We start from the raw sequence: 55,396 nt of genomic DNA on the forward strand, positions 1-55,396 counted from the left end.
CATCCATCGTTGTGGCTTGCGAGATCGCTATTTGCGCAATTTCGATCGTCTCATCATCCCCGGTAACTGGACGTGCCATGACTTTCTCCATCAAGTATGATGGAGGATATTATTGCACTAATGTTGTGGAAATGGAATAAGGTTAAAAACTCTGGCATCTGCAAGTTGATTGATAGCCCAGGATGCACCTCAAAGAGAGTCTGCGTGAGCTGCTTGATCGGTTGACTCGTAATCAACGAGACGCCAGCCAGCACCATGGCATGGTCATCTGGATCAAGCGCCTCACTGAAATTTGTCCCGGCTCTTACCCCCGCTGCAAATTCTGCACACAGTCCAGCGCCACTGAAACAGCCTCATCGATAGTCACGCGCGCGCCGACTAGCCCGCGACAGGCTCTGATCAGTGCTTGCGCGTAGTTCATCAGCAGGTTTAGTCGAACGCAGCTTTTAGAGTGCCCAGGGAGAATGCACCATTGCAGCAACCGAGGTGCTGACTCAACTCGCTGAAAGTCAATCGCCTGGATTTGATTCAACAATCGACTGAATTCCAAAAAATCTTCGCTGCGATGAAAGGGGAAAAGTGTTGTCAACCGCATAGCGAATAGCCAGTCACGGCCAGCCATAGGAAGATTACTCAGACTGAAGATTGGCACATGCGGCAATGCAGGGCATGGAATAGGCCGTAAAACTGTACGCCGATGGGTTGACTTGGTGATGCCGAGATTCGCAAACGTATCTGGCACGCTGTGCCCGTTGAAAAGTGCGTCTTGTACCCGCTGCGCGTCAATTTCGGGTTGGCCGCTGGCAATCAAGTGAAGAACGCCGATTGATTCAGTTCTCAAGGCTTGCAATGCGTACACAACTGCGGTCGGTCCGTGTTGCTTGGCTCGGCTGACTATTCGATTTACCAATGCCATGCTCAGGCTAGGGCGGTGTAGCAGGATGGAATCAAGGGCAGACTCAAGCCCGCCGATAACCCAATGCACAGCCGAGCAGAGTTGCTCGCGGAGTATTGCCAAAGCCTTGACTTCAATCCTTTTAAGAGCCTCATCATCAACGAATATCTCTTTCCCAAATTCATGGAAGCGCAGTAGCTTAGATATTGAATGGACGCAACGAGGAACGGTTTTGCCACTGGTTGACAACGCATCCCAGAGTTCCGGCTTGATCCAGTTTTTCAGGCAATCATCTGAACCAAGGCGCAAACTCATGCTGTTAAGCGCTATCGGCGCATGTCGCGCCACCACCAACTTGTTTTCTACTTTTTCCCAAAGTATTTTGGGCTCTTCAAGTGGTGGTTGGTCGATCCAAATCGCAGCTGCAAAAACTCCGTCCTCTGTGGTGGCTAAACATTTAATCTTGCCTGGTTTGTAGCTGCTACCCAGTGGCAACGGGCCAATCATCGCTCGCGAAATTCCGGGTGTTGGGCGATCAACCACCTCAAATGCGTACTCAGCACCCCATGACTCAAGCGGAAATAACGAAAGCTGCCTCGGTTGAGAGCAACAATCCGCATGTAAATTGAATGCTGTTTCACTGTTCATTTCAGAACAGTTTCGTTATTGCTGCGTCAATGCGTGTCGCATACGAATCCTAGGCTGCCGCCAATCGGGCTCGTTCATCACCTATGAAATTACGGCAACGGTTGTGGAGTCTGCGATGCTTGAGTGGTGGCTACAGGGGTTTGGGGATAGCGTGAGCAATATCGAGCGTAGTTCACCGCAAATACAATAATTCTCACGAAAACTTGCAAAATCAACATGGAAAAATTTACGCCTCAACAACTACGCCAACGCGCGTTTATACGCGCAGCACGGGTTTTGCAACACTACTGGGAGGAGCAACAACACGACACCAAGCGCGATGGAAGCCGAGAAGATGCGAGAGTGCATTCCAGGCTGTTTGATCCCCTTATTTACGAGAAGTATATTTTTGCAGGCACTTCAACTAAAGGTGGCAGCTATAAAGAGCATCTGGTGCCCTGCGCCATGCTGCGCAATCGAGCCTTTGAAATGTACTGGGATAAAAAGAGCGTCGAAGAAGTTGCTTCAATGCTTGAGAAATTCTTGCGGGTCGCACACATTACAGCAGAAGAGGCAAGACGAATTGATTACCACCACAAGTGGAAAACAACTATGCCAGCAGGATGGAGCTTTGAAACAGGTTCAGTGATGGCACGGCTCACAGGGGCAGATATCGAACTCATACCCACGGTTCAGTCTGGCGAAGAACATTGATGGCCTAGGCAAGACTTTTTACACTCCGCGTTTTTCAACAATTAACCTTTTGCGAGACTGCCCATGAATACAAAAATTGATTTGCCAAGCAACTGGGTTTGCGATGGCCGCGAGCTGAAACCGAAAAATGGTGCGACGTCATCAAGCACCTGGGTTTTTGATGGCAAAGAAATTAAACCCAAGTCGGGAGCCACTTCCTCAAATACATGGCTCTGGGACGGGAAAGAGCTCAAACCCAAGAATGGCGCGCTGTCGAGCAATACATGGATGGTGGAAGGAAGAAAAATCAAACCAAAAAACGGTGCAATCTCGTCCAATACATATGACATGGATGAGCTGCCCATTCTTGCAGTGGCGGGCAAACTGGTTTTGAGGCTCTATTAGTCATCAACCGTGCTATTTGAAAGCTACGTTTTCCCGCCTCAAATGCCGGGAAGATTTTTGAAGCGCAGTGGGTCTCTATCAAATCTAAGTTGAACCTCACCGGCGATACCATCGCTGAGCTTGTTGAAGCCTAGAGTTACCTTGCCTGCGTCACAGCTTTGAGTCGGGTCGCTGCAAGCTGCTGGATGAAGAATCATGACGACATCAGCAACTTCACCGATGACCTCGGCCAGGGGATGTCCGTTCAAACCTGGCTGACGTGAATCATCCGCATCAACGATGCATGGGATTTGCGTGAGAACCATCACGGCGAGTTGAAATTCCTTGGCAACAAGTTTCAGACTGCGGAGCGTGATTCCTGCGAGCAGCGCGGCTTCGCCGCCGTTGACCATGCTTGGGCGAATCAATTCGAGAGCATCAATGACCAGCAAACCAAGTCTCGTGGGCTTCAGGGCAAGGGCCAGCTTGAGTACTTTCGTTCTCAAGCTAGTGGGGGTCAAGCCAATTCCGGAGTGGACATGCAAGCCCCCAGTCTGGAGCTCGGCATAGGCTGCTGCCAATCGGGCTCGTTCATCCTCCGTCCAAGCACCCGCACGCGTGCCGTGAAGGTCAACTCGCCCCAGGGAACCCAACATCCTTCGAGCCAACTCCCTGCCGCTCATTCGCATGGAAAAAACAGCCGCCGGATGACATTCCCTGAGCGCGACATGTTCTGCAATATTCAGTGCCAGGGTTGAGGCATGCTCCAAGGACTGACTGGCCAGGACAATCAAATCCCCCGCGCGCATTCCGGATGTCATGTCATCGATGGCCTTGAAGCCGCTTGAGATGCCTGCTAGGCAACCTGGGTTACTTTCCTGGTCTTCATAGCGGTCCATCCCTTCGTCGACATATGCATGAATCGGCTGGAAATCAGCCCCCTGACACGACCGCTGTGCCTCTTCTTCAAAAAAAAAAGTGCATCCAGGTCAAAACTCCAGCTCAAGCGAGATGCTTTTGAAGCGTTGGGTAAAGTCATGTCTGGCTCTGATTCCATAGGGGAGTCCCAGTCTGGCAACCTTCACGTCATTTCATGTCGCAGCGGGCGATTCTTTCTGCCTGCTATAATCTCAGGCTTTGCTAGCAAACCCGCGTCTGGCCTGATTCTGATCAAATCTCACGGCTGAACAAGATGCATACTTTTGGACCCCCTTCATCAATGACGACCATTCGTGTAAAAGACAATGAGCCCTTCGACGTGGCTCTGCGCCGTTTCAAGCGCACCATCGAAAAACTCGGCCTGCTGACCGACCTGCGCGCTAGAGAGTTTTACGAAAAGCCCACCGCCGAGCGCAAGCGCAAGAAAGCTGCCGCCGTCAAGCGCAACTACAAGCGCATCCGCTCGATGCAGCTGCCTAAAAAGCTGTACTAAAAGTACACGCCTTACGGCAAACCAAAAGCCCGCACGAGGACGCTCTGCGGGCTTTTGTGTTTTTGAATTCTTTTTGACCGAAACCTCTTTTCCTGGAGACCCCCATGTCCCTCAAAGACCAGATCACCGAAGACATGAAAACCGCCATGCGCGCCAAGGACAGCGAGCGCCTGGGCACCATCCGCCTGCTGCTGGCGGCGCTCAAACAGAAAGAAATCGATGAGCGCGTGGTGCTTGACGACGCCGCCGTGGTCGCCATCGTCGACAAGCTGATCAAGCAGCGCAAGGACTCGATTGAAGCCTTCCAGAAGGCCGAGCGCAAAGACCTGGCCGACAAGGAAGCCGCAGAGTTGCTGGTGCTACAGGCCTACCTGCCCGCCCGTTTGAGCAGTGAAGAGGTCGCCGCCGAGGTCAAGGCCATCGTCACGGAACTGGGCGTTGAACTTGGGCGTGCTGTGGGCCCCGGCGACATGGGCAAGGTCATGGGCGCGGTGAAAGCCAAACTCGCTGGCAAGGCCGACATGGGGCAGGTGTCTGCTGCGGTCAAGGCGGAGCTGGCGGGATAAGCTTGTCAATTGACTTCATTGCATGCATTGCATACAATGAAGTCGCTGTAACTTCAAAGGAGAACGATGTGGCCATGCTGACCATTCGCAACCTCGACGAGTCTGTCAAAACAATGCTTCGCGTTCAAGCCGCGCAACACGGCTGGGCCATGGAAGAAGAGGCCAGGCGCATCCTGACGCAGGCCACGCAAGGCCAACGGCCTGAGCTCAAACTTGGCAGCCGCATTCATGAGCGCTTCAAAAAGATTGGCGGGCTGGACTTGCCCGCTCGCCAAAAAACAAGATCAGCCCCGACGTTTTAGCCAGAGAAGCGTTAACGCCCTATGTATTTGCTCGATACAAACGTGTTGTCGGAGTTGATGCGCGCCGCGCCCTCACCCGCCTTGCTTGCATGGATGGATGCGCAAGCTGGCCAGGACTTGTTTATCTGCGCCATCACCCGTGCCGAGATTGAACTCGGCATAACACTCTTGCCCCAAGGCAAGCGCCGCACGGCTCTGGCCGTTCAGGCCCAGGCCATGTTTGATGAAGATTTTGCAGGCCGGTGCCTGTCATTTGACGAGCGCTGCGCGCCGCTTTATGCGGACCTTGTGGCGTCACGCACCCGCCAGGGTTTGCCCATTTCTGTTGAGGACGCGCAGATAGCGGCGATCAGCCTGGCAAATCAGAAGAATCTGGCAACACGAAATACCTCAGATTTTGTGAAAATCACCGGCTTGTCACTGACCAATCCCTGGCTCACCTGAACACGCGTATTGCCAGCGTGTTTACCCATCAGCTTCCTGCGACCTTCATCCTGTTGATCAGGATAGAGCCCACACTTTTGGCGCCGTAGTTGTAGACATCGGCACCCACCGCCTGGATGCCCATCAGCATGTCCTTGAGGTTGCCGGCAATCGTGATCTCTTCCACCGGATAGGCAATCCGGCCCTTCTCGACCCAGAAGCCCGACGCACCGCGCGAATAGTCGCCCGTCACGTAGTTCACGCCCTGCCCCATCAGCTCGGTCACAAACAGACCTGTGCCGAGCTTTTTGAGCATGGCGTCAAGGTCGTCGCCGGCTTTTGTCTGGCGGCTGCTCATCACCAGGTTGTGCGAGCCGCCGGCATTGCCGGTGGTACGCATGCCCAGCTTGCGTGCCGAGTAGGTGCTCAGGAAGTAGCCGCGCACGATGCCGGCGTCCACCACCGTGCGGGCGCGGGTCTTGACGCCTTCTTCATCAAAGGGCGAGCTGCCCTTGCCTTTTTTCACGAACGGATCTTCGGTGATGTCGATGTGCGCCGGAAACGCCGGCTTGCCCAGGCTGTTCAGCAAAAACGTGCTCTTGCGGTAGAGCGCGCCGCCGCTGATGGCCTGCACAAAGCCGCCCAGCAGGCCGGCGGCCAGCGGCGACTCAAACAACACTGGGCACTGGGTGGTCTTGATCTTGCGGCTCTTCAGGCGCGCCAGCGTGCGTTCGGCAGCGTAGCGTCCCACGGCCTGCGCGCTGGCCAGCTCACTGGCGTCGCGCATGGAGCTGTACCAGGCATCGCGCTGCATCTGGCTGCCCTTGCCGGCAATCGCTGCGGCAGAGATGCTGTGGCGCGAACTGGCATACCCACCGCGAAAGCCGCGCGTGTGCGCGCTGAAAAAATGGCTTTGCTGGGCCGACACGCCCGCGCCTTCGCTGTTGGTGATCAGCTTGCTGGTATCGAAGACCGCGGCTTCGCATTCCAGTGCCAGGGTGGCGGCGCCAGCAGAGTCGATGGCCCAGGGGTGGAACAGATCAAGCTCGCGATGCACCCGCGCGATGTCGCGGTCGGCCGGCAGGCCGGAGGTTTTGTCCTCGGCGGTGAAACGCGCAATGTCGTAGGCCGCCTTGACGGTTTGCTGAATCGCGGCTTTGGAAAAATCGCTGGTGGCCGCGTTGCCGCGTTTCTGGCCGACGTAAACCGTGATACCCAGCGACTTGTCGCGATTGCGCTCGACGTTTTCAAGCTCGCCCTTGCGCACGCTGACACTCAGGCCGCAGCCTTCGGAGGCCTCTGCCGCAGCGTCGGTGGCGCCGATTTTTTTGGCGTGGGCCAGTGCGCTGTCAACCAGGCCTTCAAAGAAATCGCGGTGATAACTGAAGCCCGACTCGGGGCGGGAAGCGGCGGATGTTGTCTTGGGGGTCTTTGGGGTCATATGGGTAGCTATGATACTGACTGCTATGAACAACAAGACTCCCAAGGCCATCAAGGGCTACTGGTCGCACGGCCGCTTCGTCAAACCCGAAGAAATCGCGCTCGAAGAAGTCGGCCCGCCGAGCAAGACCCAGCTCAAGGCCGAGGCCGATGAAAAGCAAGCCCTCGGCGAAGCCCTGCTGACCCTGCGCGCCGACCTGATGGCGCGCCTGGACCTGCCTGAAAAACTGATTGACGCGATTGCCCAGGCCAAAAAAATCACCAACTTCGAGGGCAAGCGCCGTCAGATGCAGTTCATCGGCAAGCTGATGCGGCCGCTGGACACCGAACCGATTCGCGCCGCGATTGACGAGCAGAAAAACGGCTCGGCGCAATTGACGCTGGCGCTGCATTTGGCCGAACAGTGGCGCGACAAGCTGATTGCCTCGGACGACGCACTCAGCGACTGGCTGACCGAGCACCCGGACACCGATTCGCAGCAACTGCGCGCGCTGATCCGCCAGGCCCGCAAGGACGCCAAACCCGAAAAGCCCGGCGAAGCACCGCGCCACGCCAAGTCCTACCGCGAAATTTTCCAGCTGGTGCGGGAAACACTGGCGCAGGAGGACGCGTGAGTGCCAATTACGAGGCAGTAACCATCGGCATCGTCTCGGTCAGCGACCGCGCCTCCAGCGGCGTTTACGAAGACAAGGGCCTGCCTGCGCTCAAGGAATGGCTGGGCCGCGCGCTGCGCAACCCGATCCGTTTTGAAGAACGCCTGATCCCCGATGAAAAAGAACACATCAGCGCCACGCTGATAGCCCTGGTCGACGCCGGCTGCTCGCTGGTGCTGACCACCGGCGGCACCGGCCCGGCCCTGCGCGACGTGACGCCCGAAGCGACACTGGCGGTGGCGCACAAGGAAATGCCGGGTTTTGGCGAGCAGATGCGCCAGATCAGCCTGAGGTTTGTCCCGACCGCGATTTTGTCGCGCCAGTGCGCGGTGATTCGCGACCAGAGCCTGATCCTGAACCTGCCGGGTCAGCCCAAGGCAATTGCCGAGACGCTGGAGGGCCTGAAAAACGCCGACGGCTCGCAGGCGGTAGCCGGCATTTTTGCGGCTGTTCCGTATTGCATCGACCTGATAGGCGGGCCTTACCTGGAAACCAACGAAGCAGTCTGCAAGGCTTTCAGGCCGAAATCAGCCGTCCGGCCCGCGCGCTGAGCGGGCAGTCGCCACTCAACGTTTGAGCAGGGCCTTCAGCGCATTCTGCACGCGCCGTGCATTGCTGGCGTCAAAGCTGGCGGCCAGCACCTTGGCAGCGTCTTCACCCCAGGTCTCTGCCGGTGCAGGCGCATTGCGTTTGGTCAGCAACTGCAGCTGTAGCATGCGGCGCGCGCTGATGTGTTCGGCAGGCGTCGGCAACTCGGCGGCGATCTCCAGGCGCAGCAGGGCTTCAGAAGCGTCTTTGCCAGGCGCGGCACCCAGCGCCTGAACCCAGCTGCTGCGCACCGCTGGCGTGACCAGCTTGCCCAACTCCTGCGCGGCCGGCAATTGCGCCGGATCGCGTTTTTCCCATGCGCTCAGCAGATTCGTCAGTACCTCACCATGCGCATGCATAGAGAGTTTTTTCAAGGCCTGGTTGGCCGCCTCAAACGCCTCACGCTGGGCCCGGAAGGCCGCGTCGCCCAGCCGCGGACCACGCTCTTCAAAAGCCGGGCGCTCGCCGCGATCCGGACGCGCCTCAAAACTGCGCTCCGGGCGGTAAGGCTCAAACTTGTTGTCGGTGCTGGCGCGCGGACCGCCGGGCTTGCCGCCGGGACGCGCATCCTTGCGGTCGCCAAATTTGCCGCCACGGCCTGTAGATGCAGGATCGGCTTTGCGCATGCCGGGACGGTCGTCGCCCCGCATGGCGACCACCGGTTTCGGGGCCGGCTTGGGCGCGGGCGGCGGCGCGGCAGCTTCTGGCGCTGTAGCCGCTACTGCCTCCGCCTCCGCCTCCGCTTCCGCTTCCGCTTCCGCTTCGGGCTCTGTAGCGGCATTCCCTTCAGCCGGTACAACTTCTGGCGTCTCGGGAGTTGCTATGATTTCGATAGCTGCTTGCGCAGGTACAGCGTGGGCTACAGCCCGATTTTGCTCTGAATCCGGAGTCTCTTCGGGCATTTGCACTGGAGCTAGAACTTCAGCTAGCGCCGAGGCAACAGGCACCTGCCCGCGAACCACCGCCTCCAGCGCCTTGGCAGCGGCATGAATTTTCTGCGCATCACCCGTCGCAGCGGCAGCGTCCACCGCTTTGGCGGCTTCCAGCACACGGCGGTCATGCTCACCCAGCGCGGATGCGGCTTTTTCGCGCTCAACGGTCTTGCGCTGGAAGGCATCGTCAATCGGCTTGCGGAAGGCATCCCAGAGCTTTTGCTCCTGCTTGCGCTCGATCGGCACGGCCTGCGCCTCGTGCTGCCAGCGCTGCTGCAGGTGCTTGACCGCATCGATATGCAGTTGCGGCTCGGCGCCCAGCACCTGGGCTTCTTCAATCATCGCCCTGCGGCGCGCCAGGCTGTCGGCACGCGCGGCTTTCAGCGCGGCATCGGCGGCATCCATCGCGGTCTTCCATTGCGGCTGGATCTCGGCAAAGGCTTTTTCGCTCAGGTGGCCGGCTGCAGTCCACTTCTCGACAAAACCGTTGAGGCTGCGGATCTGGTGCTTCCAGTCGGTGTTGCCCTGGTTGGCTTCGGCCCAGGTCAGCACCTCGTCGATCAACACGCGGCGCTCGGCCTTGACGGCTTCGCTTTGCTCCTTGACCTTGTCGAGCCAGGCTTCGACGACCTTGTGGGCTTCGTTGCAGGCGTCGTCAAAACGCTTCCACATGGCGTGATTGGGTGTGCCGCCCTGGTCGCTGGTTTTCCAGAGTTCGCGCATCGCGCGCAAGGCTTCCTGCTGCTTGCGACCGCCCAGGGGTTTGGCCACCAGGGCTTCGGCCTTGGCCACCAGCTCTTCACGAATCTGGTCGGCACGCCAGCGTTGCCAGCCTTCCAGTTCGCCAGCAGCCGTGAGCGCCGCATGGGCGGCGGCCTCCAGGGTGTTGTCAATGTTGCGGATGTTTTCTTTCAGCGCCTGGCGCAACTCAGCGGCCACTTTGGGGGTGGACTTGCCGTGGCCCTCGGTGACTTCATGCTCCAGCCTGGCGAGCGCAGCCTGCACGATGGCGGTCGATTTTTCGCGCATCTCCTTGAGCACGGCAGGATCGATTTTGGCCTTGGGCGCGCGCGCGGGATGATCCCCCGCTGCTGCGTCACCGCCGCGTGGTGTGCCGCGTGCTGCGCGCAACTCGTCAGCCCAGACCGGCACGGCCGGCAGCGGCGCGGCCGCATCTTCGGCGGCGGCCACGGCCAGCGAGAGAGCGCCCTGGAAGGCTTCCCACACGGCCAGCAACTGGCCACGCGAGGCTTCGAGCAGCGGCGGAAACTTGGCATCCACGCTGGCCCAATTGGCGTCTTGCGCGATCTCGTCGGCCTGGGCCTGCCAGTGCGCCACGTCGGCACGCAATGCGTCCCAGGCGGACTGGGCATCGCGCCATGATTTGGTCGACAACACTTCAATGCGCTGCGCAATCAGCACGGCGGCCTCGCGCTGCACCTGTGCGCGGTGCTGCAGGTCTTCAATCGTCTTGACGCGGTCAGCGAGTTGGCCCTTCAGGCCGGCCAGGGGTTCGCGCGACAGCGGCGCACCGGCCTTGGCCGCATCACGCTGCCAGGCCAGCGCGTCGGCCAGGTTGAGTTTTTTCAGCGCCAGCAGGGCCTGGCCTTTTTCAGCCCACTCGGCCGCAACAGCCTCCTGGTTCTTGGCGCGTTTGGCTTCGTCGAGTTTTTCCTTGAGCGGCTTGGCGGCACCCTTGTCGCGATTCGCCAGGTCTTTAAAAACCTCGGCCATCTGCTCGGCGCTGGGTTCGGTGGCCAGCCACTCGCGGATGCGCGCCGTACGCTCACCGGAGGTCGGCGCCGAGAAGGCACCGCCGGTCAGGCCGTCCAGGGGATGGCTGTCGGCCGGTTTGGTGGACGGCGTTTTCACGGCGGAAGTTTCTGGCTTGGAAGGTTTGGACATGGGAAAACGCAGCATAAAAATTAATAACAGCCGGTCGGATCAACCGTGCTGGCGGTAGGCCAGCACACGCGGCCAGGAAGGGTAGGGAAGGTGAACGGTCAGCGAAAAAAAAGGGGTCACGGCTCGCAAGGCCTGAACACACCCACGCTTTAAAAATAAAGCACTGCGGGTATTTTCGCTGTTTTTACGGCATCGCCAAATTAAGCTCCGCACGCGGTGTCCATGGGGGTCGGGCGGCAGCGTTTTGGGGGCGCCCAGAAAAAGCCGCGCCGGCGCCAGGTCCCGGCTCGCCAGGCGGGCCGGCAGGTAGCCCAGGTAAGGCTGCAGGTCCAACGCACTGAGCCGGAAAGTGGCATCGGTCTTGCGGGTCTGGGCAAAGGGCGTGCCCTCGGCGGCGGTGTCAAAGCGGCTGCCATTGAGCGTGAAGGTCAGGTGCGGCGCGATTTTGATGTCGCGCTGGGAGCGCAGCTTGCTCAAAAAAGGCATCGACAGGTTCAGGTCCCGCAGTTCGTGGCGCTTGCGCACGGCCAGGTCGTTGAAGTCGGCTCGGCCGCCGCTGAGCACCAGGTTGTACAGCGCAAAACGCTGCGGCTTGCCAGCCGGATCATCGGCGGCCGGTTGGAGGCGCTCCAGAATGTCGTCGATGTCGTAGCGCCCTTCCCCCAGCATAGGCGTCGAGTCTTTCGTGCCCATGCGCAAAGGTCAATGACTTTTATTGAGCGTTTCAAATCAATCCTTCACCCCACACCTCTCCGCAAGGGCGAGGGTGAGAGCCGTCCAAATCACTGTCGTGTAATTGAAAAAGATCAATCCGGCGATGCCATCAGAACACCCCAAATAAAAAACCCCGGGCAGCTTAGGCTGACCGGGGCTGACGGCGAACATGATGCTCATGCCGTCGGGCTTCGCAAAGAAGAGAAGTTCGTCTTCAGTGCGATGAGAGCAAGTGATTGCTCTCAGGTTTACCGGGAATGGTTACCCAGCGAATGCTTGAGGTACTCAAGCAATTGCAGAATAAACCTCCCGCACGCTGCGGGCAAGTCAATATTTGTAATCAAAAAAGAGCGGACGATTGCTGTTTTCTGGAAGGTTTTACATCTTGGGGTTTTGTCCTACATACAGTCGGCAACAAACACCGATGAGGTTTTTTTGGCGCCTGTCTCAATGCTCCAGCGGTTTCTTTAAAAATGCTGCAAGGCCTTGAGCTGCTTCAATTTACTGGAAAAAACTACAGCTATTTCTGAATTTTCTTAAATTCGAATTAACTAGAGCGGTCACCCGAAAATCCACAGAATCGGCAGAAACAGGTGGTTGCCGCCTTGAAATTCAGCCTTTTATCCATATATTTATATATCAATTTTATTTGATATTATTGACAAGTTATTTAGACCGCCCATAGAATTCGCCGTTCCAAAGAAAACCAAGGGACAACCCGAACCCGCTGCCGAATCCGGCAAAGTCAGACAAAGGGGTCAACACCTCAAGGCACGGCCTTGGTTTGATGGCGACCCAATCAAAGCGTGAGAGCTCGAAAAAGCCGCCGCGCGTAGAAAGGAGTGCTATGACAGCGCTAGGACAATCAAGCCCCGCAGCCACCTTGCGGGCAATTCAGAAAAATGTGGGCAACAGTCTTGCAAGCATCGCAGACGACATTGCTCAGGGCTTTTTCGAAATCACGCACAACAGTTTTGCACTGGTCGGCCTGGCCGTGGTGTTTGCCGTGATCACACTCACCGCCCGGCCCGACCTGCGTCAGGCGGGTGAATCGCGTCTGATGACGTGGCTGCAGGAGCGCCAGGAAGCAGCCATCGGCTTTACCGAGCCCGGCGCGATTGACCGCGCCACGGCCGCCAACCCCAAGGACCTGCCCAAGCAGCAGGCTGCAGTGGCTTTCTGGCTCAGCCGCAAATACGGCATTGCGCCCGAGCCGCTGAGCGTGCTGGTGGCCGAAGCTTTTGAGATTGGCCAAAAAGCCAAGCTCGACCCCACCCTCATCCTGGCCATCATGGCCATCGAATCAGGCTTTAACCCCTTCGCCCAAAGCCCGGTGGGGGCGCAGGGCCTGATGCAGGTCATGACCAAGATTCACCATGACAAGTATGAGAACTTCGGCGGCAAGCTGGCCGCCTTCGACCCGGTGACCAACCTGCGTGTCGGCGTCAAGGTTCTGCAGGAGTGCATTGCCCGCGCCGGTTCGCTCGAAGCAGGCCTCAAGTTTTATGTCGGTGCGGCCAATCTTGAAAGCGACGGCGGTTATGCCGCCAAGGTCATGGCCGAACATGCCCGCCTACTGGCCGTTGCCAACGGCCGGGCTCCGGTCTATGCGCCGGTGCGGCCACCGTTGGCTATTCCGGCCTCCATGCCGCTCAATTCCGAAAGTCCGGAATTGTCCGGGCCAAAAGCCAGCGAAAAAGTCGCCAGCCTGTCCGTGTCCTGAAGGGTCTGGCCGGCGTCCGATCTGGGGTTTCGGCAGCGACTCCGTTACACTAAGGCGGTGCGCGACTGGCGATAGGCTTGCCCTGATCACGGGGCAAGGCTGACGTGGGATTACCACTGGGAAGCGCACCGTCGGCTGTCATCGGTGACAGCGGCGTTCAGCCGTTCGCCTGGGCAGCCCTTGTTTCATGCACCCCCGTGCCAGGACAGGGACCACGTCTTGAAGGACTGCCGTGTACAACCGAAACATTCTCGTCGAACAAACCGACCCCGAACTGTGGGCTGCCATCCTCGCTGAAAACGCGCGCCAGGAGCACCACATCGAGCTGATCGCCAGCGAAAACTACGCCTCGCCCGCCGTGATGGCCGCGCAGGGCTCGCAGCTCACCAATAAATACGCCGAAGGCTACCCCGGCCGCCGCTACTACGGCGGCTGCGAACATGTGGACGTGGCCGAGCAACTGGCGATTGACCGCGTCAAGAAAATATTCGGCGCAGAAGCCGCCAACGTGCAGCCGCATTGCGGCGCATCTGCCAACGAAGCCGTGTTTCTGGCTTTTCTCAAGCCCGGCGACACCATCATGGGCATGAGCCTGGCCGAAGGTGGCCACCTGACCCATGGCATGGCGCTGAACATGAGTGGCAAGTGGTTCAAGGTGGTGAGCTACGGCCTGAACGACAAGGAAGAAATCGACTACGACGCCATGGAACGCAAGGCTCACGAGTCAAAACCCAAGCTGATCATTGCGGGCGCCTCGGCTTACAGCCTGCGGATCGACTTTGAGCGTTTCGCCAAAGTGGCCAAGGCCGTCGGTGCGATCTTCATGGTGGACATTGCCCACTACGCCGGCCTGGTCGCTGCGGGCGTCTACCCGAATCCGGTGCCGCACGCCGACGTGGTGACATCGACCACACACAAAAGCCTGCGCGGCCCACGCGGCGGCATCATCCTGATGAAGGCCGAACACGAAAAAGCCATCAACAGCGCCATCTTCCCCGGCCTGCAGGGCGGCCCGCTGATGCATGTGATCGCGGCGAAAGCCGTTGCCTTCAAGGAAGCACTGGCCCCCGAGTTCAAGACCTACCAGCAGCAGGTGTTGAAAAACGCACAGGCCATGGCAGAGACGCTGACACAGCGCGGACTGCGCATCGTCAGCGGCCGCACTGAAAGCCACCTCATGCTGGTCGACCTGCGCGCCAAGGGCATCACCGGCAAAGAGGCTGAAGCCGTGCTGGGCAGCGCGCACATGACCATCAATAAAAACGCGATTCCCAACGACCCGGAAAAACCCATGGTGACCAGCGGCGTGCGCATCGGCACCCCGGCCATGACGACGCGCGGCTTCAAGGACGAAGAAGCGCGTTTGACGGCCAACCTGATCGCAGACGTGCTCGACAATCCCCGTGACACGGCGAACATCGAAGCGGTCCGCGCCAAGGTCAACGCACTGACCAGCCGTTTCCCGGTTTACCGCTGAATCCGCAGCACTGCGCAGACGCTATTATTTTTATAGCTGCCTGCGCATATCCAACAAGGGCTGGAGGCCAATTGTGCTTATAAACTCAGGCAAGGCAGCATGAAATGCCCCTTCTGCGGCAACCTCGAAACCCAGGTGGTCGAAACCCGGGTGTCAGAAGACGCAGACTTCATACGCCGCCGTCGCCAGTGCGGCGCGTGTGAAAAACGTTTCACCACCTACGAGCGGCCCGACGTCAACTTCCCGGCCATCGTCAAAAAGGACGGCCGCCGCATTGAGTACAAGCGCAGCAAAATCCTCGGCTCCATGAGCCTGGCCCTGCGCAAACGCCCGGTCAGCACCGAGCAGGTGGACGCGGCGATAGAACGCATCGAAGAAAAACTGCTGAACCTGGGCCTGCGCGAAGTGCCCTCCACCCGGCTCGGAGAACTCGTGATGCGCGAGCTGAAAAAGCTCGACAAGGTAGCCTACGTGCGTTTCGCCAGCGTCTACCGCAGCTTTGAGGATATTGACGAGTTCAAGACGCTGGTTGATGAGGTGCGGCGCTGAGCTGAGCTGCAGTGAGCTATTTGTTCCAGCAACTGGCGGCATCTCCCACGCTCTGCCCTTTGACACCAAGATTGGTCAGCGTCAAATTGCCACACACAGTGTCCGTCCAGCCAGAGGGCGTTGCAGTCAGGGTAAAAGATGTGGCAGTTGTGGTCCCACTCAATGCCACGTCATATCGTTTTGTACCCGCAGTCGGCGACAGCGTAAGCGCGGTTGGCAAGGCAGGTGCAACTCCACCGCTGTTAACGTACCGGAAATTGACCGCCCTATACCGCTCCATAAACTGCGCCGCCTCCAGCAATACAGTTTTCGCACTGGTCCTATGTCCACGCTCAATATAGGACGTGTACGAAGGCAGTGCAATCGCAGCCAAAATGCCGATGATGGCCACAGCAATCATTAATTCAATTAGCGTAAAACCACTGGTGTGCTTGCGTGTTTTCAATTTTCTCCCCTCTTGCTGAGATTAATGCGGCCACAAGTCACCTACTTAAGCTGGCGCCAGATCTGCCGACTAACTCCGCTGCTGGTGCCAGAAGTGGTTGAAGGCCTTAAATTTATCTGGAGCACCTGAGTTTTTCCACAAACCCCATTGATGCAGACCGTTTGTTGACCACCAACACTGGTTGAGAAGGTCGTCGTAGAAATAGTGTCATTAAATATAGTCTGACTGATATACAGAGCTGGCGGGCCATTGTCCTGCAGCACAAAAACACCTCGGGGCGACCCACCGCGAATGCGAACCGAGTTTGCAGTGATATCGCTGAATACTTTTTTGTATCCACCCGTCAAGGCATCTACTCCTGTGATCCAAGCATCCAATCCGGCTTCGCAATCATCCACACTCGGAACAATCGAGGTAAACAAAAACGCATCCACTACACCGGAGACGGTATAACGTACCGGTGGAGCTATCACCCGCTCCCCTGCGGTGATATTAGCTCCTGTCAACGGTACCACCCATCCTTTCTTTCCTGCCACCGTATACCAATCTGGCGTTGCGCCCGCTGATGTCGTACGAACGTCACTGGTGACACCCCCGACCGGGGCAGGCATATTGATAGTCATCGACGACAGCGTCGACTCCGCGACGAACGGCGTGGAACTGAGGGTATGCAGCAAGTCGTCATAAATGCCATACAACGCCTGCACTGTAGTGATGGCCGGGTCCGCCGCGCTCAAATAACTACCCGTTCCAAAGTAGATCATCTTGCCACCCGTCGTGTTAGCGTGCAAGGGCGCTGCACCGACCTTGATCTCGGCTGTGATAGGTCTTCCCGTCGGGGTGGTGTAAATCAGGGCGCCGGCACTGCCAGAACTTGGATCAAAGCGCCAGATATTTCCTTTGTAGTCCGCGCCGTACACGTACTCGATCGTGTCTCGGTTGCCCGATGTTTTTCGAACCAGCTCGACTGCCCCCATACCATTGCTCGTGAGGGAAGCGTTGGTCGGTATGACCCGGAGAATATTACCGTCGCTTAATCTCACGACGTAGAGATTCGCTGTTCCCGCGCTGCTGTTGTAGCCATTGCCAAAAATAGCAACCCAAGTTCCGTCTGCCAGCTTGCCGATACCGGGCCGGCCCATGATGTTGCCAAATGTCGTGCCAACACCAGAGGTGGACGAATTGATTTCCCACAAAATGCTGTTGGCAGAAAATGTTTTTGAACTGGCATTGACAGCAAACACTGTTTTGGCGCCACTACCGCCAGCAGCAACCACCACGGTCCGCCAATTGGTGGTGGCATCACCGGGCACAGTGATCTTGGCGTGCCCGACAGCGATCGAGCCATCCACAAAATTTTGGTGCTGGTAGCCTGGGTCTGCCAAATTTTTAACACTGCCCCTCACCGCCTGCGGCATAAAACCGAGCAATTCGCCGCCGCCAGTTGCGTCCGGCTCTGCATCAAAAATATGGAAAAATCCGCTGTTTGTCCCCACTGCGAGCGTTTCAAAATTAATTGAACTCAAAAAACTTGTGTAAGTCGAGTCACTCGCTGCATAGTCCAAATTTTTCGCTGAAATAATTTGCGGATCAGAATTAACAATATCGCCCAATACCGAGCCGTAATCGGCCGCTGCTGTACTGCCGCGGTTTCGGAAATTGCCCCCTCTTCGCTCCTCTCCAGTTTTGTCGCCTAGAAGGTACTCATAAGTTGGGGCGTTAACAAAGTCAGTTTGCACAGTACCTGGCAACGTGGCATAGCCGCCAGAAGTCAAGGCAAGAGGTGCAGTTGCTCCCCCCTGGCCAAGAAACAGCTTGGTGCGCGACGCCGGGACAGGGATTTTTGAAGAAACTTCCCAAATAGGTGTGTCAGATACCGCGCCGCTCGTTGCAATGGAAAAAGCGTACAAGCGCGAAGTCCATGTCAGCGAATCGTAGTTGGCCTGGTAAATGGCGGCTGATCCCAAGCTCCGCTGCCCCACACCCACCACGCTGGTGCTGGCCACTGCCGCCAATGCAGCAGCAGAACGGAAGGCCTTGGCCATCTGGTCCGGAAGGTTGGCTGGATTGTTGACTTTGAAATAATTGGTGGGATCACCGTTGGAGTCCAGCAGGCCCGCGCCACCGTATTTGGCGGCGTACCACAAGGTGTCATGCGGTATGTAGCCTGAGACTGTCGAACTTGCCGCGAAATCCAAGGTGCGGGAAGTGGCAAGGTGCGGCAACACCGTGCTGTTGGCTCGAGACCCGTCCGCAGGAGCGGGGTCCTGAACCGTCGGAGTCAGGAGCGTATCCAGGTAATACTTGATTTGAGGATTCACTCGAACGCTGGGGTTACCGATTTTGGGCCTGCTGGACATGTCCAGATATAGGCCGTCTTTGGTCGTTCCGGTGATGGTGTAACCAAGGTGCATTTCAATGTCGGCAGCACTTGTATTGATAGGTGACAGCGCCACAACCACCTTGCCAGCAGCATTAATACTGACGGTGTAACCAACCACCGCATCGGTTTCGTTGTCGCCGCCAGCGTCGGTGTCAGAAAAGTTCACGACAAAAGACATCGTTGGCCGCCCGCCGTTGATGGCTGCGTTGTAGTCGGGCCCCGTGGTTCCGCTGGTGTTGTTGAAAGTGTCCAGGTAAAAGCCGGTGATGGAACCCGTTGGCTGAAACGCGCCATAGGCTGAACTGCTGACGAGGTTGCTGGGACCTACCGATTTGGAAACAGGAACCATTGAGACTGTTTTACCGTTGTATGAAATTTCGATTTTTGGCACTACGCTACCAAGAACCACAGCAATGGTGTCTACTGTTGCGTTGGTCGTCGTCATGGGCACCGATGGGGGGTTGCCAATCTGGAAGCCTGTTACTTTTCCAAAACGCGCTATCGCCGCAGAATAAAAACTCCCGCGCGACTGCGTGGCGTCCGGCACATGTCCCTGGAGCTGCGCAAAAGAACTGGCAGGTTTCGCCGTAGGGTTTCCGTCACTGAGCGTGCCCGACTGGCCAATGAAGACGTTCCGTGTCCCCAGATTTTCCGACTTTGTAACCGGAGACGTCACCGGCGGGGGGCCCCAGATGATGTTGGATTGGGTGGTCACATTCACCCCGGCAAGGTCGCCTTGGGGAGGAGCAAGCGGGTTGCCCATTTGCGCCAGTACCGGAAAGTACGCCCCCGGAATCCCGTCATTGTCAAATGTGGTCACCGCGTCCGCAATCACCATCTGTACAGGACGCGAACAGATGGGACTGCCCCCATCCGCTTTGGCCCTGAAAGGGTTTTGCCACGGTGAGGAGCCCGTGCCCATCAATGGCAGTTGAAGCCTTGAGTCCGGTGAATTGTTGACATTGACACCATTCGCATATGCCGAAAATCCCGAGCCTTTCCCCGCAAAATAACGTAGCCCTTCGTACATCATTTCCCCGATAGGAGCCCCCCATGAAGGGCAAGCACCTTCTATCTGCAATGAATTGAAATTGTTATTGCAGTAATATCCGTCCCCTTTCCAGCCATAGATGGAAATGCGGTCGATGGTTCGGGCTATACCGTCAACCGTCGCCGTGCCTTCGGTCACCTGCCGAAAAACGCCATTGGAAGGAGTTACCTCATCTGAAAATTTGGCAATGTTGCGACGGACAACCCCGCCAGAGTAATTGTTCCTGAATGAACCAGTGAGCAAGCCAAATTTCAGTTGGTCGCTGACCGAATAGTCATGCAACACACCCGTTGGCTTCCATATAACAGGTGCCGCTGCAGGGTACCCCGTACAGCCTGTTTCCCGGGCGCCGCTCAAGGTAACGCAGGCCTCGACCCTAAGGGTGTAGGCTGTACTGGTGATACCAAAGGCAGTACTGGCGGCAATATTGGCATTGCCATCTGCAGAAGTCCAGTTCCAGATGCGATTGGTAACCTGATCGGCATTAAGTATCACCCGCAGTCTCGGGGCTGGCATTGGAAATGGATAGACACCCGAACCCGCATTCGCAGGCGTAGTCCCTGATGCGTAAGCATCACTTCTCACGGCAAACAGATGCTGCTTGCCCGCTGCGGGCGCCGCGAGGTCGGTGTAGTGGGTGATGTTGTAGCTGTCGCGCCCCGTCACCGGCCTGTATTCTTTGCCCCAGACATGGCTGTCCTGGGGAATAAACGCCCCTTGTAAAACCGTGGTGCCTGACGCTGAGGTGGGGTCTGACACGCGATGACCTCCGTACAGTACGCGGCGAAGCGCATCCATGCGCGAAGTCGTGGCCCAGTTCAGCCAATTTCCGTGCCACCGCGCGCTTGATGAAGCCGTCAAACACCCGTCACTGCTCTTGGCTACATCTTTAGGACTGAATCTTGAGTTACCCGAGTCGTACAAATAACAGCGATCCGACGCGAAGTTGCCATAGTAGGTAATGGAGGGCTTGAACCCGACGTCAGGTATGCCGTCGGCATTCAGATCGCTGGCATCGTTGTAGGCGGCATAAAAAAGTCGATGGTCCTTGCTCATGGTCAACATGACAAGACCAGGCGCACTTTTCAGAGCCAACAGCGGTACACCTGCAATACTCACGGTGGTTTGCGCATTTGCGCTTTTCAGCGGCATGCCGCCCAGCGCCAGCGCTAAAACCAGCGCTGCAAGGTACCAGACGGTGGAGACAACCCGCTGCCGCCAATTCGCTGGCACAGTCCACGCCCTTCGCGGCCCCATGCCCAGGCCAATCACAGGTTTGTTTTCCGAAAAAATTGCTGGCTTGTTCATGGTGAACCCCTTAAAACTTGCTATGGCGTTGTCGTCTGGACATACATGACCTGCACAATGGACTCTGCAGCGCCTGATCCGCCGGTACTGCGTGCAGTCACTCTGTATGTGCGAGCAGTGGTAGTGGCACCTACCACAGTACTCACTAACTCAATCACATATTTCGCACTCTCGGAGTTGTTGGCATAAGGCGTGCCCACAGACGCAGCACAGCTTGTCCAGCTGAACGGGGTCGTTGCAACGCATGCACCTGCTGCAACTGTCGCTCCTGCGCCTTGCGTCCAGAAATTTCCATTGTCACCCTCGCTGAATGGGGGGTCGTAATGGCCGAGTGCGGCCGTCGAAAATCCGCCACTCTCAATAACCTGCAAAGCTTCTTTGCCCGCACTTTCGGCGGACTGGAAAGAAACATTTCGATCCAGCAGGTTACCTGTCATGCGTCCGGACAGGGTCGTGTTACGAAAACCAATCATGCCGATTGATATGAGCATGACCAACAAAACCAAACCAATAATCAAGGTCATGCCGCGCTGCGATTTCCTCTGGAGCGGAAGGCGACATGAAAACGGTCTTCGCACTAAATCCACAGCGTGCTGGTTTCGAAGGAAAATACTTGCAATGTGGCTATCTGGCATATGGTCTGTCCGTCCCTCTATCGTGCTGCAACACTGTTGCGCATAACCACGGTAGTGGAAAACTCTTTACGAAGCCGGTTGGTCGATGAGCCAGTAGGCAGGGAATAGGCTTGCCCCAACAATGTGGGTGTCGTCAACGCAACATCGGGGCTGGTGTGGTCCTCTGCGCTGACCATCATCAGCCCTACACGTACTGCAACGATGCGCCCCCAGTCAGTCACAGTTGCCGCAGAGCTACGCCACTCATCAGCGACAAGCGTAGCGGACCCGCTAGCATCTACCTGGGTATTTTCACCATAATGCAGTTGCATGCTTTCTACGTTAGACACAAGCTCTTCAGGGTTGGATCTGCTTATGCCATTGAAAGTAATTCGATACAGACTAGGCGTGGAAGAACCACTGCGGGTTGCGACATAAAAAAAATTCCATTGCGCCAACATGACAATCGCCCCAGCTCGGGCGCTCGCGCCGGAGGTGATAGGAGGACCAAACTGGTAGCTGTTGGTGAATGTGTCCGCACTGTTGCCGGTTCCGTCGTGGGCAATGGTTGTAACGCCTGCGCTGGTACTCACCGTCCCCTCAAAAATGCTGGATGAATTGCAATCAGAAACGATCATGGTGTTTGCACCGCTCCAGCCATACACATTGGAAGAAATAGTCAACGGCGAATTGCCTGACGGCATCTCCACCGTGACGCCAACAGTATTAGCGCCGCCGCCCGCGAAAAATAGGCTGTCTGTGCCATTGGATGCAGGAACCGCTCCAGACGAGAACATCGCGCTTGGCACGCTGTCAAAACCGCGAATGAAATTAAGCGACGTGAAGGGCTGCACCGTCACCTCCGCGTTGCCGGATTCAACAGTTGCCAACGGATTGGGGCCGCTGATGGTGTTCGGATTTGACGACGCCAGGACATTGCCCGGATAACGAGTCGTCACACCCGCCACCGTCAGCGTCTGGATGCCGGAGCAACCCGCAAAACCAGCCATGCGAAGCTCTCTTGCGATGGTATCCAGTGCAAAATTCGCGTCTTCCTGCAATCGGCCAGTACTCTCCTGAAAGCGAAAGGCGCTTTTTACCGCAACATACACCGAAGACAGTCCTATAAGCACGGCCATACTTAACACGAGCGAAATCATTAGCTCGATCAGCGTAAACCCCCTTTGCCCACTGCCACGACGACTACTTTGAAATTTCCTCATAGCCGCAACTCAAAAACAAAAGTTTGGAAAGCTGCAACTGAATTATCCGTACACGCGGTGGTCGCGGCTTCACTCAAGGTTCCCAGGCAATTGGACCAGCGCACCTCAATCTCCAGTTTGCGAGCACCACCGGAGACGGTATTGGTGATTTTTCCGTCACCCTGCGGCAATTGAACCGCTAGGGCCTCCAGCCACTCTTTTTTATCCTTCATGGCTATTGTTGTAGGACTGGCGGGCGGCGTGTCTGCGTAAGCCGTAATGTATTGGCTGGTTGCAGACAATGCCACCGTCGGATTGGCGCGAATCCGGTCAGCCATGTCTGCGGCCAGTTGGCTGGCTTTGGACATAGCTTCGGACGCCGCAGCATTGGATATACCCTTGACCAGCAGTCCAGCGACGCCCAACAGTCCAAACGACAGAATCACCATGGTGACCAAAACTTCTATCAAGCTGAAGCCTACCTGCTTATTGGTCGCCTTGGTAGCGCGTTTTGGTGCACGCGGGAAGAAGTGAGGCTCTTTTGTCATATGAGGTTGCTTCTACACTTCTAGTCCGTAGGGCAGCTTGCACCGCTGGCCACACGGGTGGTTCGTACACGACCTGACACGTTAAGAACAAGACAATGTCGTTCACTGGTATCGTCAAAGAACCAAAACGACCGATTGGCCGACGCTCCTGTCGTGGTAATCAATCGCCCCACTCCGTTGTAGGTAAAGTAATTGAGTGTTCCCGTTTGCCCTGTGCTGATAGGTCCCGATGGCGCTGAAACTACCTCCACGCGAGTCACGCCTGTAACGCCCGTCGTATCGGCCGTTGGAGCCACCCCTGCGTTAGCGGTCCCTGTACCATCCACAAATACCGTCCAGCCGTTGACCCAGACGCCAGCTACAGTATTTGCTGCAACCGTGACTCGCGCGTCGGCACCGCGCTTGACAGCCTCCGACCTTGCCAGGCTGAGAGACACTTGCAACGCGGATACCGCTGCGGAAAGACGGTTGCGTCGCAACATGTCGGCAAAAGAAGGCGCGGCGAGGGCTGCCAAAATAGCCACGATCACGACCACTACCATCAGCTCAATAAGAGTAAATCCCGCCGAAAACCACCCGATTTTCGGCAAAAGTCTGATTCGGGATTGCTGGCCCATATCCCCTAACCCAAACGAAGTTTCTCTGTCCATATAGAGGATGTTACGCAAGCGAGGCAGACCAGCGGGTACAGTACCGACGAACGGTTATCGCACCTAGCTAAGCGGCACATGACAAATTCAACTCATCTTGCATTGACCAACGAGACGCAGCAAGCCTTGCAACTGGCATTGCGCGCACGACTGCCCAGTCCACCTAACCCGAGCGTGGGTTGCTTGATCCCAGACTCTCACGGACGCATTCTCGGCCAAGGCCACACCCAAGCCGCCGGCGGCCCACACGCCGAGATCATGGCACTGCGTGACGCGGCCTTGAAGGGCCACGATGTTGCTGGCGCCACCGCCTACGTCACCCTGGAGCCCTGCTCCCATCACGGCCGCACCGGCCCCTGCTGCGACGCCTTGATCGCCGCTGGCATCAAAAAGGTAGTGGCATCCATCGCGGACCCCAATCCGCTGGTTGCAGGACAGGGTTTTGCGCGGCTGCGGGCTGCCGGCATCGCGGTTGAGGTCGGCCCCGGCGCCGCCGAGTCCCGCGAACTGAACATCGGCTTTTTCAGCCGCATGGTCCGCAAGACCCCCTGGGTTCGCATGAAAGTCGCGGCCTCGCTGGACGGCAAGACCGCGCTGGACAACGGCGCCAGCCAGTGGATCACGTCGGACACCGCCCGCGCGGACGGTCATGCCTGGCGGGCGCGCTCATGTGCCGTGCTGACCGGGATTGGCACGGTGCTGGAAGACGACCCCCGCCTCGACGTGCGGCTGGTGGACACGCCGCGCCAGCCGCACCTGGTGGTGGTCGACAGCCGGCTGGAAACGCCGCTGGACGCGCAGCTTTTCATCCCCGGCCGCACCATCTACATCTACGCAGCGGAGCAAAACGGCGCCAAAAAGGCGGCACTGGAGGCACGCGGCGCCACCGTCGTTTACCAGCCGGGCGTCAATGGCAAGGTGGACCTGGCGGCCATGCTGCACGACCTGGCGCGCCGCGAGGTCAATGAGCTGCATGTAGAAGCCGGACACAAACTCAATGGGTCGCTGATCCGCGAGGGTCTAGTCGATGAGTTTCTGGTCTACCTCGCCCCCAAGCTGATAGGCCAAGGCAGCGGCATGGCCAGCTTTGGACCGATTACCGAGCTTTCGCATGCGGTGGAACTGGATTTCCGCTCCAGCGAGCGTCTCGGCCCCGACCTGCGCATTGTCGCCAGGGTTCGCGGGCGCGACTCCTTTTAAGCCCTGATTACGGAGCCGCGCCATACGCTGCGGCAATCTCTGCGAAAATACGCCCATGTTTACCGGAATCATTACCGGCGTGGGGCGCATCGTCGCTGTCCATCGCCTGGGCAGCTCTTTGGACCACGGCAAGCGCCTCGACATCGAGGCGCCGGCGGGCTACCTCGACGACGTGGGCCTGGGTGACAGCATCGCGCTCAACGGCGCCTGCATGACGGTCACGACGCTGACTCTCGAAAAAAACCAGTTTTCCATCGAAATTTCTACCGAGTCGCTGAAAAAAACCAGTGGTCTGGCGGAAGCTGGCCCCATCAATCTTGAAAAAGCCTTGCGCGCCCATGACCGCCTGGGTGGCCACATCGTCGCCGGCCATGTGGACGGCGTCGGCACCATCACGCATTTTGCGCAGATAGGGGAAAGCTGGGAATTGCGGATTCTGGCGCCCAGGGAACTGGCCAAATACCTGGCCTACAAGGGCTCCATCACCGTCAATGGCGTCAGCCTGACGGTCAACCGGGTGGCCGACCTCGACGGCGCGGCGCCCGGCTGCGAGATCAGCATCAACCTGATCAGCCACACCGTGCAGAACACGGCGTTGGGTCACCTGCGCGTCCAATCGCAGGTCAACCTCGAAATCGACCTCGTCGCGCGTTATGTCGAACGCATGCTCCAAAACGGAAAGAACACCTGACCCATGATGATCGCCATCTCCCCTGTTGAAGACATCGTGGCTGACATGCGCGCCGGCCGCATGGTCATCCTGGTCGATGAGGAAGACCGCGAAAATGAAGGTGACCTGGTACTGGCCGCAGACCATGTCAGCGCCGAAGCCATCAACTTCATGGCCCGCTACGGCCGCGGCCTGATTTGCCTGACGCTCACGCGCGAGCGCTGCGAAAGACTGCAGTTGCCGCCCATGGTGGCGCGCAATGGGACCAAGATGGGTACCGCCTTCACCGTGTCGATCGAGGCCGCCGAGGGTGTGACCACCGGTATTTCCGCAGCGGACCGGGCCCGCACGGTGCAAGCCGCCGTGGCCAGGGACGCGCAGGTCAGCGACCTGGTCCAGCCCGGCCATATTTTCCCGCTGCAGGCGGTTGATGGGGGCGTGCTGATGCGCGCCGGCCACACCGAAGCGGGCTGCGACCTCGCCGGCATGGCCGGCTGCTCGCCGTCTGCCGTGATCTGCGAGATCATGAAGGACGACGGCACCATGGCGCGTCTGCCGGACTTGCAAGTCTTCGCCGCAGAACACGGCCTGAAAATCGGCACCATCGCCGACCTGATCGAGCACCGCAGCCGCCATGATTCACTGATCGAAAAAATCGGCGAACGCACCATCCAGACCGCCTTCGGCGAGTTTGCCGTGCATGCTTTCAAGGACAAGCCCAGCCAGGGGCTGCACCTGGCGCTCGTCAAGGGCCCATGGGCCGAAGGCGAAACCGTGGCCGTGCGCGTGCACGAGCCGCTGTCCGTGCTGGACGCCCTGGAAACCGCCCGCTCCATGCATTCCTGGAGCCTGGACCAAAGTCTGGCGCACCTGGCAAAGGCAGGCAAGGGTGTGGCGGTGCTGCTCAATTGCGGCGAAAGCGCGGCCCAGTTGCTGGCGCAGTTTGAAGGCACGGCGCGCGCCAGCCAGGCGCCCGAGCGCGGCCGCATGGACCTGCGCACTTACGGCGTGGGCGCGCAAATCCTGCGCGAGTGCGGCGTCCACAAGATGGAACTGATGGGCAACCCCCGCCGCATGCCCAGCATGACGGGTTACGGACTTGAAATTACCGGCTACATCGCCAAAAACCCAAAGGAGTAAACGTGTTTGGTGCAGACAAGGGAAAAGCTGACAAGCTCGACGGCAAAAAACTGGCCATCGGCATTGTGCAGGCGCGCTTCAATGAAGGCATCACCAACGCCCTGGCACAAGCCTGCTGGCAAGAGCTTCTGGCCCTGGGTGTCGAGGAGAAAAACATCACCCACGTCAAGGTGCCTGGCGCACTGGAGGTGCCAACGGCGCTGCAGGCCCTGGCCGAACGCGACCAGTACGATGCGCTGATCGCGCTGGGCTGCATCATCCGCGGCGAAACCTATCATTTCGAGCTGGTTGCCAATGAAAGCGGCGCCTCGGTCAGCCGCCTGGCGCTGGACTACCAGTTGCCTATCGCGAACGCCATCCTGACCGTTGAAAACGTGGCGCAGGCCGAAGCCCGCCAAACCGACAAAGGCCGAGACGCGGCGCGTGTAGCGGTCGAGATGGCCAATCTGCTCAATGAACTGGCGTGATGCCTACCCCCCCCACACAAGAGCGCCATGACTGAAAAGACCTCCAGCAAATCCAAGCGCCCGCCACAAACCCGCACTGGCCTGACCGACACCGGCGTGAAAAAAGCGGCCGACAAATCAGGCCGCACCCGCGCGCGCGAATTTGCGCTGCAGGCGCTGTACCAGCACCTGGTGGGGCGTAACGAAGCGGCGGCTATTGACGCCTTCACCCGCGACCTGGTCGGCTTTCACAAGGCGGACTCCGCGCACTACGACGCCTTGCTGCACGGCTGCATCAGCGAAGCGGCTGCACTCGACGACAGCTTCATGCCGCTGCTGGATCGCAAGATGGCTGAGATCTCGCCGGTCGAACACGCGGTGCTGTGGATTGGCGCCTATGAATTCAAGCACTGCCTGGACGTGCCTTACCGCGTTGTCATCAACGAGTGCATTGAACTGGCCAAGGCTTTTGGCGGTACCGACGGCCACAAATACGTCAACGGCGTGCTGCACAAGCTGGCGCCCAGCTTTCGGGCAGCCGAAGTGGCTGCCGACAAAAAAGCATGATACGCAGCATGACGCCCCTGCGGATCGCCCGGCGCGCCCAGCGCATTGAGCCTTTTTACGTGATGGAAGTCGCCAAGGCGGCGGCCAGCCTGGCCAGGGAGGTCGCGCACACGTCCCGGCCCATGATCTTCCTCAACATTGGCGAGCCGGACTTCACCGCGCCGCCGCTGGTCCAGCAGGCCGCAGCACGCGCCATCCACGATGGCAACACGCAGTACACCCAGGCCACCGGCCTGCAGAGCCTGCGTGAGCGTATCAGCAGTTGGTACGCTACACGGTTTCAGGCAGATGTGGCGCCGTCCCGCATCATCGTCACCGCCGGCGCATCGGCGGCGCTGCAACTGGCCTGCCTGGCGCTGATCGAGGCCGGCGACGACATCCTGATGCCGGACCCGAGTTACCCCTGCAACCGGCATTTTGTCAGCGCCGCCGAAGGCAATGCGGTGCTGGTGCCGACCACAGTCGATGAACGCTTCCAGCTCAGCAGCGCCAAGGTGCAGGCGGCGTGGACCGACCACACGCGCGGTGTCCTGCTGGCTTCGCCCTCGAATCCCACGGGCACCTCGATTGCCCCGGATGAACTGCGTCGCATCCACGAATTTGTGCACAGCCGCGGCGGCATCACGCTGGTCGACGAAATCTACCTGGGCCTGAGTTACGAAGAAGACTTCGGTCACACCGCACTGGCCATGGGGGATGGCTTGGGCCAAAGCATCATCAGCATCAACAGCTTCAGCAAGTACTTCAACATGACCGGCTGGCGCCTGGGCTGGTTGGTGGTGCCCGAAGAGCTCGCGCCGGTGATCGAGCGTATTGCGCAAAACCTGTTCATCTGCCCCAGTACGGTGGCGCAGCACGCGGCGCTGGCCTGCTTCGAGCCCGAGAGCCTGGCCGAATACGAGCGGCGCCGCGCCGAGTTCCGGGCCAGGCGCGACTACTTTATTCCCGAGTTGAATCGCCTTGGCCTGACGGTACCGGTGACGCCGGACGGGGCGTTTTATGCCTACGCTGACTGCACGGATGCCGCGAAACGGCTGGGTGTGTCAGGCAGTTGGGACTTCGCTTTCGAACTGATGAAGCGCGCGCACCTGGCCGTGACACCGGGCCGTGACTTCGGAACCATGGCGCCCGAGCGCTACATCCGCTTTTCCACAGCCAGTTCGATGGCACAACTGAAAGAAGCTGTCGCACGATTGGAGGCGGTGCTTGCTTAAGCCGGCCGCCTTCCAGTGGCCGCTGCGCGTGTACTGGGAAGACACCGATGCCGGCGGCATCGTGTTTTACGCCAACTACCTGAAATTTTTTGAACGCTCGCGTACCGAATGGCTCAGATCACTGGGGATTGAACAACAGGCACTGCGCGAGCGTACCGGCGGCATGTTTGTGGTGACGGAAACCAATGTGCATTATCACCGGCCCGCGCGTCTTGACGACGAACTGATTGTTACCGCCAGCCTGATCGAAAAAGGCCGCGCGTCCTTGATAATCGGTCAAAGTGCGCTATTAAAATCAGAGCACGCACAGGTGCTGTTGTGTGAAGACACGATACGCATTGGCTGGGTTGACGCCGCTGTTCTGAAACCTGCAAGAATTCCTGCTCACCTCCTCGACCGTCTGGAAACCACAACATGAATCAGGATTTATCCATCGTCAACCTCCTCCTCAACGCCAGCTGGGTGGTCCAGGGCGTGGTGGCTTTGTTGGTCGGCGTGTCGATTGCAAGCTGGGCAGCGATCTTCCGCAAGATCATCTCACTCAAGCGCGTGCAGTCGCTCAACGACGAATTTGACCGCGAGTTCTGGTCCGGCACCAGCCTGAACGACCTGTACGCTGCGGCTACGCAAAACGCCAAAAGCAGCGGCCCCATGGAACGCATTTTTGCCAGCGGTATGCGCGAGTTCCAGAAGCTGCGTGAGCGCCGCATGGCCGACCCCAGCACCCTGCTGGACGGCGCCCGCCGCGCCATGCGCGCCAGTTACCAGCGCGAGGTCGATGCGGTCGAGTCCAACCTTTCTTTTCTGGCAACGGTTGGCTCGGTCTCTCCTTATGTCGGCCTGTTCGGCACGGTCTGGGGCATCATGCACGCCTTCACCGGCCTGGCGGCTCTGGAGCAGGTCACGCTGGCTGCCGTGGCGCCCGGCATCGCTGAAGCGCTGGTGGCCACCGCCATTGGCCTGTTTGCGGCCATTCCGGCGGTGGTGGCCTACAACCGCTTTGCCCACGACATCGACCGCGTCGCCAACAAGCTGGAGACCTTCATCGAGGAGTTCTCCAACATCCTGCAGCGCAATCTGGGTGCGACCTCCCCCTCCGGCCACTAAGATGTGGACCCCCACGCTTTTCACTTCGTGTAATACGCTGCCCCCCGAGGGGGCTTGCCTTGCTTGGGGCGGCCCGGCGCTGCGGCCGCTCTAGGAGAGGAGACACACATGCCAGCAGTCAACTCCCGCGGCCGGGGCCGCCGCACCATCAGCGAGATCAACATGGTGCCCTTTATCGACGTGATGCTGGTGCTGCTCATCATCTTCATGGTGACGGCGCCGCTGATCACGCCCAGCATGATTGCGCTGCCCAAGGTTGGCAAGGCGCCAGGCCAGCCGCCCAGGCCGATCCAGATCGAAATCAGCAAGGACGAAGTCATCCAGATCAGGTCGGAAGGCCAGTCGGTGCCCGCACGCCTGACTGAGGTCGGCGCAGCCGTCAAGCGGCTGCAGCCGTCGGTTCCGGCCGGCGAGCAGATCACACCGGTGGTGATCAGCGCCGACAAATCCATCAAGTACGAAACCGTGGTCAAGGTCATGGACGCGCTGCAAAAAGCCGGCGTGGCCCGCGTCGGCCTGTCGGTGCAAACCGGCAACTGACCCGGAGCTCCCCCCATCAATGCCCAGCCCCGCCGACCGCCTCGACCTTGCGCCGCAACGCGATCCCGGTGCGCTGCGGTCCTTCGGCCTGGCCTTGCTCGTCCATGCGCTGCTGATAGGCGCGCTGACCTGGGGCATCAACTGGAAGCGCAGCGACCCCGACCTGTCATTTGAAGCCGAACTGTGGTCCAGCGTGCCCCAGGAGGCCGCACCGAAACTGGTGGAAGCTCCGCCCCCACCACCGCCCCCTCCTCCCCCGCCGCCCGAGCCCGTGGTCAAGGCGCCGCCACCGCCACCCGCGCCGGATGTGGACATCGCGCTTGAGCGCGAGAAAAAACGCAAGCTTGAGCTCAAGAAAAAAGAAGAGGAACTGGCCCAGGCCAAGGCCGAGCAGGACAAGCTGAAAGAGCTTCAGGCCAAAAAGGAAAAAGAGCAGAAGGCGAAAGAAGAGCTGGCCAAACGCAAGGCTGAGGAAGCGAAGAAACTCGAAGCCAAAAAAGCCGAGGACAAGAAGCAGGACACGAAAGACGCGGAAAAGCAGAAGCTCGCAGACGCCGCAGCAAAAAGAACGCGTGATGAAGCCATGAAACGCATGAGGGAACTGGCTGGCTCCACGGGAGGGGCTGACGCCAAAGGCACGGCGCTGGCCTCCAGCGGCCCCTCGGCCAGCTACGGCGGCAAAGTACGCGCCAAGGTCAAGCCCAACATCGTGTTCACCGAAGACCTCTCCGGTAATCCGACGGCCGAGGTCGAGGTGCGTACCGCGCTTGACGGCTCCATCATCAGCCAGCGGCTGATCAAGTCCAGTGGCAACAAAGCCTGGGACGATGCCGTGATCAAGGCCATCATTCGCACCGAGACCATGCCGAAAGACGTGGATGGCCGGGTGCCGACGCCGATGGTGTTGCAATTCAAGCCCAAGGAGTAAGCTCGGGTCGCAACGATACTATTTGCTATCAATAAAGTAGCTGCTCTCGCCCAACTGGTATGGGCTAGAGCCCGATTTCATTCATAAACTATTTTAGCCAGCCCCTGGTCGGCCTGGGCCATCCAGCTTGCCAGCGCCGCATCGGTCGGGAAAAACTTCGCGGCATCACCGAGTTGCAACTCGGCGACGACGCTGCTGCGCTTGAGGCTCAGGCGCACCGGCAATCCGCGGCTGACTTCACCCTGCTCCGACATTTCCTTGCGCGGCGGAAAGTCCCGCACGATGCGCTGCACGTCCGGCGCACTGCCGTTGACCGCCACGCGCAGGTATTTGCCGAAGCGGCAACGCGCCGACTCCAGGCTCCAGACCTGCGTCACCTTGAAGCGTCGGCCAAAACGCTCAGATGCAGGCTGAAGCGTGCCCTGCACAATCACCAGCTCATCGTCCTTGAGCAGGTTGCGGTTGGCGTTGAAGGTGGCCTCGTCCACCGAAGCTTCCAGCGTGTCGGTCTTGTCGTCGAGCTTGAAAATGATCAGCTTGCCGCGGTTACCGTTGATCACCCGCAGATCGCTGACGATGGCTGCCAGCAGGGTCTGATCGCGCGAGTCAATCAAATCGTCGATCGTGCGTTTGACGAACTGCCGCACCTCGGTTTCCACTTCATCAAACAGATGCCCGGAAAGATAAAAACCGATGGCGGTTTTCTCCTGCACCAGGCGCGCCTTCACGCCGAAAGGCACGGCCTCGACCAGTGGCGGCTCCTGTGTGCTCGCTGCGTGCGAATCCATGTCGAACAAGCCACCCTGATCGACATTGGCTTCGGCCTGGGCGGCAAATTCAAACGCCCGGTCCACCGAAGCCAGCAGTGATGCGCGGTTCAGCTGCAGGTTGTCGAAAGCACCGGCCTTGATCAGTGCTTCGACCGTGCGTTTGTTCATTTTGGTTTTGTCGACGCGCAAACAGAAGTCGAACAGGGAGGTGAAAGCACCACCCTCTTCGCGCGCCGCCACGATGGCGGCAATCGCCTGCTGGCCGGTGCCCTTGACCGCGCCCAGGCCGTAACGGATGCTGGTGTTGCTGATCGGCTCGAAGCGGTAGTGGCCACGGTTGACGTCGGGCGACTCGAAGCTGATGCCCATCTTCTGCGCATCGCCGAAAAGAATCCTGAGCTTGTCGGTGTCACCTATTTCCACCGTCATGTTGGCGCAGAAAAATTCGGCCGTGTAATGCCACTTCAGCCAGGCGGTGTGATAAGCCAGCAGCGCGTAGGCGGCCGAGTGCGACTTGTTGAAGCCGTAGCCGGCGAACTTCTCCATCAGGTCAAAAACCTCGTCGGCCTTCTCCTGCGACAGGCCGTTGAGACCGGCACCCTTGCGGAAAATCTCCCGCTGCGAGGCCATCTCTTTCTCGTCCTTCTTGCCCATCGCGCGGCGCAGCATGTCGGCGCCACCCAAGGAATAGCCACCCAGGATCTGCGCGGTCTGCATCACCTGCTCCTGGTAGACCATGATGCCGTAGGTCTCCTCCAGGATGGGCTTGACGCGCGGGTCCGGGTACTCGGGTGTTTCCTTGCCCTGCTTGCGGGCGATGTAGGTCGGGATCAGGTCCATCGGACCCGGCCGGTACAGCGCGTTCATCGCAATCAGGTCTTCCAGACGGTTCGGCCTGGCGTCGCGCAACATGCGCTGCATGCCGATACTTTCAAACTGAAAAACGGCTTCAGTCTTGCCTTCCGCAAACAGCGCATAGACCTTGGGGTCGTCCAGCGGCAGGTTCTCGAATTTGAAGTCCTTTTGCACCGGATGCCGCTGGACGATGAAGTCTTTTGCCAGCTCGAGGATGGTCAGCGTAGCCAGCCCCAAAAAGTCGAACTTGACCAGGCCAATCGCCTCGACGTCGTTTTTGTCAAACTGGCTCACCGCAGAGCTGCTGCCGGGTTGCAGGTACAGGGGGCAGAAGTCGGTGAGCTTGCCCGGTGCAATCAGCACGCCGCCCGCATGCATGCCGACGTTTCGCGTCAGGCCTTCGAGCTTGCGCGCCAGCTCAAGCAGGGTGCGGACGTCTTCTTCCTTGGCTTCGCGCTCGGCCAGCAGCGGTTCAGCCTCCAGCGCGTAGACCATCTTGTCGTTTTTCTTGCGGTCGGCAGGCACCAGTTGCAGGGTCACGGCCTGGCCGGGCTTGTTCGGCACCAGCTTGGAGATGCCATCGCAAAAGCCGTAGGAAAAGTCGAGCACACGGCCCACATCGCGAATCGCGGCGCGTGCGGCCATGGTTCCGAAGGTCACGATCTGGCTGACCGCCGCATGCCCGTACTTGTCTTTCACATAGTCGATCACACGGTCGCGGTTGGTCTGGCAGAAATCAATATCGAAATCGGGCATGGACACCCGCTCCGGATTGAGGAAACGCTCGAACAGCAGGTTGTACTGCAGCGGGTCCAGATCGGTGATCTTCAGCGAATACGCCACCAGTGAACCGGCGCCGGAGCCGCGTCCCGGCCCGACCGGGCAGCCGTTGTTCTTGGCCCAGTTGATGAAGTCGCCGACGATCAGGAAATAACCCGGGAACCCCATCTTGAGGATAGTGTTGATCTCGAACTCCAGCCGCTCCACATATTGCGGCCGCTTTTCATTGCGGATCGCCTCATTGGGGTACAGATGCCTCAGCCGCTCTTCCAGCCCCTCAAACGAGGTATGACGAAAATATTCGTCTGGCGGCATGCGCACGCCATTGACCTCCGGGGTCGGGTATTCAGGCAGCATGGCCTTGCCGAGTTCGAGCTTGAGGTTGCAGCGTTTGGCGATCTCCAGCGTGTTGTCCAGCGCCGAAGGCAGGTCGGCAAACAACTCGGCCATCTGCGCCGAGGACTTGAAATACTGCTCGCGCGTGAACTTGCGCACGCGCCGCGCATTGCCCAGGATCTCACCGCCGGCGATACAGACGCGGGCTTCGTGAGCTTCGTAGTCTTCGTAGCCCAGAAACTGCACCGGGTGCGTGGCCACCACCGGCAGCTTGAGCCGGGCAGCGAGTTGCACCGCCGCCACCACGTGCTGCTCATCGTCAACCCGCTGGGCGCGCTGCAGCTCGATGTAAAAGCGGTGCGGGAACAGTCCCGCAAAATACAGCGCACATTCAAGTGCACGCGGGCCATCGCCCTGCAGCAGCGCCTGCCCCACTGCTCCGCCTTGCGCGCCCGACAGCGCAACCAGGCCCTCGCCAAGCTCCTGCAGCCATTCCAGGCTGATGACGGCCTGGTCGCGCACCACGCCACGGGTCCAGGCGCGTGTCAGCAGCTCCGACAGATTGAGGTAGCCCTGGCGGTTCTGCACCAGCAGCAGCAGCCGCGCCGGTGGCGCCGTGGCATCCTTGCCGGGCACCTGTACCCACACGTCCGCGCCTATCAGCGGCTTGACGCCGGCGCTGCGGCTTTCCTTATAAAACTTTACCGTGCCGAACAGGTTGCCCAGGTCGGTGATGGCCAGCGCCGGCTGGCCGTCGGCGGCTGCGGCCTGCACGATTTCATCGATGCGGTTGGTGCCGTCAACGACGGAAAACTCGGTGTGAAGACGTAAATGGACAAACATGGCTTCATTCTAGGAGCTTGGGCGGCAGAAGGCGTCGAAGCGAAAAGTGGCCCCGACGAGGACAGTTTTTGCCGGGTTTGCAGCCTAATAGCCGTAGCTATGGGGCAAAAAGCCGGTGAAAAATGGACCGTCGCGGCCGCTTTGCAGCCGACGTTCCTTCTGCCGCCCAGGCTCCTAGGGGCGATGTTGCCCCCACGGTCGTTCACTGCGTGTAACTCCCGAGGCCTTGCAGGCCGCGGCTTGCGAGACGCTTCGCCTCTGTCGCCTGTCCAAAGCTGCGCAGGCAGCTTTGGAGCCGCAGACTCCAGCCCCTCAGGGGCCGCTGCGTCTGCTTGAAAAAACCGGTATCCCTGATCGCTGTCCTCCGTTCGTCCTGAGCCTCCTCCTACAATGATCCGCATCATGCAGATTCTGAACATTGCTGCCTACAAATTCATCACACTGGACGGCCTGCCGGCGCTGCAGGGCGCGCTGCGTGATGCCGCGCAAAGCCGCGCACTGCGCGGCACGGTGCTGCTGGCCGAGGAAGGCATCAACCTTTTTCTGGCCGGTGGCAGCAGCGATATTCATGATTTTTTGGCGTGGCTGCGCTTGGATGCCCGCTTCCAGGACCTCAAGGTCAAGGAAAGCTGGTCGACGGCGCAGCCGTTTCGCAAGCTGCTGGTCAAAATCAAGCCCGAGATCATCCGCATGGACCACCCGGCCATCCGGCCAGCGGCTGGCCGCGCGCCATCGGTGGACGCGAAGACCCTGAAGCGCTGGCTGGACACCGGACAGGACGACAACGGCCGGCCTGTGGTGACCCTGGACACGCGCAATGATTTTGAAGCCGATGTCGGCAGCTTCAGAAACGCACTGGACTGGCGCATCAGCAAATTCACCGAATTCCCGCAGGCCCTGCTGGACCATCGCCATGAGCTGCAAGGCAAGACCGTGGTGAGTTTTTGCACCGGCGGGATACGCTGCGAAAAAGCCGCGATCTTCATGCGCGAAGCCGGTGTAGAGAATGTGTTCCAGCTCGATGGCGGGATCCTGAAATATTTCGAGGATAAGGGGCATGCACACTTCGACGGCGAGTGTTTTGTTTTCGATGAACGCCGCGCCGTGGATGCGGCACTGGCGCCCAGGATCGATGTCGGCGCCTTGTCTGACATCCGCCCGGTACAAACCGTGAAATGCTGGTAGTTCAATTGACTCCCACCCGTGGACGCCATGCTTTCACACAAACTGCCGGCAGATGCCACGCTGTCCGGTCTGGCCCGGTGCTTTAGGCAGATACGCGGACAGACGCTCGCACTGACCGCACCGCTGAGCGCCGAAGATTGCCAGTTGCAGTCCATGCCGGATGCCAGTCCCGCCAAATGGCATCTGGCCCACCTGACCTGGTTTTTTGAGACCTTCATCCTCGAGCGCTTCGAGCCGGACTTCAAACCCTTTGACGCGGCTTTCCGGGTGCTGTTCAACAGCTATTACAACGGCATCGGCGATAAATACCCGCGCCCGCAGCGCGGGCTGATCAGCCGCCCGACGTTGGAGCAGGTGCTGGACTATCGGGCGGAAGTAGATGAACGAATCCTCGCCCTGCTGGCCCGGTATCCGCATGATGCGGAGCTGGGAGCGCTGCTCACGCTGGGCCTGCACCACGAGCAGCAGCATCAGGAGTTGTTGCTGACCGATATCAAACACGCGCTGTCCTTCAACCCGGCACGGCCGGCGTATGCGCGCCAATGGCCGCTGGCCGGCATCAGCCCGCAGCCGCTGCGCTGGATAGCCTTTGAAGGCGGATTGCTGGAGCATGGTTTTCAGGAGTCGCTGGACGGCACCTTTGCTTTCGACAATGAAACGCCGCGCCACAAGGTTTATACAGCGCCCTTTGAAATCGGCAGCAAGCTGGTCACCAACGGCGAAATGATGGCCTTCATTGAAGGCGGCGGCTACCACCGGTCCGAGTTGTGGCTGTCTATGGGCTGGGACTGGGTACAGGCCACGCGTGCAGCCATGCCGATGTACTGGCAGGCGCGCGCCGACGGTGGCGGTTACCAGAACTTCACGCTGCAGGGCGGGGTGCAGGTGGACGCGCACACCCCGGTGTGCCACCTCAGCTATTTTGAAGCCGACGCTTACGCGCGTTGGGCCGGTGCGCGGCTGCCGACCGAATTTGAATGGGAACTGGCGGCACGCAGCGTGCCAGCCCAGCAGATGGCACAGGGCAACTTTGTCGAGGGCGCCGCCTACCACCCGATCCCGCTGCAGCAGCAAAGCCCCGGCAGCCCGGCGCAGATGTTCGGCGATGTCTGGGAGTGGACGCAGTCCAACTACAACCCCTACCCCGGCTACAAACCCTGGGAAGGCCTGGTCGGCGAGTACAACGGCAAGTTCATGTGCAATCAGTTTGTGCTGCGCGGCGGCTCCTGTGCAACGCCGCAAAGCCACATCCGCGCCAGTTATCGCAATTTTTTTCCGCCCGACGCGCAGTGGCAGTTCAGCGGTCTGCGCCTGGCGCGCGATATCGCCTGAGCCTCACTCCGCGATAAAACGTCGCTCAGGCAGCGGAATTAGCTCCGTGTCACCTGGCACCTGACCCATGGTCTGAGCCTCCCAGTCGCGCGAAGCCTGCACAATGCGCTCCCTGCGGCTGGACACAAAATTCCACCACATGAAGCGGTGACCGTCGAGTGCATCGCCACCTACCACCATCAGGCGCGTGGCCTGACCGGCCAGCAAGGTCACCGCAGCACCGGGCGCCAGCACCGCCAACCTGTGGGCAGGCAGGTTTTCTCCATCGATCTCGATGTCACCGTTCACCGCGTACACCGCCAGTTCCTGCGCCAGGGGCGGCAACTCGAACGCGACGCCGGCGGCCAGTTGCACATCCAGATAAACCGTGGGCGCAAAGGTCCTGACCGGCGACTTCTTGCCAAAGGCCTCGCCGATCAGCACACGCACCTGTGTGCCTCCCCGCACCACCGACGGAATAGATTCAGCCGGCGCATGTTCGAAGTCGGGCGCCACCTCTTCAAACTCGCGCGGCAGCGCGGCCCAGAGCTGGATGCCGTGGTTGACATACGCGGTGGCTTTCAAGTCCTGGGGCCTGCGCTCGGAATGCACAATGCCGCAGCCCGCCGTCATCCAGTTGATCGCGCCGGGTGCAATGCGCCGTTCGAAACCCAGGCTATCGCGGTGCATGATGGCACCGTCGAACAGATAGGTCACGGTGGCCAGGCCGATGTGCGGGTGCGGGCGCACATCATGCGAGCCGCCCGGAGCAAGGGTGACGGGACCGAAGTGGTCGAAAAACAGAAAGGGGTCGACCGACTGGCGCTGCTCATCGGGCAGCAGGCGACGCACCTTGAACCCGCCACCGAGGTCCTTGTCGTGCCCGCCGAGTGTCATCAGCACACTCATGACAGCCGCTGCACCTGCGTGTCAGTCTCTGTGGGGACGGTAACCATGAGTTTGTGCACCGGGCATTTGCTCGCCCCGGCCTCCAGTTCCTGCAACTGGGCATCGCTGAGCGCGCCGCGAATCTGCAGGGTCACTGCCAACTTGTAAATTCCGCTGCGCTCTCCAGAAACGTCGTCATGCGGGCTGGGACCGGCGTCGTCGCCGCCCTCCTTCAGACTGGCATCGGTGATCGGTGAATGGCGATTGATCGCGACAGCTTGTGCAAGCTCGTGGGTTTTGTCGCGCTTGAGTTCAACAGACATAAGGCCTCCTTGAACGCGTGGACAACTCTGGATGGGCGGGGTGTCGCTCAGGACTTGAAACGTACGCTGACCTCGGCCACACGCTGGCCGAAAGCGCGCGCGGACGCCAGGTCGCCGGGCGGCATGTCGCCGGCGCCTACATCTGCCGGAGCCTGGCCGATGGCACCGCTGTAGGAGCCGAGGTAATTCGGGTCGTTGCGCTGCGACGCCTTGCTGTTGCTGGGCATCACGCCCTGGCTGATCCAGAGGCCGCCATGTTGCATGGCCAGCGTGAACAGGTAGTTCAGCGTCGAGGATTTGTCGCCATTCATGGCCGCGCTGTGGGTGAAACCGGCGAACAGTTTGTCCTTCCAGCCCTGGGTGTACCAGACCTTGGAGGACGCGTCGGCGAACTTCTTGAACTGCCAGCTCACACTGCCCATGTAGGTGGGGGAGCCCATGACGATGGCCTCGGCCGCAGCCAGGGCGTCCCAGCCGCCTTCCGGCAAATTGCCATCGGCATCGATGGCCAGCAGGTCAGCGCCCGCGCCATCGGCCACCGCCTGCGCCATGCGCTGGGTATGGCCGTAGCCGGAATGGTAAAGCACCACGACTGTTGTCATTGTTTCTCCTTGGCTGAATCAAAAACACAGACCAACTCAAAGGCTGGCCTGCTCGGGAGGCAACAGCCCGCGCTACTCAGCCTTTGCGGCCATCAACACTCCACGCGCCTGGACCCCAGGCAACAATGGTCAGCAGGCCGCCAACGATGGCGATGTTTTTGAAGAACTGTTGCTGCTGAATCATGACCTGCTCGGGCGGCATCGCCCAGTACTGGTGGAAGATGAAGGTGATCACCGCGGTAAAGAGAGCAATGCCGAGCGCCGCCCAGCGCGTCTGCCAGCCCACCAGCAGCAGCAAACCCAGGCCCAGTTCAACCGCGATGGCAATGGCTGCACACACCTCGGGAAACGGCACACCCTGGGAAGCGATGTAGCCCACGGTACGGTCAAAGCCGCCGATTTTTCCGAAACCGAACGGGATGAACAGCAAGGCAATCAGTGCACGTCCGATCAGTGAGAACGGGTTTTGAAGTGAGTTAAGCATGGTGAATATCCTCGGTTAAAAATGATTGAAAAGAAAAAGTGTTGACCCCGGCAGCCGGGGTACGCAAGTCAGTATGCAGCAGGGTGATGAAAGTTGCCTCCTCAGTGTCATGCCGGCCTGCCTCAGCGTGCGCGTTTCATGAAACCATGACAGTCGATACGCTCAAATCCCTCACCCCGACCCTCTCCCAGAGGGCGAGGGTGAGATCGGTCCCATTCACTGCCGTGTGATTGGTAAAAGATCAATGGGGTGCCAGATCGAAAACCAGCACCTCGGCCGCTTTGCCACCGGACAGTTGCAGGCGGCTCTCGCCCTCTAGCATCGCTGCATCACCGGTGTGCAGTAGCTCGCCATTGACCTCAAGCTCGCCGCGCACCAGATGCACATAGGTTTTCCGCGAGGCATCAAGCCGCAGGTCGGCAGCCTCTGCGCCGTCAAACAGGCCGGCATACAGCTGAGCATCGGCATGTACCGTTACCGAACCCTGCGCACCATCGCCAGAGGCCACTAGCCGGAGCTGCCCGCGCTTGTCGCTGTCAGAAAAGCTCTTTTGCTCGTAGCTCGGCGGTATGCCCGTGACATTGGGCTCTATCCATATTTGCAGAAAATGCGTGGTCTGCCCCACGGCGTGATTGAACTCGCTGTGCTGCACACCGGTACCGGCACTCATGCGCTGCACGTCGCCGGGCGGGATGCCCTTGACGTTGCCCAGGCTGTCCTGATGCGCCAGCTCACCGCTGAGCACATAACTGATGATTTCCATGTCGCGGTGGCCATGGGTGCCGAAGCCCCGGCCCGCAGCAATGCGGTCCTCATTGATCACGCGCAGATTCCCGAAGCCCATGTGCGCAGGGTCGTAATAGCCGGCAAACGAGAAGGAATGAAACGACTTGAGCCAGCCATGGTCGGCATAACCGCGTTCGCTGGAACGGCGTTGGGTGATCATGAATGGCGCCTTTCGAGCGGATCTGTGAATAGCTCCAATGTAGGGGCAGCCAGCAGTCTGGCCGTTGCGCCGGTTTGATGGCATCATTCAAATTATTTGAATTCCAGTGTTGCTCTTTTCCAAATACACGACAATGAATGGGACCGCTCTCCCCCTCGCCCTTTGGGAGAGGGTTGGGGTGAGGAATTGAGCGTTCCGACTGTCATAAGCGTTTGAAACGCTCATCAGGCAACAATGATCCGAAACCGCGTGCGCGATGCCTTGACCCCGGAAACCCTGGGCCTGATTGAAGCCGTGCACCGCTCCGGCAGCATGGCAGCGGCCGCACGCGAGCTCGGCGTGGTGCCCAGCGCCCTGACCTACCGGATCCGCCAGGTGGAAGATGCGCTGGACGTCCTGCTGTTTGACCGCTCCTCGCGGCAGGCAAAGTTGACCGAAGCCGGCAAGGAACTGCTGCGCGAGGGCAGCCGCCTGCTGCTGGAGCTTGATGCGGTGGCCAATCGAGTGAAGCGGGTGTCCACCGGCTGGGAGCCCTCGCTGACGCTGGCGGTGGACAGCGTGATCTCGCGCACCACGGTGATGGAGCTGTGTGAGGCTTTTTTCGCGCTGAACCCGCCTACCCGGCTGCGACTGCGCGAAGAGGCCTTGTCCGGCACGCTGGAAGCGCTGACTTCCGGTCAGGCCGACCTGGCCATTGGGGTGGCGATTGAGTCCGGCGTGCACAAATCGGTGCAGAGCAACCCACTGGGCAACATCCACTTCATTTACGCGGTGGCGCCGCATCATCCGCTGGCGCTGGCCGCCGAGCCCGTGACCGACGCGATGCTGATGCCGCACCGCGCCGTTGCGGTGGCCGACACGGTGCAGCGCGGCATAGGCGTCACTGTCGGCCTGCTGGGCGGACAGGACATTTTCACCGTGCCCGGCATGCAGGAAAAACTGGCCGCTCAACTGCGTGGCCTGGGCGGCGGCTTTTTGCCCGAGTACCTGGCGCGGCCACACATCGCCACCGGCCGGCTGGTGGAAAAGCGCGTGCAGCGGACTGCGTGCGTGATGCCGATTAGTTACGCCTGGCGCCGCAGCGAAAGCGGCCAGGAGGGGCGCGCCCTGCAATGGTGGCTGCAGCAGTTGGCCCGCCCAGCCACACGCAAGGCGCTGCTGGAGCGCGACCCCAGTCTGTAAAAACCGGCATCAACCGCCGCTGCGTGTAGAGTGCGTCTATGGTTTTCGTTTAAGGTTGCGTTGTGACTACATCCAGAAATAACAAAGACATGACTCAAAAATCCCGCCCCCGTCCTGCTACCCCTTCCACGCCCCGCCATATCGCCGTGGTCGGCGCAGGCATGGCCGGCATCACCTGCGCACGTACTCTGGTGCAGGCAGGCCACCGCGTGACGGTGTTTGAGAAAAGCCGGGGTCCGGGTGGGCGCATGGCCACTCGCAACACCGAGTTCGGCGGATTCGATCATGGCACCCAATACTTCACGGTGCGCGACAGCCGTTTTGAAAAAGCCCTGGCCACCAGTGCTGGCCTGGTACGGCCCTGGAGCGCCAACACCGTGCGCATTCTCGACGAGGCCGGCCGTGTGGTGGCGTCCTCGCTGCCGCCCAAAGAGGCGCACTGGGTGCCGACACCGGGCATGAACGCGCTGGTCAAACAGTGGGCCCAGCCGCTGGCGGCCGCCGATGCGCTGGTGCTGGAGACCCAGGTGATTCGTATGGAAACAGACAAGCTGCACCCGGAGCGCTGGCAGTTGCAGACCGAGGGCCCAGGCGCGCGCCCTCTGGTGTATTCGGGCTTTGATGCGGTGATCCTGGCCGTGCCCTCGCCGCAGGCGCATGCCTTGCTGCTGAGCTCGCAACAGGGCAAGGCCCTGATGCCGGCACTCGCCGACGTCAGCATCGCCCCCTGCTGGACCCTGATGCTGGCCTTCCCGCAAGCCCTGCAGCCGACCTTGCCGCATCTGGGCCCGCAGTGGAATGCCGCGCGCAGCACCCATCACCGTATCGCCTGGCTGGCACGCGAGTCGTCCAAGCCCGGCCGCAGTGCGATCGAACGCTGGACCGTGCAGGCCAGCCCCGAATGGTCGGAACGCCATCTCGAGGATGACGACGAACGCGTCAAGGCCAAACTGCTGAAAGCCTTCACCGAGGTCACCGGCATACGCGCACAACCCCCACATGTCGCCGTGCACCGCTGGCGCTACGCCCAGACCACCGAGGTGCTGGGCAAGCCCTTTTTGTGGGACGCCAAATCCCGCATCGGCGCCTGCGGCGACTGGTGTACCGGTCACCGTGTTGAAGACGGTTTTGTCTCGGGACTGGAAATGGCACTGAAGATCTGTTAGCCCCCACGGTTGCTCACTAGCGTGTAGCGCCCTGCCCCCCGAGGGGGCCGCTGCGCCTGCGGTCTGGCAAAGCCAGTCCCGCGGCCCCTGCTTGCAGGGGAGAGCGCCTCGCATAGTGCTCCCACGCTTTCACTGCCGATGAGGCATATTTCTGTCCATGCAAACTTCAGCCAAAGGACTTCCAGCGGGCTACATCGGTCGTTTCGCCCCCTCGCCCACGGGGCCGCTGCATGCCGGCTCGCTGGTCGCGGCACTCGCGAGCTGGCTGGACGCGCAGGCCCACGGCGGCCAGTGGCTGGTGCGCATCGAGGACATCGACACGCCCCGCTGCGTTCCGGGTGCCGATGCCCTGATCCTGCAACAGCTGGCAGCCTGCGGACTGCTGCCCGATGCGCCGCCGCTGTACCAGTCGCAACGCAGCGCGGCCTACCAGGCCGCGCTTGATGCGCTGATCGGCAAGCAGCTTGCCTACCCCTGCGGCTGCACGCGGCAGGACATCGCGCTGGCGCTGGCTGAGGCTGGACAGCCCAAAGCCCGCCATGGCGAGCTGGTTTACCCCGGCACCTGCCGCCACGGGCTGGGCGGCCGCCCTGCGCGCGCCCGGCGCTTCCAGACTGGGAATATTGAACAAAATTGGCCTCCAGCCCATGCTGGACATGGGAAAGTAGCTATTAATTTAATAGCAAATCTAGGACTCGACTGGCAAGACAGACGCCTGGGCTCGCAGCATCAGGATGTGGCCCAGACCGTTGGAGACTTCGTGCTACAACGCGCTGACGGCCTGTGGGCCTACCAGCTCGCCGTCGTGGTGGACGACGGCGCACAAGGCATCAGCGACGTGGTGCGCGGCGAGGATCTCGCCGACAACACCGCACGCCAGATCCTGCTGCAGCGCGCGCTGGGATTGCCGACACCGCGCTACCTGCATGTGCCGCTGGTGCGGGGGGCAGACGGCGACAAACTGTCCAAGCAAAATGGCGCGCAGCCGCTGGACACTGGCGCGCCGCTGGCCAGCCTGAATGCCACAGCGCGATTGCTGGGCCTGCAGGTGGCCGCTGGCGGCGGCGTTGGGGACTGGCTGGCTCAGGCGGTGCAGCAATGGGCGGCCCTGTACCCGCCGTCGGTCAACACGCGCCCGTAAAATCACACCTGTGACTGAAACAACTTCCCCCGGCGATACCTCCCCTCCTGCGACAGATGCGACGGAGGTCGCCCACCATCGCAGCATCCGCAGCTTTGTGCGCCGCACCGGCCGCACCACCCTCGGCCAGGCCAAGGCCTTCGAGGACGTGGGTCCAGCCTACCTGCTGCCCTATGCGCCCGCGCCCGTGGACTTTGCGGCGGTTTATGGACGTACGGCGCCCACCATCCTCGAAATCGGCTTTGGGATGGGCGAGGCCACGGCCCACATCGCCGCACTGATGCCAGAGAAAAACTTTCTCTGCTGCGAGGTCCACACGCCCGGCGTGGGCGCCCTGCTCAAGCGCATCAGCGAACAGGGCCTGACCAACATCCGCATCGTCCAGCACGACGCCGTGGAAGTTCTTCAGCACATGCTGGCGCCGCTGAGCCTGGACGGCGTGCACATTTTTTTTCCCGATCCCTGGCACAAGAAAAAACACAACAAGCGCCGGCTGATCCAGCCGCCGCTGATCGCGCAGTTGATGACGCGGCTCCAAGCCGGCGGCTACCTGCACTGCGCCACCGACTGGCAGCCGTATGCCGAGCAGATTCTCGACGTGCTGGCGGCCGAACCTCTGCTGGAAAACACCGCCGACAGCACCGGCGGCGGCTACGCGCCCAAGCCGCACTACCGCCCGCTCACCAAGTTTGAAAACCGCGGCATCCAGCTCGGGCATGGCGTCTGGGACCTGGTGTTTACGCGTGTCCAAGCCCCTTAAAACTGTAGAAGGCCAGGCCCATACGGCCGCCGAGGCTCTCTCTTCACCAGCAGGGGCCGCGGATCTGGCTTTGCCAGTCCGCAGGCGCAGCGCCACCGAGGGGCTGGAGCCTGCGGCTCCAAACCTGCCTGCGCAGGTTTGGACAGGCGACAGAAGCGAAGCCTCTGGCGAGCGGCGGCCTGCAAGGCCTCGCGCAGTACGCGAAGCGACAAGCGTGGGGGCTCATAAATTCGGCGGCTTGCCCACACGCGAGGGCGTGAGCCCAAGCTGTGTCAGCTTGCCCGGCGGCGGCTGGCCGACCTTCACCGATTTCCTGGTCCAGCGTTTCCCCGAAATTTCGCGCGAAGTGTGGCTGCAGCGCATGGCAGTCGGCGCAGTGATGGACGAGTTCGGCGAGCCCGTCACACCACAGCGCGCCTACCGTGGCCACATGCGGCTGTACTACTACCGCGCCCTGCCACCCGAAATCCGCATCCCATTCGACGAGGAACTGCTGTTCCAGGACGAGCACCTGGTGGTCGTCGACAAGCCGCACTTTTTGCCGGTCACGCCTTCGGGCCACTACCTGCAGGAGACGCTGCTGGTGCGACTGAAAAACCGGCTGGGCCTCGATGGCCTGAGCCCAATCCACCGCATCGACCGCGAAACCGCCGGCATCGTGCTGTTTTCAGTGAAACCGCAGGAGCGCGCTGCCTACCAGGACCTGTTCAGGCAGCGCAAGGTGGACAAGCGTTATGAAGCGATTGCACCCTGGCGCGCCGACATCACCTTTCCGCGCGTGCGCCGCAGTCGCATTGTGGAAGGCCAGCCGTTTTTTCGCCAGGCCGAGGTGGACGGACCGCCCAACAGCGAAACCCTGATTGCGCTGCTGGAGACCCGCAGCACGCTGGCGCGTTACGGCCTGAACCCGGTCACCGGCAAAAAGCACCAACTGCGTGTGCACATGTATGCGCTGGGCCTGCCCATCGTCAACGACCGCGTCTACCCGCCGCTGGACCCGACGCCCGAGGACGACTACCGCTTCCCGCTGCAGTTGCTGGCGCAGGCCATCAGCTTCGACGACCCTTTCACCGGCCAGCGCCGACAGTTCAGCAGCAAGCGGCGGCTGGATCTGCCAGTGAGTGACTCAGGGTTTTAGTCAAGCCCGGGCCGCAGGCGCAGCGCCCCCTCGGGGCTGGTGCCTGCGGCTCCGAACCTGCTTTGAGCAGGTTGGGACAGGCGCCAGAAGCGAAGCCTCTGGCGCGCGGCGGCCTGCAAGGTGCAGCAGCTACACGCAGTGAGCAAGCGTGGGGGCTCAAATTTCTTTGGCCGTGATCTGGTATTTGAAATCGTCCGGCGCGTAGGAGTCAAAGCGACCGCCCGCATCTTCGGCCACGGGGTACATGAAAAAACCCAGCTTTTCCTGCGTTGAGTTGGGCAAGGCAATATCGTGCGCGGTGTTGAAAGCCATCCAGTTGCCTTCCCAGCCGCCGAACAGCGCCTTGTTGACCGGAGCGACCACTGGGTTGGTGGTGTTTTTGATCCAATCGGCGGTTTCCAGGCGCATCACCTTGGCCACGTCGGCGGGGTCCATCGCCACCCAGCCGTAGCCCTTGAGGAAAACTTCCGAGCGGCAATGCTGCGCGCCCTTGAGGCTGGCCGGGTTGCCGCTGAGTTCCTTGTAATCGAAGGCCGAAGGCACCAGGCGAATGCCATACACATCACGCGCCGGAATGCCGACCGAACGGCACAGGCCGACAAACAGCGCATTCAGGTCGGCGCATTTGCCGCCGAGGTTGCCGGTCTCCAGCATGGTCTTGATGTCGCCTTCACCGCAGCCGCGCACCTTGGGGTCGCGGTAGGTGTTGGCGACGATCCAGTCGTAAATCTTCTGCGTTTTGTCCACATCGGTCTTCGCGCCGCGTGTGGCTTGCAGCGCGGTGGTGCGCACGATGCCGTCGGTGGGCAAAAACTTTGTCGGTCGGGTGAAGTAGTGCAGCGTATCGGCATCTTCACGCACCGCAGTTTTTTTCGACCAGTCGATGGCGCGGCCCTGGGTCTGCACACGGCTGGTCAACTCGACAAAGGGCTGCGCCTGGCCGGCAGAAAATTCGGCGTACAGCATCTTGGCGCCGTCCACCCCGTCATCGGTCAGGTCGGTTTTGCCGTTGCTGGCAAAGCCGCTGGCCTGCGAGCGCTGGTAGTCGCTGTTGACCGAAGGAATCGGCAGCCAGACTTTGGTCACGCCCTGGGGCTTGAGGATATCCACGCGCGTCGTGACCTCAAAGGTACGCCAGGCACCGCTTTGGGGTGCAAAGTTGCTGCGCGCCGAGGTCTGCGCGAAGTTGATGGCGGGAAATGCGGCAGCCATCGCGGCTGCAGCGGTATTTTTGAGGAAGGTACGGCGTACGGTGGTCATCAAAAGAACTCCGAAATAGTGGGTGGGCGACGTGAACGGGCAGGTGAAGATGCACCGGGATGTCAGTGCGGACTGGAGAAAAAGCCCCCAACCGCAGAACAATTATGGCCGCTTTCACGCCGCATCGCCGCCGCCCCGAAACGACTCAGGCGTCTGGTGACTTGAGCGTTGTCCCCGTGGGGCTGCCGAAGCGCGGAAACTGGTGCCAACAAGCGGTTCAATGCCACAATCGAAAGTTCTTTTTGCCCGCCCAGTGCTTCCTCGGCCGCCTTACGCAACGTGTCTCCCAAACCCATGCTTGAATTCCGTCAGCTCCGCTACTTCGTCGAAATTGTTGACGCCGGCTCACTGACGCGTGCCGCAGGCTCTCTTCACATTGCGCAGTCGGCCTTGAGCCAGCAGATGACCAGCCTCGAGGAGAGTGTCGGCGTCCGTTTGCTCACCCGCAGCGTCAAGGGGGTCACGGCGACCGATGCGGGCTGGGCGGTCTATCGCCATGCCCAGACGATCCTCAAACTTGGCGCAGAGACGCGGGACGTCGCACAAGGCGCTGGCGTGCATGCGTCGGGCAGGGTCAGGGTGGGACTGCCTTCGAGTATTGCCATGATCCTCGCCGCCCCCATGCTCAACGAAGTGCAGAAACGTTATCCCGGCATCCTTGTGGAGTTGTACGAAAGCCCGAGCACCTATCTTGCGGCCCAGCTGTTTGACGAACGGGTGGACTTGAGCGTCGTCGTCGACAAGTCGCCGCCTCCCGGTCTGGCGACGATGCCCTTGGTGGACGAACGTCTTTACTTGGTGCAGGCGCGTCCGGTCAGGAAACTACCGGCAACACCGGTCCGCCTGGCCGACCTGACGGGCACGCCAATGATTCTCACGACGCGAGCAACCACTCTGAGGCATATGGTGGATGCTGCCTTTGCGGAAGCCGGCGTTACGCCGCAGGTGCAGGCCGAGGCAAGCTCGATTCAGACACTTCTCACCGTGGTCGCACAAGGCGCCCTGGCGACACTGATTCCGTTTTCCGCCCTGTCCTGGCATGCGGCGACACGCGCCCTGGCCCAACGTCCTGTCGAGCCTGAAGTCCTCAGACGCGCATCACTCGCCTGGTCACGCACGGCCTCAATGACCCAAGCCACCGAATGTGTCCGCCTCGTGATTATCGATGTCGTTCGCGAGATGGTGAGCAGCGGCCGCTGGTGTGGCACGACCCTGTGCGAGCCGGCGCAGTGACCTCAGTTCAGCAGGGCCAGTCGCCGCGCCACCTCGGGTGAGGCCAGCGAGGCCTGATAAGCCTCCCGCCCCTCGGCGTCCAGCCATGTTCCGGCTGCGAGCCCATCGATATGGCGCTTCATGGAAGCCACGGCGCCGGCTTCACCGGCCATGATGGCCTCGACATAGGCCTCGACGCGCGCAGGCAATTCGTTCGCCGGCACAAGTTCGCTGAGAAAACCCACGCGCAGCATCTCGGCCGCATCGATCACCTGGCCCGTGAGAAACAGCTTCTTGGTGAAAGGTGAACCAAGGCGCGACACGAAACGACGCAGTCCGCCCGGGTAGTAGTGCAGGCCGAATTTTGCGGCCGGCATGAACATCCGGCTTCCCGTGACGCCGATACGAAAATCGCAACAGATCGCGAAATCGGTGCCGCCGCCATAAACGCTTCCGTTGAGCGCGCAGATGGTCGGCAAAGCCAGTGCTTCCACGCGATCGAGCATGTTCTCGAAACTGTGGTCAAGCCGCGACTGAATAGCGCCAAGGGTGTAGCCGGAGCAGAAGGTTTTCGATCCGCTGCCCGTGAACACAATTGCCCTGATAGCTGTGTTGCGTTCGATGTCATCAAGGTGCGCCATCAGCACCGGGATGTCCTCCGGGTCAACGCGGTTGTGCTGCCCGGGGCGGCGCAAGGTTATCGTCGCACATGCCTCGTTGATGACCAGCACCGGCCGCGTCAGCGCCTCTGGCTCCAGCTCTTCCACCTGGCATTCGCGTTCTTTCATTCCGGCTTGATTCCCTGGTCTTGCACGACCTTCGTGAACTGCTTGATCTCTTTCGATACCAGTGCGTCAAGGTCGGACGGCGAACCGCCGGATACACGGCCTGCCTGGCTTTCTATCTTGGCGCGAACCACGGGATCGGCCAGCGCCGCAAGCGTGGCGAGGTGCAACTTGCGTACGATCGCTTCAGGCGTGCTGCGCGGCACAAAGGTGCCGATCCATGTGTCGGACTCATAGCCCGGAACGCCGGATTCGGCAATGGTGGGGACGTCGGGGATCAAGGGGGAGCGTTCCTTCGAGGTGACGGCAAGCGCCTTCAGCTTGCCGCTCTTGATGTGGGGCAAAGCGCCGCTCAGCGTTCCAATGAGCGCGGGAACCTGATTGCCCATGACGTCGACGATGGCCGGGCCGGCGCCCCGGTAAGGTACGTGGTTCATGGGTTGTTTGGACATGGACTGCAGCAGCCCGCCCGCGAAATGACCCGGTGAGCCAACACCGCCACTGGCATAGTTGAGGTATTTTGGTTCTTTCTTCCCCAGTGCCAGCCACTCCATGAGATTGTTGGCCGGAACGGAGGGATGGACCGCAATCACCTGCGGCAAGGCGCCGATCAAGGTGACACCTCGCAAGTCACGCTCGGTGTCGAACGGCAGTTTGGGCATGAGCGCCTGGTTGATGCTGTGCGACGACACCGTGAACAGCACGTTGTACCCGTCCGGCGCAGACTTGGCAACGAAGTCCGTGGCAATGCTGCCGCCAGCGCCCGCCTTGTTTTCAACGATCACCGTTTGGCCAAGAATTTCCGACATCTTGGTGTTGAGCGATCGGGCAATCGTGTCAGTGCCTCCACCTGGTGCAAAGGTCACGATCAGTTTGACCGGCTGCCTGGAAGGAAAGTCCTGGGCCAGCAGAACTGCAGGCAGCGAAAAAACGGCGGCGAGGCCTAAGACCGTCCGCGCGCAAAAAAAAGTGTTCATATTGTCTCCGTGTCGTTTTGGTTGGGAATCGATACATGTTGAAAAACCACCTGATCGCGCATCAACGCATCTATGCGCGACACGGGTACGCCGTAATCCGCCAGGACCTCGCGGGTATGCTGCCCAAACAGCGGGGGCGCGGTACGCACCGATTTCCCGTTCATTGCATCGAGGCGAATGGGGCAGCCGACCTGCTTGAGCGGCCCCAACGAGGGATGATCGACTTCCTCGACCAGTCCGCAGTGCACAACCTGTTCGTCGGCGAACACGTCCGCAAGATCGTTGATGGGCCCGGCCGGGATGCCAGCCTCGATGCACAGCCGGGTCCAATGCTCACGCGTATGTTTTTTCAGCTCAAGCTCCAGCGCGGCCTTGAGTTCGCCGCGACGCTCCACCCGGGCGGCGTTGTCGGCATAGCGCGGATCATTGACCAGTTCATCAAGACCCAGCAACGCGCACAATTTGCACCACATGTCGGTCGTCGCGGGGGCGATGTTGAATGGCCCGTCAGCGGTTTGGAACACCCCGTATGGCGAGATGACCGGATGGGTGTTTCCCACCGGGGAGGGCACTTCGCCCAAGCTCAAATAGCGTTGTCCTTGGACGCTCAGCAAGCCCACGAGGCTGGCGAGCAAGGAAGTCTCGACCCGCTGCCCGCGTCCCGTGGTCTTTCTTTCAAGCAAGGCCGCCAGCACGCCCATGGCCGCCCACATTCCCGCAGCTTGGTCCCCGATGGCGACCCCGACACGCATCGGACCGGACTCTGGCGAGCCGGTGACGCTCATGAGCCCCGAGTAGCCCTGGGCAATCTGGTCGAACCCGGGCCACTGCCCCGCAGGACCGGTTCGGCCAAAGCCGGTGATGCCCGCATAAACAAGCGCCGGGTTGTCGGCCACCAGCGTTTCGTAGGACAGTCCCATCGCTTCCATGGTTCCGGGGCGAAAATTCTCCACGACCACGTCCGACTTGCGTGAAAGCTCGCGCAACAAATCGCTGGCGACAGGGTCGCGGAAATTAAGCGCCATGCCGCGCTTGTTGCGGTTGCCGCTGAGGTAATAGGCGCTGACACCCCGGTCGTAGGGGCCCCAGTTGCGAATCATGTCGCCGTTGGGACTGGGTTCTACCTTGACAACATCCGCTCCCAGGTCAGCCAGCACCATGGTGCAGAATGGCCCGGCGAGCGCCCGGGTGAGGTCCAGCACTTTGATGCCTGCGAGCGGCAGGCTGTTTGAAGATGCCGAAGCTTGGGGTGAATGGAGCGAATCAGTCATGGTCTTCCTGTTGGGGTTCGAGCTTAGGATGAACGGCGTCTTCTGAAAACTACTGAATTCAGAGGTGGGGTATAAGCGCAATGGATGGGCTTGCAGCCGACAAAAAAAACAGTTGGCATTCGCGAAGCCGCTTACAACAACAGCCAGACAAGGGCCGGAGGCGATGGCGAGCATGAATCAATCAGGCAAACAATCCGGGCCAGTGGGCGGCGTGCACATCCGTGGGCCGGGCATCGATGACCTCGCGGCAGCGCGGCAGGCCGTGCTAACCCGGCTGGACGCGCCAGACCTCGCCCCCCGCGTGCTGAGCGGTGAAGGGGCCGATGCCGCGGGCCGCTTTATCCGCTTCAGCCTGAACGCCGAACAGGCCGCCGCCTGGGCGCCCGGCTACGACACCCTGCAGCTATGTGACATGCTGCACCTCGACACCGAACACCAACCCGGCGACCTCACGCGCGAAATCGTGCTGGCCCTGCTGATGGCGCCTGTCCCGGTGGAATTTCCAAGCGCGGATGAACTGGTGTCGGCCGTGCAGATCCGGCGCAACATTGTGCAGGCCGCCCGCAAAACCACGCTGGCCTTTCATACCAGCCAGGCCGAGCGGCCGGAGGACTGTTGGACTTACAAGGAAGACTGCGGCTTTGTCATCTTGCCCGGTGTTTCGCTCACGGCGGCGCTGGCCAAGGCCACGCAGCCAGAGGTGTCGGGCACGCTGTATTCGTTTTCCTGCTACCGCGCCACCGAGTACGTGATTTTGCTGGGTATTGCGCAGGAACTGGCGCATTGCCATCCCGATCTTTTCCGCAGCCTGCAAAGCTTTTGGACGCGGCGACCGATCATGTCAGGTGAGTTTCACGAGGTATTTTTGCGAGAACAAGGCGCCATGGAAGCACCGCTGCCGCCACGTTATTACGTGCCGGGGGACCGGGTGTGGTTTCGCAATCCCGATGAAGCATCTGCGGAAGCCTCCGGCTACGAAGGGTCCTGGGTCATCTACCTGGGTGCCGGCCTGTTCAGCAATTTCTGGAAGCGGCATCAGCCCTATACGTTGGCCGACAAGTGCCTGGAAATTTACCACTGGCGCCATGCACTCTACATTGACGCTGAAGGGCATGAGCGCATCGACGAAACGAAGGTGGAGGCACTGGTGGCCGCCGCGCGGCAGGATCCCGCCGAAGTCGAGCGCATCCTGGCACTGATGCAGCGTTACCGCGAGCCGCGCGGCGTTTACGTGGACGGCGGCTGCCTGGACACCACGCGTGAGTTTGCGCGCTGGGTGCATCCGGGTACAACGGATCTTGTAATTCCTGTCACCTAACTTTTTAGCAGCGCGTCGATCCATTGAGCCGCGGGCGCACCGGTCCAGTCGACCTCGCCCTGCACGCGCTGGCGCGGCCGACCCTGGCGGTCAATCAGCACCGTGGTCGGAAACACCTTGACACCCCAGGCCCGTGCAGTCAGTCCCTGCGGGTCCAGCAGCACGGGCAGGCTCAGGCCTGTCGTCGCCGCGAACTGGATGGCACGCCTCGGATGTTCTTTGAAGTTAAGCGCCAGCACCAGCAACTTGTCGGGGCCATAAAGGTCGGCGATTTGCTGCAGTGTGGGCATTTCCGCGCGGCAGGGCTCGCACCAACTGGCCCAGAAGTTAATCAGCACCGCGTGGCCCTTCAAATCATCCAGACGCCAGGTTTTACCACTGGTGTCGAGCGCTTCAAAAGCCGGCGCTGTCCCTTGCCAGGGTGAAACGGTGTAGGTGGCGTCACCCGCCGCCATGGCATCGCGCCACAGCACGCAAGCACCGCCTGCCAGCAGTGCGGCCTGTAAAATCCGCCGCCGGGGTTCAATGAAAGGTAAGTCTGGAACCATGGTGAGAACCAAGCGTATCAGGGTCGGGGTATCAGGGTAGCCTGCGGGGCATCTTGCTGCGGTCAATCAACCCCGCTTGCATGCAAAGCGAAACAGTCCTACAAAGGCAGTTGTCCGGCTTCTTTTAAAGTCCTTTCACTCCATTTAAAAAATTCATTTTGAACTTAGCACTCAAGCTCCCCGCGCTGGCTTTGCCAGCAACCTCGCCGCAGTTCATCAACCGTTACAACGAGACTTCCGGCAAGCAGACGCTCAACATGGTCAGTGAACTGACCGAGGGCCTGAACGCAGCGGCGGCCAGTGTCTCGCCCAAGTATTTCTATGACGCGCTGGGCTCCAAACTGTTTGAGGCCATCACCGAGCTTGATGAGTACTACCCGACCCGGACCGAGGCCGGGATCTTCGACGCCGCACACACGTCGATGGCAAACGCCCTCGCCGATGCCGGTATCACCCGCTCATGTCTGATTGACCTGGGGGCGGGCAACTGCGCCAAGGCCAGCCGGCTGATCCCGCACCTGCAGCCGCAGCAGTATGTACCGGTGGACATTTCAGTGGGCTTTCTTCGCGACGCGGCCGAGCAGGTTCAAAGTACGTTTCCAGCCCTGGACATCGTCGGTGTCGGCATGGATTTTTCAACGGGGATGGTGCTTCCGGCCGAGGTGCAGCAAAGCGACCGGGTGTTTTTTTACCCCGGCTCCAGCCTGGGCAATTTTTCGCCCGATCAGGCACTGGCGTTTTTGCAGCGCATGGTGGACCCGGCCCAGGGCGCCGCACGTGGGCTGCTGCTGGGTATCGACCTGGTCAAGGACCAGGCCACGCTGGAAGCCGCTTATGACGATGCGCTGGGCGTGACGGCCGCCTTTAATAAAAACCTGCTCCGCCACATCAACCGCCTGCTCGGTTCCGATTTTGATGCGCGCCAGTGGCGCCATCTCGCGCTCTTCAACGAGTCCGAATCACGTATCGAGATGCACCTGCAGGCACAGAAAAATCTGAGCGTGCACTGGCCCGGCGGTGAGCGGTCTTTTCGTGGCGGTGAGCGTATCCACACGGAAAACTCCTACAAATACACGCTGGCGTCCATGTCCGCCCTGCTGCGGCGCGCGGGGTTCACGCAGATCAACTACTGGACAGATCCGAAGGACTGGTTTGCGGTTTTTTGGGCTGCGGTTTAGGCCGGCGCTACCGTCGCACCCTGGAACAAGTGCTGCCCCTACACTTGGACCATGGACATCTACATGGTCGGCGGCGCAGTTCGTGATGCCTTGCTCGGCTTGCCCGTGCAGGACCGAGACTGGGTGGTGGTCGGCGCAACGCCCGAAGAACTGGTGGCCCAAGGTTTTCTGCCCGTCGGTAAGGACTTTCCGGTCTTTCTTCATCCCCAAACTGGGGATGAATACGCGCTGGCGCGCACCGAGCGCAAAACCACGCGCGGTTACCGCGGTTTTGAGGTCTACGCGGCCCCTGGCGTAACCCTGGAAGAAGACCTGGCACGGCGCGACCTTACTATCAATTCCATAGCTATTCACGCCCGTCTGGTAGGGGCTGAAGGCCAATTTGATATTAAAAACGAGCCCCTGATCGATCCCTGGGGCGGGCACGGCGATTTGCAGGCAAAAGTGCTGCGCCATGTCACCTCCGCCTTCCGTGAGGACCCGGTGCGCATCCTGCGGGTCGCGCGTTTTGCTGCGCGTTTTGCAGACTTCACGGTGGCGCCGGAAACCCTGGCGCTGATGCGCGAGATGGTCGAGGACGGTGAGGCCGATGCACTGGTGGCCGAACGGGTCTGGCAGGAGCTGGCACGCGGCCTGATGGAGGACACGCCATCGCGCATGTTCGAGGTGCTGCGCGCCTGTGGTGCGCTCAGGAAGCTGCTGCCTGAAGTCGACAAACTCTGGGGCGTGCCGCAACGCGCCGAGTACCACCCCGAAGTCGATACCGGCGTCCACCTGATGATGGTGCTGGACATGGCGGCCCGACTGCAGGCTGGTCTGGC

At 60.2% G+C, this 55,396-nt stretch carries 55 protein-coding genes and 1 riboswitch (1 of these 56 cut by a window edge); of the genes, 33 read left to right on the forward strand and 22 right to left on the reverse strand.

Annotated features, from left to right (window positions below; all coding sequences use genetic code 11):
- Positions 1 to 304 precede the first annotated feature (304 nt).
- Positions 305 to 1,543, reverse strand: a complete 1,239-nt coding sequence (locus Q8O29_RS15455; protein ID WP_305564346.1) for a hypothetical protein — start codon at positions 1,541 to 1,543, stop codon at positions 305 to 307.
- A 216-nt stretch (positions 1,544 to 1,759) separates the two neighbouring features.
- On the opposite strand from Q8O29_RS15455, the gene Q8O29_RS15460 reads away from it, so the two are divergent.
- Both Q8O29_RS15460 and Q8O29_RS15465 read left to right on the forward strand, forming a co-directional pair.
- On the forward strand, positions 1,760 to 2,236 hold the full coding sequence (locus tag Q8O29_RS15460; protein ID WP_305564348.1) for a hypothetical protein: 477 nt from the start codon (positions 1,760 to 1,762) through the stop codon (positions 2,234 to 2,236).
- A gap of 63 nt (positions 2,237 to 2,299) precedes the next feature.
- Entirely contained in the window at positions 2,300 to 2,620 is a 321-nt protein-coding gene (locus tag Q8O29_RS15465) for a hypothetical protein (protein WP_305564350.1), read from the forward strand.
- A gap of 38 nt (positions 2,621 to 2,658) precedes the next feature.
- Here Q8O29_RS15465 and Q8O29_RS15470 read toward each other — a convergent pair whose 3' ends face one another.
- Entirely contained in the window at positions 2,659 to 3,498 is an 840-nt protein-coding gene (locus Q8O29_RS15470) for a DnaB-like helicase C-terminal domain-containing protein (protein ID WP_305564352.1), read from the reverse strand.
- Between the two features lie 320 nt (positions 3,499 to 3,818).
- Here Q8O29_RS15470 and rpsU point away from each other — a divergent pair, with 320 nt between their 5' ends.
- The 4 genes from rpsU to Q8O29_RS15490 all read left to right on the forward strand — a co-directional run bounded on the left by rpsU (position 3,819) and on the right by Q8O29_RS15490 (position 5,343).
- On the forward strand, positions 3,819 to 4,031 hold the full coding sequence (gene rpsU / locus Q8O29_RS15475) for a 30S ribosomal protein S21 (protein ID WP_007872347.1): 213 nt from the start codon (positions 3,819 to 3,821) through the stop codon (positions 4,029 to 4,031).
- A gap of 104 nt (positions 4,032 to 4,135) precedes the next feature.
- A complete protein-coding gene (locus Q8O29_RS15480; RefSeq protein WP_305564354.1) occupies positions 4,136 to 4,597 on the forward strand; it encodes a GatB/YqeY domain-containing protein in 462 nt (153 codons plus the stop codon).
- Between the two features lie 74 nt (positions 4,598 to 4,671).
- Positions 4,672 to 4,899, forward strand: coding sequence for a plasmid stabilization protein (locus Q8O29_RS15485; RefSeq protein ID WP_371134254.1), 228 nt, complete (start codon positions 4,672 to 4,674; stop codon positions 4,897 to 4,899).
- 21 nt (positions 4,900 to 4,920) lie between these two features.
- On the forward strand, positions 4,921 to 5,343 hold the full coding sequence (locus Q8O29_RS15490) for a type II toxin-antitoxin system VapC family toxin (RefSeq protein ID WP_305564357.1): 423 nt from the start codon (positions 4,921 to 4,923) through the stop codon (positions 5,341 to 5,343).
- Positions 5,344 to 5,371: 28 nt separating this feature from the next.
- Here the strand turns inward: Q8O29_RS15490 and pmbA are convergent, their stop codons facing one another.
- On the reverse strand, positions 5,372 to 6,763 hold the full coding sequence (pmbA, locus tag Q8O29_RS15495; protein WP_305564359.1) for a metalloprotease PmbA: 1,392 nt from the start codon (positions 6,761 to 6,763) through the stop codon (positions 5,372 to 5,374).
- Positions 6,764 to 6,788: 25 nt separating this feature from the next.
- On the opposite strand from pmbA, the gene yjgA reads away from it, so the two are divergent.
- Complete coding sequence (gene yjgA / locus Q8O29_RS15500) at positions 6,789 to 7,376, forward strand: ribosome biogenesis factor YjgA (RefSeq protein ID WP_305564361.1); 588 nt, start codon at positions 6,789 to 6,791, stop codon at positions 7,374 to 7,376.
- On the forward strand, positions 7,373 to 7,966 hold the full coding sequence (gene mog / locus Q8O29_RS15505; protein WP_305564363.1) for a molybdopterin adenylyltransferase: 594 nt from the start codon (positions 7,373 to 7,375) through the stop codon (positions 7,964 to 7,966). Before yjgA ends, mog begins: the two co-directional genes overlap by 4 nt.
- A gap of 15 nt (positions 7,967 to 7,981) precedes the next feature.
- Here the strand turns inward: mog and Q8O29_RS15510 are convergent, their stop codons facing one another.
- Together Q8O29_RS15510 and Q8O29_RS15515 are read right to left on the reverse strand one after the other, a co-directional pair.
- The gene (locus tag Q8O29_RS15510) at positions 7,982 to 10,840 is read right to left on the reverse strand and encodes a DUF349 domain-containing protein (RefSeq protein ID WP_305564365.1); all 2,859 of its coding nucleotides are present in this window, start codon (positions 10,838 to 10,840) and stop codon (positions 7,982 to 7,984) included.
- Positions 10,841 to 10,879: 39 nt separating this feature from the next.
- On the reverse strand, positions 10,880 to 11,533 hold the full coding sequence (locus tag Q8O29_RS15515; RefSeq protein ID WP_305564367.1) for a DUF748 domain-containing protein: 654 nt from the start codon (positions 11,531 to 11,533) through the stop codon (positions 10,880 to 10,882).
- 12 nt (positions 11,534 to 11,545) lie between these two features.
- Here Q8O29_RS15515 and Q8O29_RS15520 point away from each other — a divergent pair, with 12 nt between their 5' ends.
- The 4 genes from Q8O29_RS15520 (at position 11,546) to nrdR (ending at position 15,303) form a co-directional block, all read left to right on the forward strand.
- Complete coding sequence (locus tag Q8O29_RS15520; RefSeq protein ID WP_305564369.1) at positions 11,546 to 12,025, forward strand: hypothetical protein; 480 nt, start codon at positions 11,546 to 11,548, stop codon at positions 12,023 to 12,025.
- 376 nt (positions 12,026 to 12,401) lie between these two features.
- Complete coding sequence (locus Q8O29_RS15525; protein WP_305564371.1) at positions 12,402 to 13,277, forward strand: lytic transglycosylase domain-containing protein; 876 nt, start codon at positions 12,402 to 12,404, stop codon at positions 13,275 to 13,277.
- 51 nt (positions 13,278 to 13,328) lie between these two features.
- A riboswitch (ZMP/ZTP riboswitch) is annotated at positions 13,329 to 13,459 on the forward strand.
- A gap of 50 nt (positions 13,460 to 13,509) precedes the next feature.
- Entirely contained in the window at positions 13,510 to 14,754 is a 1,245-nt protein-coding gene (gene glyA / locus Q8O29_RS15530; protein WP_305564373.1) for a serine hydroxymethyltransferase, read from the forward strand.
- 99 nt (positions 14,755 to 14,853) lie between these two features.
- Entirely contained in the window at positions 14,854 to 15,303 is a 450-nt protein-coding gene (nrdR, locus tag Q8O29_RS15535; protein WP_305564375.1) for a transcriptional regulator NrdR, read from the forward strand.
- Positions 15,304 to 15,319: 16 nt separating this feature from the next.
- On the opposite strand, the gene Q8O29_RS15540 is transcribed toward nrdR, so the two are convergent.
- From Q8O29_RS15540 to Q8O29_RS15565, 6 genes are all read right to left on the reverse strand, one after another.
- A complete protein-coding gene (locus Q8O29_RS15540; RefSeq protein ID WP_305564377.1) occupies positions 15,320 to 15,748 on the reverse strand; it encodes a type IV pilin protein in 429 nt (142 codons plus the stop codon).
- A 41-nt stretch (positions 15,749 to 15,789) separates the two neighbouring features.
- Complete coding sequence (locus tag Q8O29_RS15545) at positions 15,790 to 20,490, reverse strand: pilus assembly protein (RefSeq protein WP_305564379.1); 4,701 nt, start codon at positions 20,488 to 20,490, stop codon at positions 15,790 to 15,792.
- A 20-nt stretch (positions 20,491 to 20,510) separates the two neighbouring features.
- Entirely contained in the window at positions 20,511 to 21,014 is a 504-nt protein-coding gene (locus tag Q8O29_RS15550) for a PilX N-terminal domain-containing pilus assembly protein (protein WP_305564381.1), read from the reverse strand.
- Between the two features lie 128 nt (positions 21,015 to 21,142).
- Positions 21,143 to 22,327 carry a PilW family protein gene (locus tag Q8O29_RS15555; RefSeq protein ID WP_305564383.1) on the reverse strand — a complete coding sequence of 395 codons (1,185 nt, stop codon included), beginning with the start codon at positions 22,325 to 22,327 and terminating at the stop codon, positions 21,143 to 21,145.
- Positions 22,324 to 22,854 (reverse strand): type IV pilus modification protein PilV, encoded by a 531-nt coding sequence (gene pilV / locus Q8O29_RS15560; RefSeq protein WP_305564385.1) that lies wholly within the window; start codon positions 22,852 to 22,854, stop codon positions 22,324 to 22,326. The genes Q8O29_RS15555 and pilV overlap by 4 nt, the downstream gene beginning before the upstream one ends.
- 20 nt (positions 22,855 to 22,874) lie before the next feature.
- Complete coding sequence (locus Q8O29_RS15565; RefSeq protein WP_305564387.1) at positions 22,875 to 23,504, reverse strand: GspH/FimT family pseudopilin; 630 nt, start codon at positions 23,502 to 23,504, stop codon at positions 22,875 to 22,877.
- Positions 23,505 to 23,582: 78 nt separating this feature from the next.
- On the opposite strand from Q8O29_RS15565, the gene ribD reads away from it, so the two are divergent.
- From ribD to tolA, 10 genes are all read left to right on the forward strand, one after another.
- A complete protein-coding gene (gene ribD / locus Q8O29_RS15570; RefSeq protein ID WP_305564389.1) occupies positions 23,583 to 24,704 on the forward strand; it encodes a bifunctional diaminohydroxyphosphoribosylaminopyrimidine deaminase/5-amino-6-(5-phosphoribosylamino)uracil reductase RibD in 1,122 nt (373 codons plus the stop codon).
- A gap of 55 nt (positions 24,705 to 24,759) precedes the next feature.
- Entirely contained in the window at positions 24,760 to 25,395 is a 636-nt protein-coding gene (locus Q8O29_RS15575) for a riboflavin synthase (RefSeq protein WP_305564391.1), read from the forward strand.
- Between the two features lie 3 nt (positions 25,396 to 25,398).
- Positions 25,399 to 26,514, forward strand: coding sequence for a bifunctional 3,4-dihydroxy-2-butanone-4-phosphate synthase/GTP cyclohydrolase II (gene ribBA, locus Q8O29_RS15580; protein WP_305564393.1), 1,116 nt, complete (start codon positions 25,399 to 25,401; stop codon positions 26,512 to 26,514).
- A 2-nt stretch (positions 26,515 to 26,516) separates the two neighbouring features.
- Positions 26,517 to 26,981, forward strand: a complete 465-nt coding sequence (gene ribH / locus Q8O29_RS15585; protein ID WP_305564395.1) for a 6,7-dimethyl-8-ribityllumazine synthase — start codon at positions 26,517 to 26,519, stop codon at positions 26,979 to 26,981.
- A 27-nt stretch (positions 26,982 to 27,008) separates the two neighbouring features.
- Complete coding sequence (nusB, locus tag Q8O29_RS15590) at positions 27,009 to 27,527, forward strand: transcription antitermination factor NusB (RefSeq protein WP_305564397.1); 519 nt, start codon at positions 27,009 to 27,011, stop codon at positions 27,525 to 27,527.
- A 17-nt stretch (positions 27,528 to 27,544) separates the two neighbouring features.
- The gene (locus tag Q8O29_RS15595; protein ID WP_305564464.1) at positions 27,545 to 28,741 is read left to right on the forward strand and encodes a pyridoxal phosphate-dependent aminotransferase; all 1,197 of its coding nucleotides are present in this window, start codon (positions 27,545 to 27,547) and stop codon (positions 28,739 to 28,741) included.
- Positions 28,734 to 29,159, forward strand: a complete 426-nt coding sequence (ybgC, locus tag Q8O29_RS15600; RefSeq protein WP_305564399.1) for a tol-pal system-associated acyl-CoA thioesterase — start codon at positions 28,734 to 28,736, stop codon at positions 29,157 to 29,159. The genes Q8O29_RS15595 and ybgC overlap by 8 nt, the downstream gene beginning before the upstream one ends.
- Positions 29,156 to 29,848 carry a protein TolQ gene (tolQ, locus tag Q8O29_RS15605; protein ID WP_305564401.1) on the forward strand — a complete coding sequence of 231 codons (693 nt, stop codon included), beginning with the start codon at positions 29,156 to 29,158 and terminating at the stop codon, positions 29,846 to 29,848. Before ybgC ends, tolQ begins: the two co-directional genes overlap by 4 nt.
- Positions 29,849 to 29,956: 108 nt before the next feature.
- Positions 29,957 to 30,388 (forward strand): ExbD/TolR family protein, encoded by a 432-nt coding sequence (locus Q8O29_RS15610; RefSeq protein WP_305564403.1) that lies wholly within the window; start codon positions 29,957 to 29,959, stop codon positions 30,386 to 30,388.
- 19 nt (positions 30,389 to 30,407) lie between these two features.
- A complete protein-coding gene (gene tolA, locus Q8O29_RS15615) occupies positions 30,408 to 31,316 on the forward strand; it encodes a cell envelope integrity protein TolA (RefSeq protein ID WP_305564405.1) in 909 nt (302 codons plus the stop codon).
- A gap of 77 nt (positions 31,317 to 31,393) precedes the next feature.
- On the opposite strand, the gene dnaE is transcribed toward tolA, so the two are convergent.
- Positions 31,394 to 34,900 carry a DNA polymerase III subunit alpha gene (gene dnaE / locus Q8O29_RS15620; RefSeq protein WP_305564407.1) on the reverse strand — a complete coding sequence of 1,169 codons (3,507 nt, stop codon included), beginning with the start codon at positions 34,898 to 34,900 and terminating at the stop codon, positions 31,394 to 31,396.
- Between the two features lie 402 nt (positions 34,901 to 35,302).
- On the opposite strand from dnaE, the gene Q8O29_RS15625 reads away from it, so the two are divergent.
- Together Q8O29_RS15625 and egtB are read left to right on the forward strand one after the other, a co-directional pair.
- Positions 35,303 to 36,085 (forward strand): sulfurtransferase, encoded by a 783-nt coding sequence (locus tag Q8O29_RS15625; protein WP_371134255.1) that lies wholly within the window; start codon positions 35,303 to 35,305, stop codon positions 36,083 to 36,085.
- A gap of 27 nt (positions 36,086 to 36,112) precedes the next feature.
- Positions 36,113 to 37,417: an ergothioneine biosynthesis protein EgtB gene (gene egtB / locus Q8O29_RS15630; RefSeq protein ID WP_305564409.1), complete on the forward strand. Its 1,305-nt coding sequence runs from the start codon at positions 36,113 to 36,115 to the stop codon at positions 37,415 to 37,417.
- A 3-nt stretch (positions 37,418 to 37,420) separates the two neighbouring features.
- Here the strand turns inward: egtB and Q8O29_RS15635 are convergent, their stop codons facing one another.
- The 5 genes from Q8O29_RS15635 to Q8O29_RS15655 all read right to left on the reverse strand — a co-directional run bounded on the left by Q8O29_RS15635 (position 37,421) and on the right by Q8O29_RS15655 (position 40,639).
- Complete coding sequence (locus Q8O29_RS15635) at positions 37,421 to 38,305, reverse strand: pirin family protein (protein ID WP_305564411.1); 885 nt, start codon at positions 38,303 to 38,305, stop codon at positions 37,421 to 37,423.
- Positions 38,302 to 38,607, reverse strand: coding sequence for an OsmC family protein (locus tag Q8O29_RS15640; RefSeq protein ID WP_305564413.1), 306 nt, complete (start codon positions 38,605 to 38,607; stop codon positions 38,302 to 38,304). The genes Q8O29_RS15635 and Q8O29_RS15640 overlap by 4 nt, the downstream gene beginning before the upstream one ends.
- A gap of 47 nt (positions 38,608 to 38,654) precedes the next feature.
- Positions 38,655 to 39,209 (reverse strand): flavodoxin family protein, encoded by a 555-nt coding sequence (locus tag Q8O29_RS15645; RefSeq protein ID WP_305564415.1) that lies wholly within the window; start codon positions 39,207 to 39,209, stop codon positions 38,655 to 38,657.
- A gap of 76 nt (positions 39,210 to 39,285) precedes the next feature.
- Positions 39,286 to 39,693: a DoxX family protein gene (locus Q8O29_RS15650; RefSeq protein WP_305564417.1), complete on the reverse strand. Its 408-nt coding sequence runs from the start codon at positions 39,691 to 39,693 to the stop codon at positions 39,286 to 39,288.
- A 241-nt stretch (positions 39,694 to 39,934) separates the two neighbouring features.
- Positions 39,935 to 40,639, reverse strand: coding sequence for a pirin family protein (locus Q8O29_RS15655; protein WP_305564419.1), 705 nt, complete (start codon positions 40,637 to 40,639; stop codon positions 39,935 to 39,937).
- A gap of 234 nt (positions 40,640 to 40,873) precedes the next feature.
- Between Q8O29_RS15655 and Q8O29_RS15660 the strand changes: the two genes are divergently transcribed.
- The 5 genes from Q8O29_RS15660 (at position 40,874) to Q8O29_RS15680 (ending at position 46,026) form a co-directional block, all read left to right on the forward strand.
- The gene (locus Q8O29_RS15660) at positions 40,874 to 41,821 is read left to right on the forward strand and encodes a LysR family transcriptional regulator (protein ID WP_305564421.1); all 948 of its coding nucleotides are present in this window, start codon (positions 40,874 to 40,876) and stop codon (positions 41,819 to 41,821) included.
- Positions 41,822 to 41,910: 89 nt separating this feature from the next.
- Positions 41,911 to 42,987 carry an NAD(P)/FAD-dependent oxidoreductase gene (locus Q8O29_RS15665; protein ID WP_305564423.1) on the forward strand — a complete coding sequence of 359 codons (1,077 nt, stop codon included), beginning with the start codon at positions 41,911 to 41,913 and terminating at the stop codon, positions 42,985 to 42,987.
- A 157-nt stretch (positions 42,988 to 43,144) separates the two neighbouring features.
- Positions 43,145 to 44,128 (forward strand): tRNA glutamyl-Q(34) synthetase GluQRS, encoded by a 984-nt coding sequence (gluQRS, locus tag Q8O29_RS15670; protein WP_305564424.1) that lies wholly within the window; start codon positions 43,145 to 43,147, stop codon positions 44,126 to 44,128.
- Positions 44,129 to 44,138: 10 nt separating this feature from the next.
- Positions 44,139 to 44,888, forward strand: coding sequence for a tRNA (guanosine(46)-N7)-methyltransferase TrmB (gene trmB / locus Q8O29_RS15675; RefSeq protein ID WP_305564426.1), 750 nt, complete (start codon positions 44,139 to 44,141; stop codon positions 44,886 to 44,888).
- 238 nt (positions 44,889 to 45,126) lie between these two features.
- Entirely contained in the window at positions 45,127 to 46,026 is a 900-nt protein-coding gene (locus Q8O29_RS15680; RefSeq protein ID WP_305564428.1) for a pseudouridine synthase, read from the forward strand.
- Positions 46,027 to 46,182: 156 nt separating this feature from the next.
- On the opposite strand, the gene Q8O29_RS15685 is transcribed toward Q8O29_RS15680, so the two are convergent.
- Positions 46,183 to 47,286 (reverse strand): transglutaminase-like domain-containing protein, encoded by a 1,104-nt coding sequence (locus Q8O29_RS15685; protein WP_305564430.1) that lies wholly within the window; start codon positions 47,284 to 47,286, stop codon positions 46,183 to 46,185.
- A 294-nt stretch (positions 47,287 to 47,580) separates the two neighbouring features.
- On the opposite strand from Q8O29_RS15685, the gene Q8O29_RS15690 reads away from it, so the two are divergent.
- Complete coding sequence (locus Q8O29_RS15690) at positions 47,581 to 48,519, forward strand: LysR substrate-binding domain-containing protein (protein ID WP_305564432.1); 939 nt, start codon at positions 47,581 to 47,583, stop codon at positions 48,517 to 48,519.
- Positions 48,520 to 48,521: 2 nt separating this feature from the next.
- Here Q8O29_RS15690 and Q8O29_RS15695 read toward each other — a convergent pair whose 3' ends face one another.
- Genes Q8O29_RS15695 through Q8O29_RS15705 form a run of 3 tightly spaced genes read right to left on the reverse strand, consistent with a single transcriptional unit; the run spans position 48,522 to position 51,531 of the window.
- Positions 48,522 to 49,286, reverse strand: coding sequence for an enoyl-CoA hydratase/isomerase family protein (locus Q8O29_RS15695; RefSeq protein WP_305564434.1), 765 nt, complete (start codon positions 49,284 to 49,286; stop codon positions 48,522 to 48,524).
- Entirely contained in the window at positions 49,283 to 50,260 is a 978-nt protein-coding gene (locus Q8O29_RS15700; RefSeq protein WP_305564436.1) for a tripartite tricarboxylate transporter substrate binding protein, read from the reverse strand. The genes Q8O29_RS15695 and Q8O29_RS15700 overlap by 4 nt, the downstream gene beginning before the upstream one ends.
- Entirely contained in the window at positions 50,257 to 51,531 is a 1,275-nt protein-coding gene (locus tag Q8O29_RS15705) for a CaiB/BaiF CoA-transferase family protein (RefSeq protein ID WP_305564468.1), read from the reverse strand. The genes Q8O29_RS15700 and Q8O29_RS15705 overlap by 4 nt, the downstream gene beginning before the upstream one ends.
- A gap of 172 nt (positions 51,532 to 51,703) precedes the next feature.
- Here Q8O29_RS15705 and Q8O29_RS15710 point away from each other — a divergent pair, with 172 nt between their 5' ends.
- Positions 51,704 to 52,849, forward strand: a complete 1,146-nt coding sequence (locus Q8O29_RS15710; protein ID WP_305564438.1) for a hypothetical protein — start codon at positions 51,704 to 51,706, stop codon at positions 52,847 to 52,849.
- Here Q8O29_RS15710 and Q8O29_RS15715 read toward each other — a convergent pair.
- Complete coding sequence (locus tag Q8O29_RS15715; protein WP_305564440.1) at positions 52,846 to 53,322, reverse strand: TlpA disulfide reductase family protein; 477 nt, start codon at positions 53,320 to 53,322, stop codon at positions 52,846 to 52,848. The genes Q8O29_RS15710 and Q8O29_RS15715 overlap by 4 nt on opposite strands.
- A gap of 233 nt (positions 53,323 to 53,555) precedes the next feature.
- On the opposite strand from Q8O29_RS15715, the gene egtD reads away from it, so the two are divergent.
- Both egtD and Q8O29_RS15725 read left to right on the forward strand, forming a co-directional pair.
- Positions 53,556 to 54,575: an L-histidine N(alpha)-methyltransferase gene (gene egtD / locus Q8O29_RS15720; protein ID WP_305564442.1), complete on the forward strand. Its 1,020-nt coding sequence runs from the start codon at positions 53,556 to 53,558 to the stop codon at positions 54,573 to 54,575.
- 51 nt (positions 54,576 to 54,626) lie between these two features.
- Positions 54,627 to 55,396: the 5' portion of a multifunctional CCA addition/repair protein gene (locus Q8O29_RS15725; RefSeq protein ID WP_305564444.1), read on the forward strand. The gene runs 502 nt beyond the window's last position; only the first 770 of its 1,272 coding nucleotides appear in the window; it begins with the start codon at positions 54,627 to 54,629; its stop codon lies beyond the right edge, outside the window.

Source organism: Polaromonas sp. (genome assembly GCF_030689685.1).
In the GTDB taxonomy this organism is placed as follows: Bacteria; Pseudomonadota; Gammaproteobacteria; order Burkholderiales; family Burkholderiaceae_C; genus Polaromonas.

What these genes read in the sequence shown, in the direction of transcription:
- Q8O29_RS15455 (WP_305564346.1), bottom strand. Translation starts at nt 1,543, where the DNA reads ATGAACAGTGAAACAGCATTCAATTTACATGCGGATTGTTGCTCTCAA.
- Q8O29_RS15460 (WP_305564348.1), top strand. Translation starts at nt 1,760, where the DNA reads ATGGAAAAATTTACGCCTCAACAACTACGCCAACGCGCGTTTATACGC.
- Q8O29_RS15465 (WP_305564350.1), top strand. Translation starts at nt 2,300, where the DNA reads ATGAATACAAAAATTGATTTGCCAAGCAACTGGGTTTGCGATGGCCGC.
- Q8O29_RS15470 (WP_305564352.1), bottom strand. Translation starts at nt 3,498, where the DNA reads ATGGACCGCTATGAAGACCAGGAAAGTAACCCAGGTTGCCTAGCAGGC.
- rpsU (WP_007872347.1), top strand. Translation starts at nt 3,819, where the DNA reads ATGACGACCATTCGTGTAAAAGACAATGAGCCCTTCGACGTGGCTCTG.
- Q8O29_RS15480 (WP_305564354.1), top strand. Translation starts at nt 4,136, where the DNA reads ATGTCCCTCAAAGACCAGATCACCGAAGACATGAAAACCGCCATGCGC.
- Q8O29_RS15485 (WP_371134254.1), top strand. Translation starts at nt 4,672, where the DNA reads ATGCTGACCATTCGCAACCTCGACGAGTCTGTCAAAACAATGCTTCGC.
- Q8O29_RS15490 (WP_305564357.1), top strand. Translation starts at nt 4,921, where the DNA reads ATGTATTTGCTCGATACAAACGTGTTGTCGGAGTTGATGCGCGCCGCG.
- pmbA (WP_305564359.1), bottom strand. Translation starts at nt 6,763, where the DNA reads ATGACCCCAAAGACCCCCAAGACAACATCCGCCGCTTCCCGCCCCGAG.
- yjgA (WP_305564361.1), top strand. Translation starts at nt 6,789, where the DNA reads ATGAACAACAAGACTCCCAAGGCCATCAAGGGCTACTGGTCGCACGGC.
- Q8O29_RS15510 (WP_305564365.1), bottom strand. Translation starts at nt 10,840, where the DNA reads ATGTCCAAACCTTCCAAGCCAGAAACTTCCGCCGTGAAAACGCCGTCC.
- Q8O29_RS15515 (WP_305564367.1), bottom strand. Translation starts at nt 11,533, where the DNA reads ATGGGCACGAAAGACTCGACGCCTATGCTGGGGGAAGGGCGCTACGAC.
- Q8O29_RS15520 (WP_305564369.1), top strand. Translation starts at nt 11,546, where the DNA reads ATGACTTTTATTGAGCGTTTCAAATCAATCCTTCACCCCACACCTCTC.
- Q8O29_RS15525 (WP_305564371.1), top strand. Translation starts at nt 12,402, where the DNA reads ATGACAGCGCTAGGACAATCAAGCCCCGCAGCCACCTTGCGGGCAATT.
- nrdR (WP_305564375.1), top strand. Translation starts at nt 14,854, where the DNA reads ATGAAATGCCCCTTCTGCGGCAACCTCGAAACCCAGGTGGTCGAAACC.
- Q8O29_RS15545 (WP_305564379.1), bottom strand. Translation starts at nt 20,490, where the DNA reads ATGAACAAGCCAGCAATTTTTTCGGAAAACAAACCTGTGATTGGCCTG.
- Q8O29_RS15550 (WP_305564381.1), bottom strand. Translation starts at nt 21,014, where the DNA reads ATGACCTTGATTATTGGTTTGGTTTTGTTGGTCATGCTCATATCAATC.
- Q8O29_RS15555 (WP_305564383.1), bottom strand. Translation starts at nt 22,327, where the DNA reads ATGAGGAAATTTCAAAGTAGTCGTCGTGGCAGTGGGCAAAGGGGGTTT.
- pilV (WP_305564385.1), bottom strand. Translation starts at nt 22,854, where the DNA reads ATGACAAAAGAGCCTCACTTCTTCCCGCGTGCACCAAAACGCGCTACC.
- Q8O29_RS15565 (WP_305564387.1), bottom strand. Translation starts at nt 23,504, where the DNA reads ATGGACAGAGAAACTTCGTTTGGGTTAGGGGATATGGGCCAGCAATCC.
- ribD (WP_305564389.1), top strand. Translation starts at nt 23,583, where the DNA reads ATGACAAATTCAACTCATCTTGCATTGACCAACGAGACGCAGCAAGCC.
- Q8O29_RS15575 (WP_305564391.1), top strand. Translation starts at nt 24,760, where the DNA reads ATGTTTACCGGAATCATTACCGGCGTGGGGCGCATCGTCGCTGTCCAT.
- ribBA (WP_305564393.1), top strand. Translation starts at nt 25,399, where the DNA reads ATGATGATCGCCATCTCCCCTGTTGAAGACATCGTGGCTGACATGCGC.
- nusB (WP_305564397.1), top strand. Translation starts at nt 27,009, where the DNA reads ATGACTGAAAAGACCTCCAGCAAATCCAAGCGCCCGCCACAAACCCGC.
- tolQ (WP_305564401.1), top strand. Translation starts at nt 29,156, where the DNA reads ATGAATCAGGATTTATCCATCGTCAACCTCCTCCTCAACGCCAGCTGG.
- Q8O29_RS15610 (WP_305564403.1), top strand. Translation starts at nt 29,957, where the DNA reads ATGCCAGCAGTCAACTCCCGCGGCCGGGGCCGCCGCACCATCAGCGAG.
- tolA (WP_305564405.1), top strand. Translation starts at nt 30,408, where the DNA reads ATGCCCAGCCCCGCCGACCGCCTCGACCTTGCGCCGCAACGCGATCCC.
- dnaE (WP_305564407.1), bottom strand. Translation starts at nt 34,900, where the DNA reads ATGTTTGTCCATTTACGTCTTCACACCGAGTTTTCCGTCGTTGACGGC.
- Q8O29_RS15625 (WP_371134255.1), top strand. Translation starts at nt 35,303, where the DNA reads ATGCAGATTCTGAACATTGCTGCCTACAAATTCATCACACTGGACGGC.
- egtB (WP_305564409.1), top strand. Translation starts at nt 36,113, where the DNA reads ATGCTTTCACACAAACTGCCGGCAGATGCCACGCTGTCCGGTCTGGCC.
- Q8O29_RS15635 (WP_305564411.1), bottom strand. Translation starts at nt 38,305, where the DNA reads ATGAGTGTGCTGATGACACTCGGCGGGCACGACAAGGACCTCGGTGGC.
- Q8O29_RS15640 (WP_305564413.1), bottom strand. Translation starts at nt 38,607, where the DNA reads ATGTCTGTTGAACTCAAGCGCGACAAAACCCACGAGCTTGCACAAGCT.
- Q8O29_RS15645 (WP_305564415.1), bottom strand. Translation starts at nt 39,209, where the DNA reads ATGACAACAGTCGTGGTGCTTTACCATTCCGGCTACGGCCATACCCAG.
- Q8O29_RS15650 (WP_305564417.1), bottom strand. Translation starts at nt 39,693, where the DNA reads ATGCTTAACTCACTTCAAAACCCGTTCTCACTGATCGGACGTGCACTG.
- Q8O29_RS15655 (WP_305564419.1), bottom strand. Translation starts at nt 40,639, where the DNA reads ATGATCACCCAACGCCGTTCCAGCGAACGCGGTTATGCCGACCATGGC.
- Q8O29_RS15660 (WP_305564421.1), top strand. Translation starts at nt 40,874, where the DNA reads ATGATCCGAAACCGCGTGCGCGATGCCTTGACCCCGGAAACCCTGGGC.
- Q8O29_RS15665 (WP_305564423.1), top strand. Translation starts at nt 41,911, where the DNA reads ATGACTCAAAAATCCCGCCCCCGTCCTGCTACCCCTTCCACGCCCCGC.
- gluQRS (WP_305564424.1), top strand. Translation starts at nt 43,145, where the DNA reads ATGCAAACTTCAGCCAAAGGACTTCCAGCGGGCTACATCGGTCGTTTC.
- Q8O29_RS15685 (WP_305564430.1), bottom strand. Translation starts at nt 47,286, where the DNA reads ATGACCACCGTACGCCGTACCTTCCTCAAAAATACCGCTGCAGCCGCG.
- Q8O29_RS15690 (WP_305564432.1), top strand. Translation starts at nt 47,581, where the DNA reads ATGCTTGAATTCCGTCAGCTCCGCTACTTCGTCGAAATTGTTGACGCC.
- Q8O29_RS15695 (WP_305564434.1), bottom strand. Translation starts at nt 49,286, where the DNA reads ATGAAAGAACGCGAATGCCAGGTGGAAGAGCTGGAGCCAGAGGCGCTG.
- Q8O29_RS15700 (WP_305564436.1), bottom strand. Translation starts at nt 50,260, where the DNA reads ATGAACACTTTTTTTTGCGCGCGGACGGTCTTAGGCCTCGCCGCCGTT.
- Q8O29_RS15705 (WP_305564468.1), bottom strand. Translation starts at nt 51,531, where the DNA reads ATGACTGATTCGCTCCATTCACCCCAAGCTTCGGCATCTTCAAACAGC.
- Q8O29_RS15710 (WP_305564438.1), top strand. Translation starts at nt 51,704, where the DNA reads ATGAATCAATCAGGCAAACAATCCGGGCCAGTGGGCGGCGTGCACATC.